Genomic DNA, 57,671 nt, shown 5'->3' with positions numbered 1-57,671 from the left:
GATTAAATTGATTAACACACGATTTGAAGTATTGCAGCGTGATGCCATCATCGCTTCCTTGCAAGCCAAAATTCAGGAATTAACCGGAACAGAATTTGATTTATCTCAGGATAACCAATTGCAGGAACAACTGAGTATCTTACATCAGGAGCGCAATTTAATTGAAAAAATGAATCAGGGAAAAGAGTTCACCCCGGATGAAGACATCGAGGCCATGAAGAAAATAGCTCAGCATCAATGGACTTCCTCACACGGACAGAAAGAAGATCTCCTTTCCGGAACTGAAAAGAAGATGCTGTCAATTCGCCGCGGCACTCTGTCTTCGCAAGAAAGAGAGATTATCAACAATCATGTCAAAGTCACTATTAAAATGCTGGAGTCTTTACCCTACCCTAAAAATCTGCGGAATGTTCCACTCTATGCAGGCGGACATCACGAAAAACTCGATGGCACCGGCTATCCTCGCGGATTAACCAAAGAACAGCTTCCTATACAAGCACGTATTATTGCTCTCGCAGATATTTTTGAAGCGCTCACAGCGAGTGACAGGCCTTATAAAAAAGCAATACCCCTGGAAGAAGCCCTCAAAATCCTCAATCAAATGAAAACTGAAGGGAAAATTGACGCGGATTTGATGGAAGTATTCCTGTCGAAAAAAATCTATGAGCGCTATGCCAGGCAATATCTGTAGTCCAGAATATAAAGTGACTAAGCTAATATAATCCACTACAATCCGACCGCAGTTCTTCATTACAACTGCGAAAATTACCTTAATTGATTTAAAGGGATTAATACTTTTTTTAAGGATGTTGCTTATGTCTAAATTTTCCACATTTTCTGTATATGAAACAGAAATGCGTCTTTTTATCAACTCATTGAAACAATCCGCAGTGGATGTCGAAAAAATCACTGACTGGCTGTATGGCGCCGGCATTTATGCCTATACACGCGCTCAGGGAGCTTTTTATTATCCATTCGAAGCAGAATGTCTGGAGAAATTCAAGCATAGACCCTTAATATCTCGCTATCATTCCCAAGGGCAACATTTTGAAGGTTTATCTGCTTTGCGAGAAACACTGGTAAGTGAATTTGCTAAAGACAATGCCGAGTTGGCTGAAATGCTCGCAAATAATTTCAATACGCTGGTATTAGCAAAAATTTATGCACATAGAGAGTTTATCAAAATTGAGGCCGAGATTGCTTCAGAGTTCAATGAATTTCTGGATGCAAATGGGCGATTAGACCCTCTAGCCTCTCTGGAAAAGGTCACCCAACTTTTTGAAGGAAGAAAAGCAGAGTATCCCCAGCTGGAGAATGATTTTAACAACAAATTGACTTTAATGAGAGAGTTTCTCTCCGAAGCGAAAAAGATGGCTGAGCAGGCTAAAAGCCCATCCATCAAGGACGCTGGATCAATCACTTTCCTTAAACCTCTGAAAACGAAAGAAGAGGAAGAGACGCCCGTATCCTCTGCGAAATTGGGATATAATAGTTCCAATAGTGATGAGTAATTAACTGTAATCCTCTCTCCCCTCAGGGGAAAGAGTTTGAGACACTGCCATTAAGTTAAGGACTTCTGTCATTCCCGCGAAATGCGGGAATCTATTCCTCAGTCGGCATTGTGGCTTGCTCAGAGATGGATCCCCGCCTTTCGCGGGGATGACAGTTTAATATACAATTGAGCTTAACTTAATGGCAGTGAGAGTTAGAGAGAGGGGTTTAAATTGCCCCCCTCCCAGCCAGGAAGAGGAAATTTCTGTCAATTATCCTGCCAGCTTGCAATGCGTTTCATTAAAAGACCGCAACCGTACAAAACAGCTCCTGTTAAAATAAGGCATAAAATGCGAACTACTGTGGGCGTCGATGCCGTGTCGTACAGGAGAGCCTTTCCAGCGGCAACACTTAAAATTAACAAAGCCGATTTAGCCATTGTTTTATCCTGACGAAAATAGGCATAAGCAATGACGCACACAGCATATAATAGCCAGGAAGCCGATACGGCCAACGAGCTGACTTCGTGGAAGAACTGATATAAGGCGCTGACTCCAAGTAGATGCGCAGCAACTAACAAGCTCAGCCCATATTCTTTTTTATGAATCAAACTGCTGCGATGTCGGGTGATTAATAACCACAGACTTGCAAATGACGCAAAAGAGACCAGCACCCATGAGTAAGTGCTGTTATTTAACAGATGCATCAGCATACTGCAATATTCAATAACCAGGATTAAAAAAATGGCAAGCGATGGAAGATAAAAAGCACCATCCCGCTGTTGGCCCAATAGCCTGACAGGAAGAAAGGCGATTCCTACTATAATCGCCACGAAAAGCCAGGGTTTGAACGCATCAGGCAAAAGCTCAAGATAAAATGAATGGAAAAAAACGATGGTGGAAAATGCTAAAACTAAAGCTCTTGAACTGATAGCCCTATCTGGAAACCACTGCCTGGCAGAAAGATAAAGACTGCAGAGAATCGCAGAAAATCCTATAGAAACCCAGGGAGCCAAACCCGGATAGGCTCTGTCGATGTAAAAATACTCCATGGAATAAAATATTAGCAGAACCGGAAAAAAAGCCCAGGACTCCCGTTCTGTCAACGGCTCTGCGCCATATTTTGAGTATAAATACGTTCCAATCGCGAAAACAAGAAAATGCAGTGCCAGGAAGATGGCGATAGTGCTATCCATTTCTAAGCCAAGACCAGTTAAGCCAGTGACCAAAATAGATAAATAGGCTGCAATCACAATCAGAATTCGGGATTCCACCCAAATGGATATGGTCGCATAAGTAAGCGAACAAATTAAGAAATAATATAATGAGAACAGCGTGTTAGCATTAATGTTTAAAACAACCGGTGCTAAATAGGAGCCTATTGCAGCAATAATAGAGTAGATATCATGTCTGAATCTTAAATAAAGCGTAATACAAAGAATGGAGATTAAACTGGTTAATACAATCGCAGTTTCAAATGAAATTAGAAAATAAAGACGATGCGCGGCAAAATTGCTTAGATATAAAACAATAATTCCCGCCGCCGGAAGCAGACTGGCATAGTATTTATCAATAGCGATAAACACAAAACCAGAGCCAATCAGAAGTGCGCCGAATAAAAAAGCCAGGCCGATTTGCCGCTCTGGCGTTAACCAGCCAGATTCAATGGAGAGTTTGATGATAAAGCCTGCAGCGAGGACAAAACACAGTGTTGCCACTAATCCAAGCCAATTTCCTTGCTTAGGCGGCTTGGAAGGCTCATTTGTTCTCTGCTCACTGGTAACCGTTTCGCCAGAAACCTCTTCGGAAGCGGGCAGATGGAGAAGAGTCTCTATTTGCCCCAGTCTTTTTTCAATCAGCAGCAGTCGTTGCTCCAACAGACTAAAATCCATTTAACTCTCCGTATCCTGATTATAATAAAGCAGCGAGACGACAGGCCTGATCAATGGCATGACGAGCATCCAGCTCTAAGGCTTTGAACGCACCACCAATTAAATGGACAGACTGCCCCCCTTCCTTTAATGGCTCATATAAATCCTTTAATTCAGTCTGCCCTGCACAAATCACCACTGAATCAACCTCGAGGCATTCAGGTTTATCATCGATAAGAATATGCAGTCCCTGATCATCAATTCGCTGATATTGGACCCCGGATAACATCTTGACCTGTTTATGTTTCAGGCTAAGGCGATGAATCCATCCCGTCGTTTTCCCCAGATTTTTACCAAGCTTTTCTTTTTTGCGCTGCAGGAGATAAACCTTTCGCGGACTTTTACTTACAGAGGCTGGTTTGATCCCCCCCCGATGCTCTCCTTCCAGATCAATACCCCATTCATTGAGAAAACTATCAGCATCAGGGCCATGATGTTCATGGGTTAGAAATTCCGCGACATCAAAACCAATACCACCAGCGCCAATAATCGCCACTCGTTCACCTGGAATTTTCCTCTCTCTGATCACATCGATGTAACTCATCACTTTCGGATGATCGATACCTGGAATATCGGGAACACGGGGCTTAATTCCTGTTGCAATAACGATCTCATCGAAAGATTCCAAAAGCCCGGGATGTCCTGCGGTATTCAGTTTGATGTTTACCTTGTATTTTTCAAGCTGCTGAGTGAAATAATCAATGGTATGTTGAAACTCCTCTTTACCAGGAACTCGTTTTGCCAGATTAAACTGCCCCCCAAGTTCATTCCCCTTTTCAAAGAGGGTCACATGATGACCCCGTTCAGCTGCTGTAGCCGCAAATGCCAACCCAGCGGGACCCGCTCCAACTACCGCAATTTTTTTAGGATTGGATGTAGCCTGATAGACTAATTCTGTTTCATTACAGGCTCTTGGATTCACCAGGCAGGAGGCTGTTTTATTAACAAATACCCGATCCAGGCAAGCCTGATTACAGGCGATACAAACATTAATTGCCTCACTTTCACCCAAACGGGCTTTTTCAGCAAAAAGAGGATCTGCAAGAAAAGGACGCGCCATTGAGATCATGTCAGCAACCCCGGCTTCCAGGAGCTGATTCGCTTTCTCAGGGGTATTAATACGGTTTGAAGTAATCACCGGAATACTGATTTCAGGCTTCAGGCGCTGTGTGACACGGGTAAACACTGCGGGGGGAACCATTGTGGCAATTGTGGGAATACGTGCTTCATGCCAGCCGATTCCTGTATTGATAAGACTTGCCCCTGCTGCTTCAATGGCTTTCGCCAATAAAACAACCTCCTCCCAGCTGCTTCCATCTGCAATTAAATCCAGCATCGACAAGCGATAAATAATGATGAACCGTTCACCAACGGCCTCGCGAACGCTCTTAACGATTTCAACCGGAAAACGAATACGGTTATTGAAAGAGCCGCCCCATTCATCCTGACGCTGGTTGGTATGGGTCACGATAAACTGGTTAATAAGATATCCTTCGCTACCCATGATTTCAACGCCATCATAACCAGCCTCTTGGGCCAATTTTGCACAGCGGGCAAAGTGCTTAATCGTTTTAAGAATTCTGCCCTTGCTCATTTCCCAAGGTCTAAACGGGCTAATCGGTGATTTGATGCCGCTAGGAGCGACATTGAAAGGATGATAGCCGTAGCGTCCGGCATGTAAAATCTGCAATGCAATTTTTCCACCCGCTTCGTGCACAGTTTGGGTAATCAGTTCATGCCGCTGAACCTCCTTATTATTGCTAAGCTTTGCGGCAAAAGGGGCCAGACGGCCTGAGCGGTTCGGTGCAATCCCGCCGGTGACGATAAGCCCTGCCCCTCCCAATGCTCTCTCACGATAAAAAGCGGCAAGACGCTGCAATCCCTCTTTATCTTCCTCGAGGCCTGTATGCATGGAACCCATCAGCAGCCGGTTTTTTAATTGAGTGAACCCTAAATCGAGCGGCTGAAACAATGCCGCAAAAGGGGCGTTAGTAATTTTCAGTTCCATGAATACTCACCTAGATAGTAAAATTATGATTATAAAACTTTTATTCCATTTTGACAGTGTATCCTATAAACGAAGCGCATCAAGACTGAAACTTATATAGATGACTTATTTTTGTTCGAGGATCCAGCAGTCCCTGCAAAATCACTGAAAACAGGTTTAATATTTTGTTAATGGAACAGCGTTATAATTTATATATACACTGATTAAAAAGACAGTTCTATGAGCAGCACAAATTTGCAACTGGGCGCGTCGGATGTAGAGATCCGTCTGCACCATCTTTTCGGTTCAAGATCTCCTTCAGAATTTATTGCAGCCTCTGATGAAATCGATTTTGAGTTTTTTTCGAGAGAAAATATTAAGGGCTATATTTACAAACCTAACGGCAGTGGTTTTGATCCAAAAAAATACTGGGTAGAAGAAAATAAAAACCATATTATTATAACCACCGCAGTCTCTGTTCATCATTCTGTAGCTAAAAAAGGCACTTACGTCACTAATTTTAAAAAAGAAGAATTGGACGAAATTCTTAACCACATTAAATCCTTGCATCCCAACAAACCAGTTCATATGATTTCCCCTCGAGTTGAGAGCGGTTTACGTGAAGACCATATCGTTATTGAATACACCTGCCATGACAAGGTTTCCAAGACCTGTATTATCGATAGCAAAAGCTCGCCCAGCGGAAGATCTCATGCGGAAGTTTCGCGAATTTACACTGAAAAACAGGCATTCCTTAACTCCACTGATTGCGGGTTTCATGTAGTTAGCACGATCCCCATACTGGGTGACATCATTAGAAACAACCAGCCCATTAACCAAACTACTCTAAGAAATCACTTGCAGGCAGCTGATTTTGATCATTCAATCGCCTATGAAAAATTAAAAAAACTGCATGATATTTATAGTGATCGCACCGCTTCCGGCGACAAAAAACACAGTACGCTTTTCTTTTTCAGATTTGGCATTCTTCCATCGGTCAAAAAAGCCAGTGTCGGGAAAATATTAGAGAATATTGACAATGACAGGGACATCTTCACCGGGATGAGCAAACCAGAAATTGAAGCAGCTAAAGATAGTGTTTTAGGTGAAACTGTAAAGGAGTATATGCGAACTGCAGCCGCTTCATTTCAGCCAAACCCCTTTATCCATCCTCGCTAGCGCTACCGTTCAGGATGATAAATTAGCGACATTATATAATCTGCATACTCTATCCCTTCCAGATAGGACTTGATAAGGACATCATTCGCGACAGGGATGCTTTCCAGTTCCTTAAAATTGGCTTGCTCATAATCGATTGTAAATTTAAGAATTTTACCCAATATTCCTTCATAATTTAACAACGCTTCATTTAGGGATTCACTTAGCCCCATTTTTTCAAGAAGCGAAGTCATCGGTTCATTTAATATTCCATCCAGGGTTGAGAGCAGTCCCACTGTATAGGCTTGATGGGGATTTTGATAATTCATTGCCCGCGATAATAATTCACACATTTTGGCGCGAATTAAGGTTCTTTCCAATAAATCTGTTGCCATTTCGTCATGACTTGCCAGTAATAACAAACTAAGCCAGTGACTAATCTGTTTTAAACCTAGTTTAGTGATAGCATCCATTAGCGACTCGATTTTCCGGCTGCTATAAATCGACGCAGAGTTCGCTAAACGAAGAATCCGATAACTTAATTTTGGAATTTGCAGAATAATTTCTTCAACCCTTTCAACTGCTACATCCTCATCATTTATTTCAGCTAATAATCGCAGAATCTGCATTTTATTTTCGCTGATCGCCTGCCCTTTCAGGGATTGAGGTTTATCGAGAAAAAAACCTTGAAAAAGCTCAAACCCGAGACTAAGGCAAATATCAAATTGATTCTTTGTTTCAATTTTCTCAGCAAGTAATTGGCCATTAAATGAATGAAGACTGGAAAGCTGGGCAACTATTTGCTCGCGATTGAGATTAAGAACGTCAATTTTAATAATGTCGGCGATTTGAATCAGAGGAATAAGCTCCTCCCTGAAGATAAAATCATCCAGAGCAATTTGATATCCCTGCTTTTTTAAGCTGATTAAACTTAATATTAACTCCTGATTAATAGCTACTGTTTCAAGCACTTCAATCACGATTTTATTTTTAGGGAGCAGAGCAGGAATTTGTTGAACAAGATGTAAATGAGTAAAGTTAATAAATGCCCGTTTACTGCCGACAATGGCCTCCACATTAAGATTGGTAAATAAATCCAATAAAACGGAATAAGTCGCCAATTCACCCGGGACGGCACTCAATGCAAACGTCTGATTCTGTATCTCACTATTACGATATAGCAGTTCATAGGCAAAAACGGAACTGGTTTTATCATAAATTCCCTGACGCGCCAGTAATGTGCGAAGTGGTGGCTGGGTCAATTACACAATCCATTATTAGTGTTTTATATAAGTATACGACACTGATTAAAGTATTTATCAGACAAGTGAAAATTGGCTTATGATCCTTCCAATGAAAACTATTTTTGTAACTCCCCGGGCATGTCATCCTGAGCGTAGCAAAGGATCTCCAACTGCTTAGAGCTGAGCCAGCTTCAGGAGATCCTTCACTCCGTTCAGGATGACGTTGAGACAATTTGATTGAATTAAGATTACTCTACTTAGATTAGCAAAGCCTATGGTTTAATACAGGTATGATACGAGGGACCATTGTTCAACATTTATCAAGACCATTGCTTTTTCAACGCTTAAATTAATAAGCGGGCATCCCCCCGCCTCGCTATTTTTTCTTCATTAGTTTAGAATCGGCCGCTAACCGGATTTTTCCATGTATAAGGAGATAATATGAAGACACTTCTAGCAACCTTTTCACTACTTGCCTTCACAAGCTTCGCCGGTCAGGCGAGTCAGTCTCCCTATGATTATTGCAATAAATTACCTGGCAAATGGCATGCAGCAACACATATCAAAGATCACAGCAGCTGTGATCCCTTCAATGGCTGCGAGCATTTTGATCTAGTCACCTTTCAACAAACAAGCAAGGATGATTATACCGCAACGCTTTATTTCAGTAATGATGGAAACAACATCACCGTCCAGTCGTTTTCCTTCATTTGTGCTGCAAACGAATTTCATTTTAAAAATCAGGAAGATAAAACCGTCCATTTGAAATGTGATGAGTATAACAATTGCTATATGGTCGTAGATACACCATTATTTACAGTTGAACTGGTTAAACAATAACAAGATTGATTACTGCACTGGAGAACATGAATGAAGAAAGCATTAGCTTCCCTCTCTCTCTGCTTTTTTATAAACCCGGCTCTGTGTGCTCAGGAAATTACGACCACAGTCTATACCACGGATCAAAATAAACCATTAGGTCAGGTTAGCTTTAAAGATACTGAATATGGTTTACTGATTATTCCCTTGTTAAATAATCTTCCCGCCGGCGCCCACGGTTTCCATTTGCATCAAAACGCCGATTGCAGTGAAGCCGGTATGGCAGCAGGCGGCCATTTTGATCCGCAGAAGACCAACCAGCATAAAGGGCCTTATGGAAATGGACATCTGGGTGATCTACCAGTCTTATTTGTGTTGGAAGATGGAAAGGCAAGTACGCCTTTATTAGCCCCCCGTTTAAAAACCAGCGATCTTAAAAATCTCGCTTTGATGATTCATGCCGGCGGTGATAACTATAGCGATAATCCGCCTCTGGGTGGAGGCGGTTCACGCCTGGGATGCGGCGTTATTAAATAGTCACTGCTTGCTATGTATTTGATTTCCTTTCACGTGAAAAACTCTGTCATTTCCGCGCAGGCGGAAATCCATCAATGATTTGCTCAGTGCCATCATAGAAATAGATTCCCGCCTGCGCGGGAATGACACAGTTTGCACATAGCCACAACTATAGTCTAAGACTTACATGAGCAGCATGAGTGACTGCGGCAATACGCCCTATTCTTGCCAGGGCCGTTGCAGGCACTCCGTGCTGTACTAACTGACGGCTATGCGCACTCATACAGGCACCACAGCCATTTAATACAGATACAGCAAGACACATCATTTCAAAACTTAGCTTGTCCACTCCAGGATTGGCCATGCCCTGCATTCGCAAACCGGCAGGAATCTGGGTTAATTCCGGCTGTTCACTTAAATGAGTAAAACGATAATAAATATTACTTATCGCCATTAGGCTGGCAGCGAGCTTTGCCGCATTGACCAATGCGGGATCATTGTTTAATGTTTCAAACTCTTCAATCAGTAACTGATCGCCTAAGTGATAGGCAACAGCCAATGCACAACCAGCCACCTGCGACGCGGTCAAGCCATCGGTTTGATCCAAATCCAATACCTTACCCAAATTGAGTCTGACATCTTTTGCAACTTCCGGTAAACGTTCAGTTAGAGCTGTCAGCATGATATCACTCCTGAATATGGATAGTTTCTTCGCCTTTCTTCCAGTTACAAGGACAAAGTTCATCTGTCTGCAAGGCATCAAGAACACGTAATACTTCCTGAGGATTACGTCCAACATTTAAATCAGTAACCATTACAAAGCGGGTTATCCCCTGCGGATCTACAATGAAAGTGGCTCGCTGCGCAACACCTTCCTGCTCGTCAAGTATGCCGAGGCTGCCGCTTAATTCGCGTTTGATATCTGCAAGCATTGGAAAAGGCAAGTCATGTAAATCCGGGTGCTGTTTTCTCCAGGCCAGATGAACAAATTCACTGTCAATACTTACACCCAGAATTTGCGCATCGCGATCTGCAAATTCAGCTTGCAGTTTTCCAAATGCGGAAATTTCCGTGGGGCATACAAAGGTAAAATCTTTAGGCCAAAAGAAAACTACCAGCCATTTACCGCCAAAACTTTCATTATTAATGGTGGTAAACGCCTCTTTAATTTCATTGCTGACAGTCGCTTTTAACTGGAATGGGGGGAATCGGTTGCCTACAGTAATCATTTTTCTCTCCTTCTGTTGTCTATCCTAAATGTAGTTGAGTTCAATCGATTAGTAAAATAAAACGTTTTTATCGCTTCGATAGATAAAATCAATCGATAAGACTGGTTGATTTATGGCTAATTTGATGTTCAAATTATCTGACATGAGTTTTATCTTAAAACCACCTCATTAAGAGATAGGAGATAAATGATGACAAAACAAGAAAAAATCTGCCGGATTGTCACCGCGATCACTAACAATAAGGATTGGCGAAAAAGCTGCTGTCGTTTTCGATGAGTTCCCTTTTACCGTTACGCACAGTGCTTGGCGCTTACAATGAGCGCATTCTCAGGCATTATGCTTCAAACAATCCCAGCTTATCATTTCAGCAATGTCAGCAATTATGGAAGGATTTACTCGGCTGGATGTGGCTTACCCAGTATCGCAAAGGCCAGGGTAAACCGACTTATCTCTTTGGCCCATTATTACAATTGGACGATCTCTGGCATTTTTTTATCCTGAATACGCGAGATTATTGCGAATTTTGTGAACGCTATTGGGGGGAATATTTTCATCATGACATGGAGACTCCTCATGAAGCGCACCAGCTTACAGCAGACGAGCTGGCTGATTTTCTTGAAGATGCTATTGAATTTCTCGGTGAAGACTGGATTGACAGATATTTTCATCATCTGTTTACAGAAGAAAATTAATCTTTTATGTATTATCGACAAGGTACCCGAGATCACGTATTATCGATACACTTTCTGTATTAAGCAGATAGCTCAGGTGTATCACGCTGCTTGATTAATTTTATCCTCATTAACTTGAGAAGTAAGTTGGAGTCAGAATATGACAGCTGAGTCAATTTCGGCCTCACTTGTCAGCAATTTATCGATTATGGGCAAACCTTTACCTGCTCATGGCTATTATCGCTCCAAATTATTTATTGCCCCCTTCACTACTAACCCTTTAGTAGCTGCGGCAGGACCAGTATTGTCTTTATTAGAGCGATTATGTATAAGCCCATCACTTCCTCCTATTGCTGATCTTCGTGAAAATGTTGAGCATGAACTGCTTGCTTTTGATAGCCGTCTGCATGGGAAGGCCTACTCTGATGAATTGAATGCCATTGCTCATTATTTACTTTGTGCAACCATCGATGAAATCCTGGGAAAAAGTTATCTCAGATTATATGGAGTTCCTGCTGAGTTTCAGGCGTTCACTCCGCTTTCTCATAACGGAATTGGGCCAGAGGAGCGCTTTTTCGACATTGTTAATCATATTAAGGAAAGGCCCAATCAATACCTGGATCTGATTGAACTGGCCTATTACTGCCTGATAACCGGATTTGAAGGCAAACAACACTGCCGTACCGATGGTCGGCAAGTCCTGGATAATCTGATTGAGGAATTATTCCAACTCATTAAACAATACCGGGTCAATAAGCCTTACCGTTTGTTTAAAGAACATAAAAAGCCGGAACGCAGCGTAAATAATAATAAACCATTTATAGTCGTTGCCATTATCTCCTTATGTATTTTAGTAGCTGGTTATGGACTCAGTTATCTACTAGTCGAAAATAAAGCCAAATTGGTTCAATTTGGTCATACCGCTACGGCGAAACTGGAAAACTAATGGACAGATCCTTGCAAGCGTTATGTGACGCACTTAAAAAAATTATTAATCTCTTAAAACCTCAATCCACTCCTTTATCCTTTTTGCTGGTTATTGGAAAAAGCCATCAGGGTAAAACCACCTTGCTCAAGCAGGCTCAACTAAATCATCACCCTGTGGATGAGTTAAACGGTGCCAATTTTTTCTACAATAATAACGGCATTATTTTAGAATTGGGTGAAACCTGGCTTCATGAGACAGACAATCTTCTTCACCACAACTTAAAACAACTCAACCGCTGTCATCGCGGCCTCCGTATCAGCGGCATTCTATTGTGTGTAGATAGTCGTGATCTGCTGATGGCTGAACCGGTTCAAATTGCCAATCAATGTAAATCGCATGCCCATCTTCTTGAACGCTTTAGCAAAGCATTGGGCTATCAGACTGAACTGGCCGTCATTTTTACCAAATTAGATACACTAGCCGGTTTTTGTGAGTTCTTCCAATCAGAACACGTTCAGGATTTAAATAAACCCCTGGGCTTTTCTCTCGATCACAGCATGCAGTCGAAAAAGCTTATTGAACAATACCGCCTTCAGTTCGATCGCATGATTGAGGTTTTAAGTCAGGAAACCATTAACAAACTGCATCCTGCCCGCTCAAGTGTCAAACGAACTTTAATCCGCGAATTTCCCTTGCAGTTAGCCAGTTTGCGTATTCCAGTGCAAACCTTGATTCAGCAATTGATAGCAAAAGAATTTCGAGTCCAGGCCGTCTATTTTACCAGTGCTGAACAAGGAGGCCTGTCTGTCGATCGTTTAAACCAGCGAATTCAGCATGAATATGCCCTGACCATTCCTGATAAATATCCGCAATCCACCAATTATCGTGCTTACTTTATTGAAGGTCCAATCAGGGCATTCCAGGATCAAACGAAAAAGCTGAACCCAAGCTTAACCAGAAGTCATAAAATTGCAGCCCTTGGAACTACTGCGCTGGTAACCGTATTCCTGACAGGTCTATGGTATCAATACAGCCAGACATCCCAGCTGCTTGATGATGCCAGTAAAGAGCTTCTGGCCTATGAAACACTAAGCAGTCAAAATAAAGATCTTGCTACAGCCTTATATCATTTATCGCAAGCGGAAACCAAACTGAACCTGATTCCTTCAAGCTTTGTTTCTCACCCTGTTCTCGAGCAGCTTAAAGTTCAATTGCATAGCAGTACACTCAACAAGCTGCATAACAACTTTTTACCCGATGTGCTAGCCGCTCTGGAAGATGTGATATCCAATCCATCTCAAACGCAACTGGCTCGCTATCAGGCCTTGAAAATTTATTTAATGCTGGGTGAGCCGGAGCATTTCTCCGAAGCCGAAGTAACAGACTGGTTTAGTAATTATTGGAAAGCTACCAATGCCGCTTTTTATAATGATAAGCAGCTTCTCTTGCTGCATAATGCTTTAAAACAGCCCAGACAGGCTCTTGCAATCAATCAGCAGATTGTCAGCGATGCGCGCAATTATCTCAACGCCTTGCCCGCAGCCTATCTTTATTACTCATTAGCCAAAGCACAGTTTCCACAAGGAAAAACATCAATTAACGTGGAAGGCTTTGATTTGGCGGCCAAAGAAGTACCCGATTACTTCACCAAAACCGGGTTTGGCGAAGTAAGCAATTTGCTGCCGCAGATTACTGCGACCCTGCAAAAAGAAAACTGGGTACTTGCACGTCAGGATCTGGATAACCTGCAAGCTCAGCTTGAACAGGCTTACTGCTTTGACTACAGCAATTGGTGGCTAAACTTTACAAGGCGTACGCGTCCACAGCATTATCAAGGCTATCAGCAAGCCAGACAATTGACGCAGACATTGCAACAGTCTGATTCCATTCGACGTCTGGTTCAATTAATCCAGCAACAAACCAGTCCGGAAGCTGCGGAAAATTCCAGTCTCTTCAATCAGAAGATTGCAAGCCAGTTTACTGGCTTAAACCTGATGACCAGCTCTGCAGCGCAAGAATTAACCGTAAATGTCAGCGAACTGGAAAAATTTCTGACCACGCTGTCATTAGTCAATGATCAGGGACAAACCGTTTTCGATCTCACCCAGGCTCGTTTTCGCGGAGATACACTGACTGATCCGCTCAGTTCGCTGTATAACCGTTCGCGTCAGCTGCCAGAACCGATTGCCAGCTGGGCTAAACAAATTGCAGACGATACCTGGTTCATTTTTATTAACGAAAGTCGAGACTTCCTGAATAAACAATGGAACAAGCGAGTTTATAACGTCTATAAAAACTCTATTGCCAAACGCTATCCACTGGATCCAGCTGAGAAGGAAGAAATTGGACTGGAAGATTTTGACCACTTCTTTTCACCGCATGGCACTTTAAATAGTTTCGTCACCCATTATTTGAAACCATTTCTTGATACGAGCCATGCCCAATGGCAACCCAAAGAATTAAATGGTTATATGATGCCTGTTTCAACGGATCTGATTAATGAATTAATCAGGGCAAACGTTATTAGCAACATGTTCTTTCCGGACGATTCAGAAACCAGTCGAATTGATTTTTCCCTGCAAAAAATAAATCTTGATCCTGTAGTATCCAATTTCCAGCTAACCATTGGTGAAACCTCTTTATCTGACAACCAGAACAGTGAATCAGATACCGAGTTTACCTGGCCTCAACGCGGCGCCAAGCTTAGCTTGAACTCTATCGAAGGGAATCATTACGAATTGGAAGAATCTGGCACCTGGGCCTTTTTTAAAATGTTGCAAAAGGTGAATGTGCTCGTTGACAGCAATGACAGCAGCAGCCTGCAGATTTTATTTGAAGTCAATGGCAATTCAGGACGTTACCTGTTAAAAACTCAAAATCAGATTAACCCCTTCAGCCCAGGCATTTTAACTGGATTTAGTCTGAAAAAGGATATTGCAAAGGGATAATTTCCAAATACGGGGAGAAGCGCCTTTAAGGCGCAGCACAATCGTAAATATTAACCTGTTGTCTGTCTTGCTCCGCTGTATCTCTTTTAACAGCATTCAAAAGACCAAACTGTCTGTGCTGAACGCTGTAGGGCTCTGATTTCGGGCTTTCGTTTTTAAATGCAGCAAGTGCTTTCTGGTAATAAAGTGCCTGCTCGCTTCTGGCTAAAAAACAATACTCATGATTCTGACATAGATTGTCGGTATCTGATTCTCTATGAAAGATAAAACCAGTCGCTTCAAGTCGTGAAAATAAATTTTGGCGCTCAGCCTCGGCAATAGATAGCATAGATGGCATTTATAAGATATACCTCTCCCTAACTTCCCTGAGGTCATTATTACATTAATAGAGCAACACCTAACCTGCTGTCTTTGCGAACGCAGTGAAGCAATCCAGATCGAGCCATAAACAAAGGAACACTAGATTGCTTCGCTGACACTCGCAAAGACGGTTTGGGAACGCATCTTCATTTATACAACAACTATACAACAACGCTCCCATCCAGAGGAAAATATTTTATGAATGAAAGCACTGATTATGCTATTTTCCCTGGAAGACTCTTCATATTCGGATCTTTAGCATAGGCATTCAGCAAATCATTAACCAACTGCTCAATGACACTCTCTTTCGCATCTTCTTCAATGAGACCTACCTCAGATTTCATCAGGATCAGGCGATTTTCTACTTCTTTTGCAACAGAGCCATTAGGGAACAAGGCAGCAAGAAAACGCCTGGCTTCAGAAGGGCCTATATGGCGATACAATTGATTACGAACTGCCGCATCTTCGGCAGTAGTACTAAATGCCCAAAGCTCTATCGGGCCAAGGGTCAGTGTTAACAATTGAACGTTCACCCCGGTTTTAGTCGCATATTGCACCAGAAAAGTAGCCCCACCCTGTCTGGGTCCATGAACCCGGGTACGCAAGGCAATTTTGGCCGTATTAGTTAAACCGAAGATCTGGCTGGTTTTTTCAACCGCTTGCGAGGGTCCTGCATCCATAATATAAATTGCAGTAGCGAAATCAATCATCACTGGGTCAAAGTCATCAACGGATTGAGAAAGTAATGAAATCTGAACCTTCCACTTTCTTCCTTCCCGCATATCGACAATCACCTGATCACGCACGGCAGAAGATTTCGCGGTACGATGGAACTCGTCATAGACAATTCGCTTGGGATCTTCGCGAATTTCCAATACACGCTCTTTATGGTATTCCTTGTATTGATCAGGCACTGTTCCCATGCTTTCTTCTGTCAGATAATAGTGCCGGGCCAACACATAACGAGCCAGCATATACATAACCGATGTTTGTCGATCGGCAGCATCTCCCCCACTTTTCGCCACTTCATCGAGGTCGAGAGAAACCACGCGGGCATCACCGATATCGAAACTGGTAACTCTCGACAGAATAGAATATTCACGTACAGCGGCCGAGATCATACGGGAAAATGCACTAATTAATGATTCCCCGGTAGGTGCGACAACCCGCTCATACAAATCTTCAATAGACGGAGTTCGACAAATTGAAGCGGCATCAGCAAGGAGAGGCATCGCGTACCGCTGCGCCAGCATCGCTTCATGTACGAAGCCTGCCGAATACAGGGCATCCGTGACCTCCCACCAGGTTGATTTGGAATCGCGGACAAAGCCGATTTCTTCTAAAATGGAATCAATAAATTCTTCAACTCCAGGCGCATAAGGAGTTGGATTAAACTCATCTGCAAAGCTTTTATAAAGCTCGTCAACAACCATACCCGCCAAATCTGGCATGGCATCATAAGGTTTAGTTGCTCCCAAAGGAGTAGTCAATAAGGTTAAAAAGTTAACCAGGAACGAGCGCTCCAGAGCTGTGGGATAACGACAGCCTAATTGAGTATCAAAGGGATTAATCGAATACTCAGGAGTCATACGAAGGCGATGATAAGCTACCAAATGTCTCTGCGAGGCAGGTAATGCCTCTCTCAAAAGAGAAATCAGACCGCTGCTGGATGGCCCAATATCAATAATCGCAATTCGTGGCAGACGGGTTAATCCACCTGAAAGACAAAGGGCAAGATTCAGCGCATTCGATAAAACTGACTTACCTGATCCAGGACGTGCATAGACGAGGTCAATCCAGGTCGTTTGCTGGGTTGAACCCGGTTGAAATGGCCAGGGCTTGCCATCAGGTGAACGAAACAATAATGCCCCAGTACTCCAGGGTGATGCAGGCCTGGTTATCGGCAGCATACTGATGACATCAGTCAATGGTGCAACTGAAGGAACGGCAGTGCTTCGTGTGGTCGCTGCCAGCATACTGGAAACAAAACCAGCAAAGGCATCACCGCATACCTCCGAAACCTCTGTAGAACCCCAACCCTGAATCGCCTTAACCAATTCAGAACTCCGGCGCCTAAGAAGAGCCATCTCGTTTTCTTTTGCCCAGGTCGTTGCAACTACCCTTAATCTGACGATGGCATCATCGGTGTTCAACTGCAAATATTTCAACAGGTTTACCGAGTCACTGATCAATCGGTTCTGTGCAGATGAAAAGCTTAGGATCGATGCCAGCAAACCCTTTAATTTTATAGTATCCAGGCCCTCACTTTCGATCAGAAAAGAGATTCGCCAGGGAATATGAGCAGGTAATATTCGGGCAAATAAAGTAATAAATGGCCGAATTTCCTTGGGGAACAGATCAATAAACACGGAAGAATAAATTTTATCGCCAACTTGTACAGTACGTAAATCCAGAATTTCCGCATCTCGGGGTAGAACCTGCTTGGACAATGGCGGCCATAGCAAATCCGAAGCGTCGCCCTCGAAGTCATTGATTTCCTTAGGAAAAATCTTATCGCCTGGCAGGGTTGCACGCCAGTCATCGCTGGTAAAATCAGGATCACCTGTCATGCGGATAGCATGCACCGCATCATGCGCTTTAAGCAATGTGGCAAAAACGTGTAAGCTGTCCAGATCATTCATGACCGAACGCACGTAAGCGTCATGTGTATCACGTAACTCCGGAATAGCGGCATAAACTGTTTGAGAATTCTTAAAAGGCGGCGCTTTGGAATCCCTAAGCATTTTCAGTTTGGTTTTATTTGCCGTTTTCAATTGATCTGAAGGAAGATTGAATGGTCGGGTGAGCAACACAAAATAGACGCGTTCCTCTGCGCAATAAAGCGACAGGTAGTCAATTCTTTCTTTGAATAAATCATCAAGATTTAATTTTAAGCGCTGTGCCGTTCCCTCTGCAGGACCGTAAATATCTTTGATAACCTTACGAATATTTTGCTTATCATGGCTAAACAAAACCTGAAGGGCATGTCCTGGGCGTCCCATAGCACCCTGAAACGCATTACTCAAACCTTCTACCAGGTGCTCAAACTCTTCTGCGCCAGCCAGAGCGGTAACGCCCTCGATCTTTAAAATCGATAACAGCGTACCGTCATGATTTACCAAAACCGTAGGACTATCTGCGGTTTCTAATTCCAGATACGATTCGGTAGTCTGTTTCAGGGAAGTGCTTAGCCAAGCAAAAAAAGTATCAACCCCTTCAAAAAATGAATCTGCCCAATTCGCCATAGCTTTTCCTAGTAACCTGCCTGTTAAATAATGCTTATGCTGATGTGATAAATCAAGACTGGCTAAGTATTTTCAGCCATTTCCTCCAAGGCGCTGGCTGCCCATTGTTCTATTTGCCTTCTAAATTTAGCCCTTGATGGAAGTAATCGTATGTTATTAAATAACTTTTCTGAGATTTCTGGAGAAGTGGCACCAGAATCAATAATCAGTTGCCCCAAGATGGAGGGGTCACTGGTTCCCTCGCCAAATTTTTCCTCAACGGCCTGGGATCTGAATTTGAAACTTCTATATATGTTCTGTGCGCTGCCTTTATAGCCAGTATCGTTGGTAATCGCGCAAAAAAGGACATGACACAAACTATTTAACTCGGATTGCTGAAGTTCTGGAAGATAAATAAGCGTACCACCACCATAGCCGCCGACACCCACTGACTCAATGAAAAAGCACTGAGCACAAAAACAGCAGGCAGTGACCATGTTGGAAATTTTGTTGTTCGTATAATTGCCATCAATATTGATGACTTCTTGAAAAAGTTTGGCCTGAAATCCGCAGAACTGGCAGGTATAGCGATCGCGTAGAAGCACTTTTTGTTCATACGCTTTAAAGCGTTCATCCGCCTTTCTGGCAGAATATAAACGCCATGCACCAGGGCTCGCTACAAGCCTTAATTTATTGCGTTCCTGATTGGCAGCCATAAAGTTTTTATTACCTTCAATTTCTATGAACAGCGGGTATTACTTTCAGTGGTTAACCGCTGAAAATAATACCCTTCGTCTTCTTATGAGCCTGAACCACTGGTGAACACAGATCCACCTGGGCCTGCAGTCTGTCCACCGCTGCCGCCAAACATAGTAGCTCCGGCAATTCCCAATATTGTTGGCAGGAATAGCAGAGCAGCCGCAATCAGAACTAGCGCAATCGGTGTACCAATAGGGATTTGGGTTGGATTATCTTTGTGCTGCTTGAACTTCATGATAGCGCCAATAGAAAATCCCAAACCCGCAAGATACGATCCTGCAGTTATTAAACGTGTCAGGCTGGCAAAGGAGCCTGTGATACTTGAAGCCATTCCCCCTAAAGTAAGAGAGGATGATGCAAAGGCTTCCCCCGCCATAACCATTAACCCTAAACAAGCAAACCAAACGAATAGCCGCTTATTTAGAGTATTTTTTTCAGCCAGCGTTTTCACAGTGATTCTCCTTTAATTTCAATTAAGTTTAACTCGTACCATATAATGTATTATTAATCATTTCCAGCGTTGCTACAATGTTCATGGCTAAGATTCCACCAAAAACATGCATTAATCCCTTTCCCGTTCCTCCTGGAGGTTGCCCCTGCGAGGCGGATCGGGCAATCAACACCCAGCCTCTGACAAATGCAATAACCCCAATCACCTGAATCAGCAGGGAAAGTGATTGTCCTACGGCACTACCTGTACCAAATAATGAATCCAACGCCTGGTTCTGACTATCCATAGGGGCATATTGCAGAATATTGGAAGAACCAAATGTCGTATTGAGCATTATGTCCAAACCAGTTGGAAAATAGATCAAAATGGCAGCAACCATTATATAAACAGCTGGTTCCTTGATACTCGTATTGCTAGACATCATCGTTCTTGCTTCGCCATACACCTTTAAACTGTAAATTGCTTTAAACGCAAAGGCGATGCCTATAAGATAGGCCGCCCCAGTCACCAACCGCTCAACCGGGAGCAGATTTGCTGCGAGATTATTTAAAATACTTGCGTTACTTGTTATCCAAGAGACTAAACCACCACTGCCATCATCACCCATATCTGCCTCAACTGTCTTGGGGACTAAACCTTATAACCTGACCTGAACTTGTAACGATGCGTCCCTGATGCGGGTCGATTAACCTGACAACCCCATATCCTGCGATATTTGTCCCTTCTCTAACGGTAAGTGTAGACCCATTTGTACCAATTAACCAAGCTCGTCCAGGAATTACAGCCTGTATATAATAAATATTTCTTGGAACGGCTTGCCTTACAACCTGCTTAACAACCTTCTTTGGTTGAGTGCGCACGGTTAATACTGTAATTTGATTCGATTGATCTTCAACTTTCTGAGCCATTGAGGTGATCATCTGATTTAAGGAGTTAATTTTATTCGTTAATTCAGTAATACTGGTATTAACACCACCTAACTGCTCACTTAAAGAATTCACTTCGCTGCGAAGATTCTGCTGGCTTAATTCAAGAGCTGAAAGCTTCTGATTGACCTGCGGATCAGTCGCAGAAGACGTGTCACTGGAGGCGGGGGTCACCTCTGTCGTGCTGGTCGTAGTGGTTGTCGTCGTAGCCGGTGTTGTCGCCGTAGTTGTTGGAATTGATGGCTCCTGATCAACCACCACTGGCTGCTGTTGCACAGGCGTAGTGTTCGTATTTACGGCGGGTGCCGTGCTTACCTGAGGTTCGCCACTGTCTACAGCTTTGGGCTTACTGGTAAAAAAAGAACCCAAAAATTTGTAGCCCAGCATAGCAACGACAATCACGGCAATAGCAATCAGCGCATTTCGCTTCACATTGGCCTGCCCGATATCAGAAGGTTTCTTCTTCGTTGCAGTTGACGATTGCTGTGATTCATCACTGTCAATAGTCTCTGGCTCCAGAGCATCCAGATCAGTGAATTCATACTCATCATTACCTTGATAATTATCGGCCATTTCCTACCCTGCTTAGCTTGTTAAAGTGACATCTTGAGTAAAGAGTATACCCACTGCAGTGCCTGAACATACCTCAACGGTTGTCGGACGATTAAACTGCTGCTGGGCAACCTGCCCCCAGGATTTTCCTACTGTTGCCAGACCAATCACCGCGTTCTCCAGTGCTGATCGTCCAATACCATTCTGTACAGTAATATTATCGCCGCCACCGGTACCGCCCACTGTCACAGTTGTATTTGCTGACTGGAACGCATTACCAAAGCCTTCAAGGAAAGATGAGGCAAACAGCGAACCATATCGTTGCAGATAATGATGGTTAGTTCGGCTTGAAAGAGCCGTACGTGCAGTATTCGGATCAATCGCAAAGGCATTGATTGAAATAGTATGTGACACCCCTGGCATTGATAAGGTATTGAAGCTAATTACCATTTTATCGGAATTGCTGGGCAGGGTAAAACTGCCAATCAGCTTGGAACCTTTCAGTTTTCCAGATACAACCGTTGCCAGAATTGGACCAGGCTCATCGCTATTAACTGCAGTATCCAATACAGCAAATATAATATCTCCTGTTTTGATTACAGGTCTTTGTGCTGTCTGGACTACTGTAGTTGTTGTCTCGGAACTGCTTACGGCAATTGTCTGAGTGCCAGGGATAAGTGCCGTACCTGGTTTAGGCTCTTCTTCAGGAATGCTGCTGGCTGTATAAGCCTGTACCGACACTCTGGACCAGCTCTGAATTGAGGTTGTTGCCGCACTCATCATATCAGACGTTCTTTGCTGTATACGTTGCTGATAACGTTGATCTGCCATTTGCTGGTTTTGTCGATTCAATATTTCCTGTAACTGTTTGGAGTTTGCTGCTTCTGCTGTGGCAGCATTGGTACTACCGGTCAATCCAGGCACCCCAGGCACACCCGAAGTAGCCCCCGGAATTTGATTATCGCCAAGGCCTGCAACCGCTGACCCAGGTTGTATTCCTGCTGCCTGAAGTTCAGCGTCGCTAAATCCTGCTTTTCTTAAATCATCCGCCGAGAAACCGGCATCTTTAAGTGCAGCAGCGGAATAACCAGCATTTCTAAGTTCTTCGGCAGTGAAACCAGCGTCTTTCAGATCTTTGGCAGAGAAGCCTGCTGCTCGTAATGCACTGGCACTAAACCCTGCATCTTTTAACTCTTTGGCACTAAATCCAGCGGCCTTCAATTCGGAAGCGCTGAAACCAGCATCTTTCAATTGTTTGGCACTATATCCTGCGTCTTTCAATTGTTTTGCTGTAAAGCCAGCGGCCTTTAGCTCGGCAGCTGAGTAGCCAGCCTCTTTCAGTTGACCCGCAGTAAATCCGGCAGCCTTTAATTCCTCAGCTGAGAAACCTGCATCTCGAAGTTCTTTTGCGGTAAAACCGGCGGCTTTCAACTCTGCAGCACTAAACCCTGCATTTTTGAGCTCAGCAGCAGTAAAACCTGCTGCTCGAAGGTCAGCCGCGCTGTAGCCGGCAGCCTTTAAAGCGGATGCACTGCATCCAAGCGTCTGTTTAATTACAGTCGCCGAAACACCTGAGGCATGGGCTGCCTGCAGGGATGCAAGGCTGCAATCGGCCACTCGTCCTGCAGCAATAATATCGGCTGCACTCACGCCCGCTTGTCTCAATTGATCCGGTGTAAAGCCTGCTTGTAATAACTGCTGTGGTGTCAGACCTGCATCCAGTAATTGTTTTGCTGTGAATCCTGCATTTTTCAAATCCTGAGGTGTAAATCCAGCATCTAAAAGTGATCGGGCATCAAATCCTGCATCTTTTAAAACCGCCGCACTACAGCCATTCAGATCGTGAATACGTTTCGCTGTAACACCAGCCTGGCGAAGCTCACTCAACTTATTAATATCACAGCCTGCCGCTCTGATTGCAGCATCAGTTGCTAATTGGGCTTGTCTTATTTCTTCCGGAGTGAATCCAGCGGCGAGCAAGTCCTGTGGAGTGAATCCTGCTTCGAGAAGTGATTTGGCATCATAACCTGCCGCTTTGAGCGCTGCCGCAGAGCATCCATTCAAGTCATGAATACGTTTGGCTGAAACGCCTGCTGCATAAAGTGCTTTCAATTTTTCAGGATCACACCCTGCAGCTTTAATTGCTGCATCAGATGCTTGTTGTGCAGCCCGGATTTCATCGGGTGAAAATCCGGCGGCAGTGAGTTCTTGTGGAGTATAACCTGCGTCCAATAAGGCCTGTGCGCCATAACCAGCCGCTTTTAGAGCGGAGGCTGAACAGCCGTTGAGTTCTTTTATTTTACGAGCTGAAACTCCCGCAGCATAGAGAGACTTTAACTTATCAGGATCACATCCTGCTGCTTTGATTGCATCATCTGATAAAGCACCAGCTGCCCGAATCTGATCCGGTGTAAATCCTGCATTCGCCAAATCATCATTGGTAAAGCCAGCAGCTTTCAGAGCCTGCGCACTGCAGTTAGCATATTGCCTGATTAATTTGGCACTCACACCAGCCAAACGCTCTTTAGTCAAGGCAGAACTATTACAGCCTGCAGTCTTGATATCTTCTGGAGTAATTCCTGGAGGAAGTTCTGATTCAGCCGCTACGATTTCAGCCGGGGTATATCCTGCTTTAAGCAATTCATCGGGAGTATATCCTGCATTTAAGAGATCGCGGGCGCTGTAGCCTGCTTGTCTTAACTGCTGGGGCGTAAAGCCGGCATTTTTTAAATCAGCGGCCGAAAAACCTGCATTTCTCAAATCCTGGGCGGTGAATCCAGCCGCCTTTAATTGTGAGGCACTGCAACCATTAGTTCGACGAATAGCTGATGCCGAGACTCCTGCTGCTCTGAGGCGCTCCAGAGCATTCACATCACAACCCGCTTTGCGTATATCCGACTCCGTCACACCGTCTGGCAAACCGCTGGCTTTATTAATGTCGGCATCAGAAAAACCCGCGCCTTTTAGCTCACCATCTGTAAATCCGCCATCTTTCATTTGCTGGGCAGTAAAACCTGCATTGCGCAATTCGCAGGCATCAAAGCCACAAATGCGCAGCTGACCTGCAGTATAGCCGTTATCTTTTAACTGGCGGGCATTAAACCCTGCCGCTTTCAATTCCTTACAGGAGCAAGATTGTTGTAAATCAGCTAACTGGTACCCATCCGCCTTTAACTGAATACAGGAGCATGCCTGCTTGAGAACAGAGATATTGGCCCCTTCACTGACAACTTTCTGTACTACGGACTTATTACAGTTTCCTTTCTTTAGCTCATCAAGCCATAAGTCGCGCTGGGCTCCTGCCTCATCTTCCATCGCCAGAGTAGAAAATCCAACGCCGCCTTGCCCATTACCAGCCAAACCCACTCCCCCTACACCACTGCCAATTTGCTGTGAGCGTATTAAGGTTGGAATAGCACTTCCACCAGTCTTTAAAGCATTCTGGGCCTGAGTGACATTCTGAGATTCCTGCAGCTTTGCATATTGGGCGGTAGGATTTAACGCCCCGGGGATGGATTGTATGGCCGGTGTTCCTGGAACATCTGCAGAAGCTCCTGGACCACCGGAACCCGCACCCATAAACTTGATAACACCAATCACTACGGCAATGCCCAGCAGTATCGTTGTGAAAACAATAATGACCCGCGAGCGAGTATTTGTAAAAAGTGCCTTAAGGTTTTCTTTTCTGCCTGCCATTTGCTTATAACCCTTCTACCTTGAGCTGCATGACTTTACCATGCCAGGAAACCAATAAAACAGGCGATCTCTGCATTTCATATGCATGCATACCATCCGCGCTGGTCATACTGCCAATCCATCCAGGCGACAGAATGGTCAGATTGGTCCGAACGTACATTTTATCGTTCAGTAACCATGCTCTTGCATCGCCGCCACTTACTACTAATCTCGTGCTGCCATCCGGCGGAACCCCATCCAGAACATGCAATAAAATATCACTGACTGCCGGAGGAATACCTTCTTCCATTGGCATACTTTTAGCGTTTGGACCATAACCCTGGATTCTTAAATCAACTCGATAGTCGACTGCTTTTTGTCCGGGGATCAACGTCAGCATCACCGGCGTATTCAAGCCTCTTAATCTCACAGCGAGGTTGCCGTAATTATAAAGTCTTAAGGCCTGGATCATTAGTGTATTACTGGTTTTATCCCACTGTATGTTGAACGAGGCAGGATCACCCAGATCGTAGGCGCTTATAGGCCAGGGGGCTCCGGTTGAATCCAGAAATACAAGTGAAGAAACAAAGCCTTGTGATAAACGGATAACAGGCGGCGTAGATCCAGGCGACAAATTTACAAACTGAGAGGTCGCTGTCGGTTTGGGTGGTGTTCCCGCTGTGGAGGTTTCCGCAAAGTCATTAGCCTGGTAAGCATGCCTCAGGCGTATGATTTGTTCAGGAGTTAAAGGAAACTTCTGCTTTAAGACGCCATCAAATGCCTGTTTGTCGATGACATCATTATCATTTGCAGTCAAGACCTGTTGATCAGGAGCGCCCGGAGTTTTAGGCGGACCTGAAATTTGCTGCCCGGTTGTTGCATTGACTACCGTAGTCGTTTGCTGTGTTTGTGTAGTGCTCTGAGCCGTAGTTCCTGCAGTATTTCCCAGCGGAAGATTCAACTGCGGGCTGGGGCTGGAATTCCCCCCCTGCTGAGCAGACAATTTTTGCTGCAGCATACGTAACTGCTGTAAAGCCTGCTGCGCCGAGTCGGATTGCTCGGCTGCATAGGAAGCAGTAATGACCGAGTTAAATGCGAAGACAGCAGTCAAACCATATTTTAATAATTTATGCGATCCGGTTTTTTGCATCAGGTTACTCCACCACTAGCTGGTCCCACGACAAATTGGGAAATTCCTATTCCTCGAGGCGAATTCAAAGTAGACACCCGAGTAATCAACATTGTAACAATGTTATTTTGCTGTGAAAACTCACTGGCACTCTGATAAGTAACCAGAATCGGCATTTGGATTCGCCAGGAATATCGACCGTTCAGTAATCCTTTCTGCAAAATAATCGGAGCGCGTGTTGCCACAGCGGAAACAATTAACTTCTTGGCCTTCACAGCATCCAGGTTATTGGATTGTTGTAAAGCCGTGAGAAACTGCTGCCAGCCTTCGGCAGTGAAGAATCCGGATGAAGCCTGCAACTCATCTCGATAGTTTACGAAGTTATAGGTAAACGCAGCAATTGCAGCCTGATTCGCCCATTGCAACACTGATGAGTCGGATTGGTTAGGCTCGTTTAAAGGAAACAATGGCGTTATTCGCCCGCTAATACTGGTTGCGAAATATTTAGGTGCCGGTGGATGGGTTAGAACATATACGAGCAAACCTGCCATCATAAAATTAACAATGAATGACAGGATCAATGCAACCATTAATTTTCTTTGTCCATCGCGGTAAAACTCATTACGGAGTGTTACCACTGCTAAAGCATCATCAACCATTTTTTCCTCTTTTATTCTGGAATGGGTTTCTCATTGTCATCATTTACCGGATCCGGTGGCAATAAAGCTTCGTTTGAATAGTTAGGTGTATCCATTGGAGTTAATACGACTGGCGGCGTAATTCCATTGGTTGCATAAAAATCCGGCTGTGGCTGATGAAACCGGCTATATGCAATTGCAATAAACAGCAATACATTAATGCCAAGCATGATTAATATCCAAGTCCCAATCCTGCGATAGGTTGAAACATAAAATGATTTGGATTCTTTAATTAAATTCCAAGCCACCCGACTCATTTTAACCTCTGCTATACAATAGCGTCTCTAAACGTTATTTCAATTCTGGAATTAGGTGACTGATCACCACCCTGCATTATTCCTACAATAGGCTTATCACTTCCTGCGCCCTCTACAAATATAAAACGGCTATCTATACACTGGGACCATAAATAATCTGCAACGGAGCGCGCACGAGTTAATGTAAGGGCCTGCTCGCGCTTGCAAGACAAATATTTATTACTATAAGCAGTAACAGTTACCGACACTTTTCTAAACATCTTCATAAATTGCGCTACATCATTTAACACCGCGTAGGATTGCCAGGTCAGTCGAGGGGACTGATCAGCAAATAGTGCTGCAGATGGAATACTTATCAGATAATCTGACCCGATGGTGATTACTTTGACACCCATATTTTTGAATTTGCTCTGCATGGACATCACTGCTGAATCAGAGCTGTTTTGGACCTTTCCAGGTAATTTAACACCCTCATCAATAGGATAGGAACCGCCCTTACTGCTACATCCAGGCAAAACAGAGGTTGCCAGCAAGCTGACAGGCAGAACTATTGATTTAAGCAGGTCAAAAAACGTTCGTCTCACTTATACCCTCTTGTCAAAATTATTCACAGCTTATCGCGATGATAAACGCTGGCGTGACCTTCGGTAATTTCATTATCAAATAAAAACATACAAATCATTACGTTACAAGCAGTTCATGAAAATTCAATTCATAAAAGACAGTGAATGACCAAGTATTAAGCAAAATAGATTTTAAATCATCACCACTGGAAACAAGTTGTGCTGAGAAAATATTTTCCAAAATTTTACAATGGGAGAATGAGCAGCCTTCGAGACCGTTGTGTTTTCCATAAAATAGCTGCTTTTTGAAGATATTGAACTGACGTTCGCCCACAAACTGCGACACACATCACCCCTATGGCTTGTGAGCAGAGTCCAGTGTTTCTCTATGAGTCTTCCTGATTCCTCGGGCGAGCCGAGGGACATGGTTTACACAAGGCGAGGCAGGTAAGAGGATAGAACCATCAGGTTTCTTCTGAAGCTTTCTCATTAGCCTTATGCCGCTCTTCGACAATCCTTCCAGTCAGGGTTCTTACAATTTCCGTTAACTCATAAGATTCAATAGCGTCCCTCTCCTGTGGCGGATAGGTGGTCGCCATCTGGAAGTCTTTTATCAATTCATTGGCAACAGAACCTGAATATTTATCCTTGGCCCCACTATTCCTTTCAATCGAGGCCAGATAATTTCTGGTTTCGTTAATTGCGAGAATAGGCATGGAAAACTGCTCAGTGTCTTTAACCAGTAAGGGAAGGGTAGTATGAGACGTTCGCAGTTTGCTGAAGATAGTAAGAACGCCCTCTTCTTCCTCTTCGATAATTTCTTCAACCGGTTCTGGCTCGTTATGGCCGTGGTAAGCCAGCAAAGCAGCCACGCCGCGTTCGATGGGTTCAACCACTGTCGATTCACGCAACACCTTGGTAATGAGGCTTATCTCTTCGCTCTCAGTAACTTTATCGATACTAAGATCACCGCTTTCGAGAACCTTCTGGAAACCCGACAGTTGTTTTTGCAGTTTTGCCAGATACTCATCCGGTGGAGCTTCAACCTTCAGGAACTGATTGAGCTTTAATTGTTTAACCGGTTTGGGATTGGCGTAAAACATACGCGCACGGACAATTTTTGACTTGAAGAAAATGTGCGCCTCGCCTTCTGTTTGTTCCTTTAAATCCAGCAGGTCAATCCGCGCTCTTTTTTCAAAAGAAGAACTTTTAGTATCAAGATAGCTGTTCGTCATACTGCTGTCTTTCGTCTGGAAAGAATCAACCTTGGTTACATAGGCCTCACCTGCGGTTTTGGTAAAGAAATCCCAGGTTTCGATGGGGTCTTCCAGCTTCATACAGATTTTTATGTTGGTATTCGCACCGATTGACGCAGCTTCCTCCTTGGATGCTTTTTGGAACGCTGGTAAATCCTGACCAGCAAAAATAGCAGAGAATCCTAAAGACCTGGCCTGTGCAGGCACTACCGCAAAACCTTGAACGGCATAATAACCATACTCGTCCAGAATACACATATAGGGTGTAGGTGAATTTGTAGGCTTTCGCTCGATCACATCCCGATAATCACCCTCAACCTCTTCACCCAAGCCCGCTGCCATCATTGCTTTTAGTGAAGATACAATAACTTTTCCCAGATTGGATAACTCATCCGGAGATTTCTCAAGGGCAGGTAATAAGACAACCAGAATGCGGCGGTTAAGCACTACGTCTTTGAAATCCACCTCGGCCAGGTTGGTTCTGATAATGTGCCCATAGGTATCAGCCAGGGATGAAAATACCCGCACCAACTGCATAGTAATAAACCCGTGCTGTTCCAGGACCTGTGAAACCTGTTTGCCCTTCTTCTCTTTATTATATCCAGGAAGGTTAAACACATAGTTTCTTAAAGGGTCAGTCACAAGCTTGGGAACTGATTCTATATTTATACTTTCCTGCTCATCCCGCGGAAATACTTTATCAATAACAATTGCTTCCAAACGGGTTAAGTCGAAATAGTTACGAATGGAGTTGGCATCCAGCAAAATAGCACCATCATCGCGCATATACACAAGCAGCTTCATTAATGCTTCCACGAAGCTGATAGCCCTTCCCTTCCACATATCACCGTCCGAGGATTGTCCTGAGGATCCCATCAGACTAACTACCAACTGGGTCAGCATACTGGAAGAACCCTGGCAAAAAGGGTTTAGTGTATTGGAGAGACGTTTTTCCTGGGGACCCACAATATCGCGGGCGCCAGTCATGAAGTTAATGAGCAGTAAGTCATCTTCTCGCCCCATGCTTCTGACCATTGAGAAAACTTTTGCATAGAGGGAGTTATCCCCTTTCCCATCAACATAAATGAAGCCGCTTCCCTGCACCAGGGCATTAAATGCCAGCGAAACCAGCGCTTCTGTTTTACCACTACCGGTAGAGCCGAAAATTAAGGCATGAGTTCTTAAATCCTCATTGGCAAACCATAACTCTTCATTGCTTTTGCGGTCATTTCCAAAAAACGCGATACCGCGTGCGGTATAGGGTGTTTTGATACCGGGCTTCAAATCATTATAATCTTTTACACGGGCTATTTTGGGTAAGCGAAAGGGTAACACCTGTTTGCGGGTATAAGTATATATAAAAAAGAAAAACCCCAGGATTAATAGCAAGGTCGCTATTTCAGAAACATAATAAGCGATACCAGCCAGTGAAACCAGAATAATCGATACATTGGTGGGGTCGGAAAAGAAATCCGCCAAACGCTGACCAACCGTTCGAGTATCTCTAAGTAACTGGCTTGGATCTATTTCATGACGTGAATCAATACCGCGCATCATGGCTGCAACTCCTGAGCTTCGCGTGGGGATAATTTCACTTCTTTAATAGCCGCTTCCAGGGCTTTAATAGCTTCATCGATCATCGGCACCAGCGAACGTCTTTTCATGGCTCTTTCTGCTTTCCAGTGGGCAAACGGCCCTGCAACTTCCGCAAAGGGGGTTTGCCTGCCTACACAATTAAGCATATACCATAATCGTCTGTCTGTGGGTTTTAACCAGAGAAATTCTGAGCTGGCCACCACACCATCATCTCTCGACGCCTGCAATAAGGAAGCCATTACTGTCAGCAAATAGGCATGCTGTACCAGAATTTCCTGAACATTCTCTGCATTCTGGTATTTCTTGATAATCGGTAAGGCCACCGAATAATCCGGTTTGCCTTCACTGAACGTTTTGTCGATTGTTTCCATGATCAGATTAGCAGAGCCTCTGTCTCTGTTCATCCGCGCCATAAATATTGCCGCCAAAGCCCTGGCATGAGGCGGACATCGCTCGAAGCTATCCCAGTAAGGTCCCAGTTGCAAAGTAAACACACGCTTGGCATCTCCCCGCCGAATACCGGCAGTCATTTCCATACCCGGCAGCGGATTATCAAGAATGGCATCATCTTTTCGTAACAGATGATATTTGCGAGCAAATTCAAGCGGCGTCATCGCCATTGCCCAGGGGCCCTTATTAATATCCTGACTCACCAGATCTTCCTTGACGACAGGCATGATAGCGGGCCAATTGTATTGCTCCTGTGCTCTTAAGCTTTTCATATCATGCGCACGCTTAAATTTTAAGACGACATTAGACTGATAAAGATAAAAGGCTAATCCGACCAGGATCACTATGACAGGATAACGAACGTAATCACCTACTGTACGAGTCAGGTCAAGAAACTGGGTCCAACTGATCGTAGCAGGATCAATGGTCTGCATTAGATAAACATCGTTCTCTAACTTGGAACTGCTTATAAAAAGACTTACCAGCTTTGCCTGCAATACATTGATTTTAAAAACAAAGGCAACTATATACTGATGCCCGGCATACCAGATAACCCAGCCGATCAGGAACACCAGAACCATAATCCATACGGGGGCCATTGAATTATCGCCGCCACCGCCCTGCTGTTGTGATTGTTGAGCCATCCCATCAAATCAAAGAGAATTACATAACAGCAAGTATATACCTGCCCCTGATGATTTTGCGAGATTAGTTCATTTATTTTTTAAATAAAGCCAGGAAAAACAAAAAGGGCGGTAAAATTATTGACTATCATTGGGTTGGTTTTTTATCAAGCGGCCTTTTACATACTTATAAGTGCCCGAATAATGAACAAATCGATTAATATTTTCAAGGTTAATTGAACGATCCTTTAAGGTTAATAAAGGCTTGCCAAATTTATCTTGCGGAATTTTGTCGGAAGATAGCGGCAAAATATCACTTTGATTGATGAAAATGCTGATGTAAGACTCATTCATTTTATTTTCTTTCGATTTAATTATAAATTTTACATTCTCTTCATCGGCATAAATGGGACGCGAAATAACCTGACGAGGCAAATTGGCGAGAATCCTCTCCCAGCTTTGCATGCTATTTCCCTCTGAAGAATAAAGCGCTATGAAAACTTCCTGCTGTCCACTGCGCAAGGCCACCCGATTAAGTAAGGTAGCATTGGAATTATTTTTAGGTTTTCCATTCTCCAGTGAGCGATTATAACTGTCTCTAATCTCACGCAGATTTTTTCCGATAACACGCAAAAAATTAGACTCTTCCCAAGGGCCTGTTTCAATAGCCTCATCAAGAGCCTTTAAAATATCTGCAGATTGTTGATCGTCTACACTGTCTTTCATGCGTGAGAAAATTCTTGAAAATTAAAATGAAAGAGCTTGATAGCTCTATCATTCAGGGATAAGTGGAGTATAACAGTATTATGTAATCTATGCAGAGTATCAAGATAAATTATTAGGGCTTGTTTTTAAAGTTTTTAAGGACAATAACTTTTAAAGCACTACCCTTAAACTAGAACAATCCGTAATCTCGTCGGGTTTCAACTTCTTCCTTAACAACCTCTGTTTCAATGGACTTAACTAGTTTATGAGTAGAAAGTGCAGCCTTGAAATCATTGTCACACTTGCCCAATACTTCCACACCTCTTGCATTGGCTGAATCAGGCTTAAAGCTATTCAATCGTTTCAGGGTGGAAAAATTTTTCTGAAACTCTTTGTACGCTTCCTCAGCTGTTAATACCTTACTGGCCTGACTAACTTGTGCTTGCGCCAATGGGGACGAATAATTTGCTACATCAGAGACAGGCTTTTCACTTCTTGGAGACGAGCCAGGCCTTAATGAGCTTTGCATTATTTGAGTACTATCGGATTTTAATTCTTCTGCCATTCCTTACACCCCAACTCGGTCAATTACAACTATAAGTTTAGCAGTTTATCCTTAAGCTAAACTTAAGGCTTACTATTATTTTTTATAACAGGAAGTAAACAAATAGCACATCCTGAAATTTAGCCAAACAACATGCTTTCTTATTCATTTAAACCTGAAGTGCCCAACTAATCAAGAGTTTATATTAAATAAAAATGATTAATCATACATCAGTTCGTCCAAAGGAGTATAATCACGACTGGGTCCTCCCTGAATGAGCTCGTTAATGACATCAGTCATACATAATAAACGCAGAGCGTTAGGAGTCACTTCATCAAAAACCACGCGAATTCCTAACAAAGACCCTTCTGCTTCATCAAAAGTTGCACCCAAGCCGTAACCCAGACAGAGAGAACATAGCTGATCTGCTCTTCTGGCAATAGCTGGAAGAAGACCGGTATCGGAAAACACTTCGTCAAAACTTACAAAACGATCATTCAAGTAAAACTTGGCATTCATGCTCGCCGCAATTAAGGCCATACTTTTTTTTATATCTACTTCCATTAGCGCCACCAGGGTTGAGAGGATCGGACTCGCCCAGCCAGAAAACTCCTGAGCCAGCGTAAAAAAACGGGCACGGTGAACCCATAGTGTTCAATGATGCCGAAAAAGAAAGCAGAGACGAGGACCAGCACGCCTGTCCATATTCGTATGTGCATAAGAAAGAGAAATATGGGAAACGCAGCTCGCGCATCCACCATAAAAAAGCGAGCACTCCTGGCCGAATCCCTCCAGTGGGTACTCTCGGAAAATGTACCAGCCATCACAAACCCCGGAATCGTTAATTATGATCAATTATATATAACATATTTAATTGCGCGAGATTTATTGTCAACTATTGAAGTGAGAATTTTGAGAATGAAACTGTAGATGTGCAAAAACAGTCTGGTTTTAACAGTGAGTTTAAAAAAGAAACCGAATATCAGCTCCAGCCCGGAGTATTCTGAGGTCCTTCTTTTCTTGTCAGAATATCTTTTAGTATATCAGCTTCAGATTGTGCAAGACCTTGTGCCTTGGTCGAAACAGGCTGAATTGATGCTGAAAGAGTGTTATTGCCTACTCCCAGCTTTTTCAATATTGCTGCTGTACTATTTGATTTTTCGTCAATGGCCATAAAAAACTCCCGCACTAAACCTATACCAATAATATCAATTGAAGATTAAGGTTTTCTTAAGAAACATTAATATTCAATTTTTTTAATTTTTTTTCAGCTCTGTAATCTCCTTATCTTCATTTTAACTCGCTCTGTAACGCGGCTTGTTCGCGGTATCCAGATCAAGTACATATTATTTATATAGCCTTAAATTTAAGTTAACACAATGATGCAAAGCCTTACAATAACTTAACAGTACAATTTTTTAAATCAAGTTATGATAATTGAATAATATTTAATCTTAAGAAGATTATCATGCGCCAGTACAGCCTCGATGAAAAAAAATTGTTTCTTTGGAAAGAAAAACTGCATCAGAACAAAACACAAAAATATCAGGGAGTAAAACGTAAATTATTAGAGATACTCGATTCAGACGAGGCATTATCGATTAGAAAAAATCGATTTGAAGAATATCGAAAACAGCTTATAAGCGACAATCACGGACAAGGCTGGACCTGGGCTCCTCATTTTACCTGGTTTTGGAGATTCCTCTCTTTTTTCTATCCGATCAACTATCCTCAAGGCTCTTCTCTGAGAAAGGCACTTCTGGAAGACATCGAAATTTCTGAAACCAGGCTGGTGTTAAAAGATTATCACCAATCCCCATGCCTAGTTGATCTTAAAGACAATGAATTTGAGCAAGCTCTTTTTATCGACCCCAAGTCAGCTCTGGATGATCTGAAAAATCGCATTGAACAATTATCAGCAGATACATTACCAACTGATATTGAAGTCATATTAAATCGACTGGACGCTATAAAAAACGAACTGGAAAGCAATCTCTATCATCTGATGCTGCAAAAAATTTGTAAGGTCTCCCCCCGAATAACCTGCTCCAGACTTTATAAATTAAGCCAGGAAGCGTTTGAATATCCCAGCACCAATGAATATATTGAAATCAATTTGCTGGCAAACACCTTGCTTTCCCATTTTGTAACAGGATTCAGGCAAGCTGCCAGCCATCTCAATTTAGGATTTGAGCTGCTGATTTTGCTTTGTCTTTCAGATGACAAATATCGCCGAAAGCTTAACATCACTGGAATTTCTCGCTATGGTCTTGCCTTAAAAACCGAAAATCCGCAGCTAAATCCTCACACCATTTATCTTGAATTGCGCAGCAATGACCAGCTTCATTATGGCTCTGGAGATGGTCTTCTCACAGGAACTCTAAGCAGAGAGTTTTTAGCTGCCACACTTTCCCCTCGAGCAATAAATACTTTATTTGAATCGCTGGAAACTGAAGCACCGATTCATCTCGGCATATATCAGCGCAAAATTCTGGAGGGGATTACACAACACAACAGAGCTAAATTGTCTGATCCACTGGCAGAGTTAATTGCTGATATGGGCAAAATGGACTCTCAGATTTTTCCTGAAAACAGTCTGCGTCGAGTAATAAGAGATGAAATGGCAGACAAACTTTATGAAGCACTTGACTCTCAGGGGAAGGCAAGTCGACAGGCTCGAGCAATGTTGTCAGGCCAGGCTCTCAATCATTGTAATCATCTGCAAATGCTTCAGGATATTTTCACTTTGCATCATAAAACGCATACACCGCCTCAAAATCCTCTGCTCTATTTAGTGGCTAAATCCTTATGCGAACAGCTTTTTATTGATTACCGCAAAAATAACGCAGACGGACTATGGAAAGAACATGAAATAGGTGCTGAAATGATAAAACTGCTGCAAATTGCATTTATCAATACTGTACAGCCTGTCAGTGCATTTTATAAGCCTGCTGAGCAAGAGGCTATATTGAGTCCTTATAATTACCCCTCGATTATTCCTGATGCCTTCAGGGAGGCAGAGGCCGATGCTATAAGGTTTGTTTTAAATAGCGGCTATTCAGAAACCCGCTTGCTGGACAGCATTAATGAAACTCGAAGCGAACGCAGAAAGACTGTCTCGCAAATTTCATGCGAATGGATTATTTCACGTATTCAGCAGATTTCCCCTGCCCTTACTCAAGCAGTCGAACAGCGTCTGGTTCATACCCAATTTTATGATGTCGATGATTGGCTGACTATGAAAAAACAAATGAAAGGAACACAGCAGCCCGCGGAATTACTAATGGAATCGCTCAAAGAACAACTCGCGCTTTCCAGGCTCGCAAGAGAGAATATTCATTATGAAAACGAGAATAATGCGGTGAGTAAAGCACTGAGTGTGCTCTTACAATTACTGGGAAGTGATTCTGTCACCTCACAGCAACTGGAGGAAATATACAATTATCAACTGGATAAACTGCATTTTTACATCACTCACACATTAACGACGGTTCTGAAAAACGAATTAAAAGAGAGACAAGCCAGGCTGCTTCGATGGGATGAACAATCACTTAAAGATTTTCAGCTAATTGAAGAAGCATCTGTAAGTATGCCATTGCATCGCAGTCTTGAGCATTTGGATAATGCAAATAGCTGTATCCAGTCTGAAGTTCGCAAAGATTTTGCCAGGCAATATACTGAATCACGAATGGCCGTTTATCATTTTTCTATCTATATGAAGCAATCCGAATACCAGGACAGGGAGGCTGCCAAAGAAGTATTGACTGGCTTAAAACCTTATCTTTGTGAGGAGCAATATAAGTTGTGGATGATGAAATTGAGCAAACAATTAAGTAAACCACTCATTCAGGAAGTGACAGTATTTAAAGAGGCAACCCTGTGTAAACAGGAGGACCAGCTTCCTGTCCCTGCACAGAAAATGTTTGCCTGAAACTCAGGTTGCTGGTGTCTTCATAATGAAAAAGCAAATTCATCCATTTCTTTTGCCAGCAATGCGGATAATCGGATAAACAGGGGATGGGCGCTATTCTTGTCAAGATGGTCTATTCGGGAAACCGCTTTTATTCCCTGCAGCACATTGCTGGTAAATAATGCCTCGGCATCCTGAATCATTGCTCTGGTAAGAGGACTTTCCCGGCAATCTATCTGGTTATTCTGGCAAATAGACAATATACGCTCACGCAATATGCCGGATATTAAGCCCTCAGCATGCGGAGGGGTTTCTATCCTGTTTTGATGGATGATAAAAAAGTTGGCAATGCTGGTTTCGGTCGCCCTGTTTTCTGTATTAAAAAATAAAACGTCGTCTGCATTCCGATTAGCGGCCCAACGACGTGCCAGAATCTCTTCAAAATAGCTGACAGATTTATACTGGTAAACAGGATTCATACGATCCCTTTGCCAGGGGCAGCTGATTAATCCAAGGGGAGACTCAAGGGGCTGATAATCAAAGCACTCCAGAACAAGATGCGGGCTATTGCCGCCTTGCGTCAAACCACGAGCGGCTGTGCCAGGTGTTAATATGATTTTCAATCCACCCTCAGTGAAATTCTGCTCTGCCAGATATTGTCCGATCACTCTTTGCCATTCTTCTAAAGCCAAAGTAAAAGGAATACCCAATAATGCGGCGGTATTACTTAAACGCTTCCAGTGAAGGCTGCTATATAATGCTTTGCCCCTTCTAACTTTGAGCGTTTCAAATACTGCTTCACCAAGAAATAACCTATCTGCCGATGAAAGGCACAAGCTAGCGCCAGGCGGATGGAAGTGAATGCGAATCACCTGCTAATAATCCATAAAATCATCAAGCTCCTCACGCAAGCGCTTTTCCTCCAGCATATTCTCCAAACGACGACGTGCATCTAAAACGGCAGATTCGCCGGCATCCATATCCACATCATCATCCTCAGGATTGACAAATCCATCTTCGTCCAGTATTTCATCCTCATCAAACAGATCAGTCATATACTCACCTCTTGCAAATTTTATTGAATACGACAATAAAAAAATTGCTATATACCTTATTTTTTAAATTATGCCTAGGATCTTTTGACAAAATTTTCTGACAGAATCACTTTAATATTCGAAAGGATTTCCTGTCTTTAAACACTGGATTCGATTTAGCATGGATTTTCAGTGATTTTTGTTCCAAAATAACTGATAAATGTTTCTTTTTTTGTGGAATTATCATGGCCGATCGTCTAAAACGAAGCATGAGAGAAGTTTACAGGGGCATAAGAGAACGGCTTCCCCTGGAATATCGCCGGACAAACTCCAGACGAATCTGCAATCGGATTAAACAGCTGGCCGTGTTTCGCAACGCCAGACATATTGCGCTTTATCATGCAGCAAACGGTGAAGTGGATTTACACGATATATGGCGCTCTGTTCCCTTACAAGGAAAATATTGTTATTTTCCTGTTATTCGGCCCGATAGAAACATGCATTTTATGCCGGCGACGCCTGCCACTTTATTTGAAAGAAATAGACATAACATTCACGAGCCGCAAGTTGAGTCCGGCAAAGAGATTAGTATCCACCAATTGGATCTTATCCTTTTGCCTCTGGTTGCCTTTGATGATTATGGTACTCGTTTAGGCATGGGGGGAGGCTATTATGACAAATGCCTGGACACAATTGATCGCCCCCTCACAATTGGCGTCGCCTATGAATTACAACACACCAGCTTTATCAAACCCGATGACTGGGATGTGAAAATGTCTATTGTAGTGACCGAAGAGAAAACTTACTGGATTAAATAAAAAAATGAACTATTGGTTAATGAAGTCAGAACCTTCCTGTTTCAGTATTGATGATTTACAAAAAGCACCGAATCAGACAACCCATTGGGACGGTGTCAGAAATTATCAGGCCAGGAATTTTATAAAAGAAATGTCAACGGGTGATCAGATATTGTTTTACCATTCCAATTGCACTCCGCCTGGTATTATTGGCATTGCCGAAATAACCAGTAAAGCCTATCCCGATTTCACCGCATTTGATCCAGACAGCGAACATCCTGATCCTAAAAGCACACCTGAAAACCCACGCTGGTTTATGGTCGATGTGCGGTTTAAAGAGAAATTCAAACGTTTGATTTCGCTTGAGGAACTAAAAAATTATCCCGAGCTGGGCAGTATGCCCTTGTTAAGAAAAGGAAATCGCTTGTCAGTGATGCCTGTAAGCGCCGGCGAATGGCATTTTATCCAGGAATTAAAGTGAGCGGGCTTAGGTTCTGTGAACCAGCACCAGTTAGCAGCATTTGCAGCCACAATTAAAATTGGTTCACAGAGCCTAGATAGCGTCCTCACCCATTTCCCCGGTGCGGATGCGAATTACCTGCTGCAAATCATAGACGAAAATTTTACCGTCACCTATTTTACCGGTGTAGGCTGATTTGCAGATTGCATCGATAGCAGGTTCAACCATATTATCAGGAAGCAGCAGTTCAATTTTTATTTTCGGCAGGAAATCCACTACATATTCCGCACCGCGATATAATTCGGTATGCCCTTTCTGACGGCCAAAACCCCGCATTTCAGAGATAGTTATGCCAGGAACATTAATCTCCATTAATGCTTCATGCACATCATCCAGTTTAAAAGGTTTAATAATTGCCGTGACCATTTTCATTTTTTATTCCTGGAGAAGCTTTCAATTAAAAATAATATTCTAGCTGATCATTTCTATAATCAGGAAAAAGTTTTTTCCAGCAAACCTGTTTTTAATAGCTAATAATATAAATCAGTTATCAGACTTTCCGCATTGAGTTATACTGAGACCGTTAAATAGTTTCAGATTTAATACTCTACCTGATAAGGAGTTTCATAATGTTTGACCCCAAATATTTCGATGACCTGGCCAAAAAATTATTTGCCAGCCTCCCCTCCAGCATCCAGAACATTGAAAAAGATGTTGAAGACAAATTTAAGGAAATTTTGCAGATTGCATTCAATCGTATGGATCTAATCACCCGTGAAGAATTCGATGTACAAGCCAAAGTTTTAGGCCGCACCAGGGAAAAACTGGAAGCGCTGGAAGCTCAGGTTAATTTAATGATTAAACTTCAATCAACAGAAAAAAAAGACCAGGATAACGTCTAAACTGTTTTTTGATTTGCTACAAGTCTACCTAAAGGAATAAAAATGAATCTCGCACTTAGCAAAACACGCAGTGCTATTGGTATTTATGCCAAGCCTGTTTCTGTCGAAGTCCATCTGGCCTATGGCCTGCCCAATTTTACTATAGTAGGCCTGCCAGAAACTGCAGTGAAGGAGAGTAAAGATCGGGTAAGAAGCGCCATCGTAAATAGCCAATTTGAATTCCCATGTCGTAAAATCACAGTGAATCTGGCCCCTGCGGAACTTCCAAAATCAGGCAGTGGTTTTGACTTACCCATTGCCATAGGTATTCTGGCCGCTTCAGGGCAAATTCCACCCGCCAAACTGTCCAGTCATGAATTTATCGGTGAACTGGCACTGGATGGAGGCTTACGTGGTATTAATGCTATTATTCCCGTTATTTTATCCAGCCGTCGTGATAATAGATTGATTATTATACCGGCGGATAATGCAGAAGAGGCGTCACTAATTAGTTATGAGGGCGTATTGGCATCTAACAGCCTGAGAGAAATCTGCAGTTATTTAAGCCTGGATACCCCGCTTCAAAATCTGCCGCCACCCCGCCCTACGGCTATCAGCCCTACCATGGACTGGTCGGATATCAAGGGACAGGAACATGCCAAACAAGCCATGTTCATCGCTGCAGCAGGAGGTCATAGTGTATTATTATGCGGCTCTCCAGGCAGCGGCAAAACCATGTTGGCAAAACGATTCCATACCCTGGTTCCAGAACTCGGTGATGAACAGGCATTTGAATGCATTGCTATACATTCCATCAGCAAAAAAGCGATCGATTATCAGAGCTGGCGCTCTCCCCCTTTTCGCTCCCCTCACCATACCGCATCGACGGTGGCACTGGTCGGCGGCAGCAATCCTCCCAAGCCCGGTGAAATTTCCCTGGCGCATAATGGTATATTATTTTTAGACGAGCTGCCTGAATTCAGCAGGCACGTGCTGGAAACTCTGCGTGAACCTCTTGAATCAGGCGTTATTCATATTTCCAGAGCCGCTGTTCAAACGGAATATCCTGCCAGATTTCAATTGATAGCAGCAATGAACCCATGCCCCTGCGGGCAATGGGGTAATCCCACAGCCAATTGCCTGTGCAGCCCGGAACGAATTCATCGCTATCTTGGCAAATTATCGGCCCCCTTTCTGGACCGCATTGACATGCAAATTACTGTACAGCCACTGTCCAAAGAGGAATTGCTTAGCCCTGTCAATAACGAATCAAAACAAAGTGAATATCTGAGAAATGAGGTGCAAAGCTGTCGAGAACTGCAATTGGCAAGACAGGGTTGTCTCAATGCGCACTTGAGCGCCAAAGAATGCGAAGTATTCTGCGAGCTGCAGCAGGAAGAACAGCAATTTTTATCTGAAGTATTATCACGACTTAATTTTTCGGCACGCGCCTATCATCGCCTCCTGAAAGTAGCGCGCACCATTGCTGATATGAAGAATAAAAGCCGGGTGGATAACAGTTCATTGAAACAGGCATTGTCGTTCAGACAAATGCTGCAGGCTCCAAAATAATGTTCCCTCCAGAACATACTGCAGGCTGGCGAAAAGCCAGGCCTGCCATGCACTTATCTGGAGTTCATTACCGCGTCAAGCACCGCCATGCGCATAAACACGCCATTTCGTACTTGCTGCAAAATGACTGATTGCGGTCCATCAACGATGTCGCTGTCAATCTCAACACCACGATTCACCGGCCCGGGATGCATCACAATGGCGTCAGGTTTTGCCCATTTAACATGCTCACGGGTCAGGGCAAAATAACGGCGAAATGTGCTCAAATCGAGGTTTTCATTATCCAGCAATCGTTCACGCTGTACGCGAAGACATATCACCACATCCGCATTGCTTAATCCCTCCCGCAGCGATTCTGTAGCTTGACCAAAATGCAGCGTTTGCGGTTGCCATAGCTCTGGTGCTATTAAATGAAGTTCTTTAACCCCAACGAGAGCAAATAACTTCTGCAGGGAATTCGCTACCCGAGAATGCCGCAGATTACCGATTAAAGCGATTTTCAGCGATTGCAGGTCAGGTTTATGTTCAAGGATAGTCATTAAATCCAGCATTGCCTGAGTAGGATGCTCATTCGTGCCATCGCCGGCATTAATTAAATGAACGCCTTTATCTAATATCTGAGATAATTCCTGAGGCAAAAAATTCTGGCTGTGACGAATGGTAAACAAATTAATCCCCATTGCCGCAAGATTTCTTATGGTGTCCTCAATCACTTCCCCTTTGCTTTCTGAGGACCTATCCAAATCAAGGTTGATTACCTGCATGGATAAGTTATCAGCAGCCACTTCAAAACTGACTCTTGTTCGGGTGCTGTTTTCATAAAATAAATTGGCCAGGCGCTGTTCAGAATACGCGGGGTAAGGAATTTTATTCTCTTTGAATGCCTTGGCACGCTCCAGCAAACGATGGATCTCAGCCGAGTTTAACTGATCGATATTAAGAAAATGATTCATATTAGTTATCCGGATATTGCAGCCATTGTTCAAGAATTACACAGGCAGCAAAACTGTCAATAGGGCTGCTCTTTAGTTTACGGTATCCGCCCTGAGCAAACAACTCTGCTCTGGCTTCTACAGTTGACAATCGTTCATCTACCAGGTGAACGGGCAGGGAAAAACGATTGGACAATTGATCTGCAAACTCGCGGGCTAAGGCGGTGGTGTACTGTTCACTGTTATCGATACAGGTGGGCAAACCGACAATAAGGGCTTCTGGTTTCCATTCTTTAATCGATTTCTCGACCAGACGCCAGTCAGGGATCCCTGCTTCTGCATTGAAGGTGGTCAGGGGCCGGGCTGTCAGAGTTATTTTTTGTCCTACCGCTAATCCAATGCGCTTTAAACCAAAGTCAAATCCCAAATAAATACCGCTGGGCATAAAAAAATCCAAATAGTGCTGTCTTATAAATTATACCCGGGATTTATCAGGCATGACCAGCGTCGGAAGTGAGTTGACTCATGTTGATGCCCAGAATCTTGCCGGCATACTCCCATCGTTGAGAAAAAGGAACTTCATACATAATTTCGGCCTTATAAGGACATACCAGCCATACATTAGTTATCACTTCCTGCTCAAGCTGATGCTCACCCCATCCCGTATATCCCAGAGTAATTAAAGCATCTTTGGGACCCGTATCATCAGCGATTGCGCGGATAATATCATTGGAGGTAGTCACGGTCACATCATCGCGCAGGGATAAACTGGAACGCCAGCCGCCGGTTGGCCGATGGATTACAAAACCTCTTTCCGGCTGCACAGGGCCTCCATATAGCAAAGGCTGATAGTTTTGCTCATTGCGAAGAGGGTGAATATTCATTTGTTCAAAAACGAGCCCAAGCGGGTATTGCATGGGACGGTTAATAATTAATCCGACTGTACCGTGTTCATTATGCTCGCACACATAAATCACGGCATGCTGAAAGTTAGGATCCGTTAACGAAGGCATGGCAATTAATAGTTGATTGGCGAATGAATTATCAATTGCCATAAACCCTCTCCTTAAAAAAATATAGTTCTTAATCTCAGTATATACCATTGAGTAAAACTTGTTTTTATTTAGGAAATAAGAGTAAATCGGCGGGCCTGGAAAGACAGGTAATCTGTTCTTTTATTCGCCCGATAAAAATTTCCAGGGTTTGCAGGTCATAGGAGCAACTATCCGCCAGAGGCTGCCACACGCTATGAGGCCAGGCAATATCGGTTTTAAATCGTGCAACAATATGAATATGCAACTGGCTAACTATATTCCCCAGAGCACCGATGTTTAATTTATCCGGTTCACAACACGCCTGTAAAACGCGGGAAAACAAATCGATCTCCTCCATAAGGACGAGTTGTTGTTTTGGAGATAACTGGGTGATTTCCTGTACGCCCTCCACTCGTGGCACTAAAAGAAGCCAGGGGAAACGGCTGTCATTTTTTACCAGTACGGTAGATAAACGGCTCTCACAAACAAATACACTGGAATTTAGTATGCGCTCGTCGATTGAAAACATAGTCTCAAGCTATTTTGGTTAGTTTATGCATTCTAAAGGATGGTGTATTAAAAGTTAATCCAGGCTTGCTGAATATGAGCATTTTTTTAAAACAGTAATTTTTTTTAGAGCAGACTCCTTATAATGTCAGGAAAATAATAAATTTTTTCATAAAAAATATTTGACAAGCATGAATTTTGAGTTATGTTGAAAAGTACCTATATTATTTATGGGTTTTCACAATTGTCATTTAAGGACGAAGGCAATTACGCTATTGGTTATGTTGTATAAATCGATATGCAGCTGCCAGTTTAAGGAGGATTTATGGCTACAGGCGAAGTTAAATGGTTTAATAATGCCAAAGGATGGGGATTTATTATGCCTGAAGGTGGTGGCGAAGATATTTTTGTACATTTTTCTGCCATTCATGGTTCAGGGTACAAAACCCTGGCTCCCGGGCAACAGGTTTCTTACGATTTGGAAAAAGGCGAGCGTGGTTTGCATGCGTCTAATGTCATTGCATTAAGTGAACCAGTTGAAGAAATGGCTTAGGCTGATATAGCTTACCGCCCTTCATTACCATGTACCGCTTTAAATATCTGGATTAACGCGAATACATCATTTAAAAAAGCGTTGCTCCTGAACCGATTCGAGTTGAGGGATATCCTCAGCCCGAACGGCTCAAATCTCCAAATCATCACTAGTGACTGCGCACTCAGTTAAAGCGGTTCTACCAGTAAAACCGTATTATCCTGAACAGCAATGATTTTAACACGAGCTCCTGCGGCTAGCTCAGGCCCGGTTACAAACCAGTAGGCGTCATTTAAATAGATTTTACCTCGACCATTTTCAATAGCCTGACTCAGAATAGCAGTTCGCCCTATTAGTGCGTCCAGAGGGCGATTAATCAGTGGCGGTGGTGAAACCTGTGAGCGGTATTTAAGGACTCTCCACCATCCTATGGTGAATAAAATGCAGAACAGGGAGAACCAAATCAGTTGCCATTGCCAGTACAAGCCGGCTACTAAAGTGAGGATGCCCGTTAACGCAGCAGCCATTCCAAGTGCAACCAGTAATCCTGCAGCCCCCAGGGTTTCAGCAATCATTAAGATCAGGGCCAATGCGAACCAATGCCAATATACTAACCAGCTCATTATCATCTCACTAATTCGATTTAGTCTTAACGTTATTCATCAATTCGCTGATTCCGCCAAGCGCTCCTATTATTCCAGTTGCTTCAACGGGTAATAATACCATCTTACTGTTTTGAGCATTTCCTATCGATTTAAGCGCATCGACATATTTCTCGGCGATAAAATAATTAATCGCATTGATATCACCTTGCGCTATCGCTTCAGAGACCATACGCGTCGCATTAGCATCAGCCTGCGCGGTGCGTTCACGCGCCTCAGCTTCCAGGAATGCTTCCTGACGAGCCGCTTCTGCCCGCAAAATCTGCCCCTGCTTGTCCCCTTCAGCACGCAGTATTTCTGCTTGTCTATCCCCTTCGGCAGCGAGAATTGAAGCCCTTTTTTCACGCTCGGCTTTCATTTGATTCGCCATTGCATCCACCAGATCCTGTGGCGGGCGAATATCACGAATTTCAATTCGGGTCACCTTTACACCCCAGGGAGTAGTTGCCTGATCAACCACATGCATTAGCCGGCTATTGATTTCATCCCGATGGCTAAGCATACCGTCCAATTCCAGAGATCCCAGAACGGTACGTATATTGGTCATGGTTAAATTGCGGATGGCATGTTCCAGATTATCGACCTGATACGCTGACTTTGCCGTATCCACCACCTGAAAAAAACAGACTGCGTCGATAGTCACCATCGCATTATCAGACGAAATGATTTCCTGCGGAGGAATCTCAAGGACTCGTTCCCTCATATTTACTTTATAGGTAACCCGATCAATAAATGGAACAATTAATCCCAACCCTGGTGACAGAGTGTGGGTGTAGCGTCCAAACCGCTCCACAGTCCACTCTTCTGATTGAGGAACCACTTTCACACCAGAAAGAACAAAAGCAACTGCAAAAATAACCAGTAAACCCAATGTAATTAAGGATTCCACGATATGCTCCAAATAATGAGAACTAAGGGTCTTATTCCATTCACATTTTAATCATACACCAGAATATTGCAAAAGTGGTTTTTTATGCTATAGAAGAATCTATACAATACTGTTTAGGAGCAGGGAATGAGCAATAGACGATTTGCTGAACGCCTGAATAAAGAACTGGATGGTATCGGGGTTCCCCTTAGAGACGATGAGCGGATTGAAGTATTTTCTAAGCTCTTGAAAATTCCCAGATATCAGGCAGAGGCTTTTTTAAACGGAATAGTCATTCCCACAGCTAAAATACTGGATCGTCTAGCCGATGAACTGGAGGTTAACCCGGATTGGCTCATCGGTAAAAGTGATAACCGAAAGAGAGAAACCCGGGCCTCCTAACCTGTTTGCAGAGATTAGAGACTCGTCCGTCTCTGCAAACCAGCAGATTGCTCTTCCACCACCTCACACATAGCAGAACATTTCGCCAGACGTACAGCGAGGCTGACGCTATGCGCTGACGAACTTAACAATTGATTACCGAAAGCCTTGCCTGCAAGCGTCTTTATTTCCTCAACCGACTCTGCATTATTAATGCTATGCATGAGCAGCCTGGTATATTCAGCTTTTGTCGCCGTCAGCTCGGAATTTCTAAAGAAACGAGTAATCAGAGACGCCGAAAACTCACCCTCTTTTAAGGAGCCTCTCGAAAGCAGATAACGGGTTAACTCTCTGATGCAGCTTTCTTTAAGATTATCGAGACTTAATTCTCTTTCAACTAATAAAATATTTTTCGCTTTACTAACTGCTTCGGATAATCTGTCTTTGGTTTTTAAAGAAACTGCAGGCAGCCGCCGGGAGGGATGAGTAGAGATGCTGGCTCGATAATCGATTATCTCCGCCGCCAGTTCAACCCGTGAGTTAACGCCCACATTGCGTTGAGCATCATAGCCGGCAGCCAATGCCTTTATTAAATTGGGTTTGTTTTTTAAAAATCCGGCGTCAAAAATGTCAGGCCGATTGTTCTTGATAAACAATAAGGCTTTGACTGTTTCTATTGTTTGTGGAAAGACCCAACTATTTATCCGAAACCAATTGTCATGAAGAACCTCTGCATCCCCCCAATAGTTCTGGCTTGCTATACTGCTTCGTCTTGTTTTATTTCCCAGGCGAACTTCATGCCTTTTCTCAAGCTCCAGACAAAGCCCCACATCGACACAAACGACATGACCGCTTTTTGTTGTCACAAAATTCTTGCGTCCAGCCGCGTCAATAACAATACGGCCAGTACGTGTAAAAATATCAATTAAAGCGCCAACCATTTCCTCATCGGTAGATTGTCTGCCTTTAACGTAAGGACAAATCCATCCAGGGCCAAACTGTTTGGAACGAACAACACGGGCGGGGGGTTTGATATGAGAGTTTATTTCATTCCACAGTCTTACTGAACGTTCTGGGAGGTCTGTCTCATAGCACTTTTTTTGAATTTTTAAGACCTCTGCTTTCTCGACATTCACATAAGTGGTATTAAAACTACCACCTCCTAATTTTTTCCAAGGCATTTTGAGACCTCCAAGCAAAAACAATTTGCTCAATTTTACATCATTGTTTATTTATAATAAACACATTTAATTGTTTTTTTCTCAAGATCGTTAGACTGCGGTCAAGCCGCAGTCTAAGGAAAGGAAGGCCGCCTATCCCTGAAAGCGTTGATTTAAGCCTTTGGGCTTGGCATTTTTTTCAATGTACTGAATAATCTTTCCCGCAATATTAATATGGGTCGCCTTTTCAACTCCCTCCAATCCTGGGGAGGAGTTGATTTCAAGCACCAGCGGTCCATGATTGGATCGAATTAAGTCGACACCGGCTACTTTGAGTCCCATCGCTTTTGCCGCTCCGATCGCAATGGCTCGCTCCTGTGGGGATAAGGCAACTTTTTGCGCTTTACCGCCCTGGTGAACATTGGCGCGAAACTCTCCCTCTTTTGCCTGTCGTTTAACCGCGGCAACGACTTTATCCCCAATGACAAAGCAACGGATGTCCGTTCCTTTGGACTCCTGAATAAATTCCTGCACCAGAATATTGGCCGACATTTCCTTAAATGCATTAATAATGCTAACTGCTGATTGATGGCTGTCTGCGAGAATAACGCCTTTGCCCTGTGTTCCCTCAAGCAATTTAATGACCAGGGGAGCTCCGCCGACCATACGAATTAAATCTTCTGTATCATCCGGTGACTGCGCAAAACTGGTCAATGGCATCGGGATCCCTTTTCGAGCCAATATCTGCAGGGAGCGGAATTTATCCCGGGAGCGTGAAATCGCTATCGATTCGTTTAAGGTATACATCCCCATAGTTTCCATATGCCGCAAGACTGCAGTGCCGTAGTAAGTAATTGACGCACCAATACGCGGGATCACCGCATCATACTTGGGCAAGGGTTCACCGCCGCGATAATGCACTTTAGGGCTGGAAGCCGCAACATTCATATAGCAGTACAGTGGATTGATAATATTGACTTCATGTCCAGCAGCTTCACCGGCTTCCTTTAATCGTTGGTGAGAATATAAATGGGGATTGGTCGCCAAGATCGCAATTTTCATGAAGATAATTATTCCCAATTGTTTTTATTGTATCCAAAAATCTATTTCTTCTCTGAGCCAGTCACAGGACTGAGTCTGCTTTGTCTCATGAGAAAAGTATAGACGACAAGTAAGGGCTTGTTGGCTCGTTATTCATACGAAATTACTGTGATCCGGTGCTCCATCTCTCAAAGACAATGGCATAGAGAGCTGGATGCCTGATAAGCATACAGGCTCAGGCTTCACAGAGTATACAATCTATTTCAGATATGACAGGAAAACGAGTAGTTAAGCAACACCCTAAAATTTTTAACCAACCAGAAGCTGATAATCTTTTGCCAGTAAATCAGCTCGATGAGGAGTGGTGAAAAATGCACTCAATTCCCCCTGGGGATTGAATAGCATGACAGCACCGCTGTGCTGTACATCATAGTTCTCTGAATTTGTTGAGATTTTTTTCTCATAGGCAATACCCATTTCCATTGCCATTTTTTTCACAGTCGCCTGCTCCCCTCTTGCGCCATAAAAATGAGGATTGAAAGCGATCACATAATTTTTCAGTTTTTCAAGATCATCTCTTTCCGGATCAACAGAAATCATAACAACATGCGGTAAAGGTTTCACCCGCTGTTCTTCAAGGATACTGTACATTTTAGCCAACTCAGCCATCGTAGTAGGACAAACGTATCCGCAGTTAGTAAAACCAAAAAATATCATTGTCCATTGTCCCTGCAGACTCTTGTTGTCAAAGGATTTCTCATCAACCCCTGTCAGACTGAACTGCTCGATATCACGAGGTTTTTGTAATAAGGTGCCATGAAATTGCGAAGGGTCAATTTCTTTATTCCAATGCATATGTTGCGCGACGAACAAACCGGTAAACATGGCTGCTATAGCTAAAAGCAACGTGACCGTCAGGGTAATTTTTTTATTTTGATTTGCCATTTTTTCCTCTTACACGTAATGGTCAATTAACAAAAAGACAAACAGTAACATTAAATACACAATAGAGAATCGAAAGGTACGCAAGGCAATAACCGGCTCATCACTTCGATACAGGCGCCAGGTCCAGTGTAAAAATCGAAGTCCCAAAATAACCGCACCAGCCAGGTAAATCAAACCGCTCATCCCTACAAGGACTGGAAGCATGGTGACCACCAGCAGCAGAATAGTATACAGAACAATATTGAGCTTGGTAAAAGCAATACCATGGGTTACCGGCAGCATTGGAATTTCTGCATGACGATAATCTTCAAATCGATAAATAGCCAGCGCCCAGAAATGAGGCGGGGTCCAGGTAAAAATAATTAATACCAGTAAAAGGGCATTGGGATCAAGGTGATTGGTAATTGCCGTCCATCCCAATAAAGGCGGTGATGCCCCCGCAAGGCCGCCTATCACAATATTTTGCGGGGTAGCCCGTTTCAGATAACCAGTGTAAATCCCGGCATAACCAATAAGCGTCACAAAGGTTAGCACTGCAGTAAGCGTATTGATCCATAGAGAAAGCAAGGTCAGACCTGTAACACCCAAAAACAAGGCAAAGCTAATCGCCTGTTTAATCGAAATGCGGCCCCGAGCCACCGGACGTTTTTTGGTTCTTGCCATTAAGGCGTCAATACGTTTATCAACCAGATGGTTGATTGCTGCGGCACTACTGGCGGCACAGCCGACTCCTATGAGTGTAATGCACAAGGTAGATAAGGGTATCCAACCAGGCGCTGCCAGATACATGCCCACCATAACGGTTAACAGCATTAACAACACCACGCGCGGCTTGCAAAGCTCCAGATAATCTCGCCAGGATGCTGACTTCAGGCAGGCCTCATTTTGCATCACAGCGCTCCTCCCGAGAGAAATAAAACATTGTAAACAGGCTGGCCAATAGCATGGCAGCCATCCCATTGTGGGCAACTGCAGACCATAACGGAAGCAGATACAAGACATTGATAATACCAAGGCATAGCTGGACGCCAAGCAGGATAAGCACAAAAATCGCCATTCCCCGCAAGGATTTGCTGGCAGATCTCAGCAATATAAGTCCAGAAAGGCCCAATAAATAAAGAGTGGTAATTAAAGCGCCCAGGCGATGAATCCCTTGAATAGATGCTCTGACTTCGCTATCGAGAAGGCCGCCCTGATAATTTTCGCCAACGGGTGAAAACAGATTAAACCCCTGGGAAAGCTTTATTGCCGGTAACCATTCGCCATTACACTGGGGAAAACCAATACAGGCAATCCCTGCATAGTTGGCACTTACCCAACCGCCCAGAGCGATCTGGAAAAATACGATGAATGCCCCCAGGGCAATCCAGAAACCCCATGAAGGTTTTGAAGCCTCTCTTCTCGCTGTCATCTGCAAACGAAGACGAACAAGACAAGAAAAAATTAATATACCTCCCAGTAAATGGGCCATCACCACCACAGGAAGTAACCTAAGCGTCACAGTCCACATACCTAGCGCGGCCTGAAACAAGACCAGCAGCATGAGTAGAAAAGGCAAACGGGCAAAAGGTCTCCGTTCTTTCAATGTCCGAAATACCGAAACTCCTCCTACAGCAAAGATTAGCAAGGCCAGTGTACCCGCTGCATAGCGGTGCGCCATCTCCGTCCAGGCTTTACGGGATTCGATAGGATTATCCGGGTAGGTCTTTTGTGCTTGGCCCAACGCCTTGGTATCTGACGGTAGAACCATATGTCCATAACATCCTGGCCAGTCGGGGCAGCCAAGACCTGCATTAGTCAGACGGGTATAAGCGCCCAGCATCACGACCAGCAAGGACAATATGACAGCAATACTCACAGCCCAGCGCATCCAGTTTGTATAAATAGTATCAAGCACTCTGTTTACCCGCGTTTAATAAATGTTTTAAATCTTTATAAATATCTGCCGGCTTGGCGGCTGGTGAATAGGATAAAATCAGGAATTTGTCAGGATTGGCAATATACACCTGTGCTGACGACGGAAGCTTGCTGGCTGACAGGTTTTGATAATGCATATCCTGCTCCTGCAATAGCTGAGCAACCTCTGGAGATAATTTAACACCAGGAGGAAGGATAAGCACCTCTTCCACTTCATATAAATGCCTTCCAAGCGCTAAACGAATACGCCCTAATTTATCAAGCTGTGACAAACAGGCTTGTTCACAAACACCGGGATTCCAGAATACCAGCTGCCATTTGCTTTTTGGATTAGCAAGCTCCACAGAAACAGCAGGCACTAGCAAATTGCCTTTATTAATCGCCTGCGCTCGGAGCCATTGCGGATGGGTAAAAAAAAGATAGGCCGCAACACCAGGAGCGATGAACAGGAGCGCTAAAAGATACAGGACCACATTTTTCGATTTAACAGTACTAGTCATTGATTTTTTTCAAATTCGAGCCAATAAAAACCACCAGGGCAATAAAAGCCAGGGCAAACCATTGCAAGGCATAGGCATAGTGACGTTGAGGCGACATTGTAACAGTGGGCCACTCACGGGTAAAACCATTAACGTCATCTTTATTGAGGCGAATAATAAACGGATAGACGGATTTATGCAAAAGATTACTGATTAATTTCACGTCAATGCGTTCAACTATGGTAATACTATCGCTTTTTATTTCAGCTTCCTGTCCTAAAACCCATGATTTAGTGGAAGGAAAATAGGCTCGACCGCTTAAATGAGGTGCTGACTGCAGAGGAGGCAATACCGGAATATGTCTGCGATCACCTGCGATCCAGCCTCTGTCAATTAATAGCAAATGACCGTCAGCAAGCAAATAGGGGGAAAGCACATTATATCCCGGCTGGTGCTCGAAAAACTGATTATCCAGAAGAAAAATGGATGACAAATACCGGCCTTTTATCTGAATCGATTGATACTGCTTGGGATAGGGCATTCCGGCAACCCATTCAACGGGAGGCAGTTGAGTCTCTCTGGCTTCGGCAGTAAGGATCAATTGTTTTTCTTCTGCGCGATGCAGCTGCCAGAACCCCAACGCGATAAGCAGGATAATAGCCAATACAGCCAGTACAAGGATACGTCCGCCGGACGTGAAACGATGATTAAAACAAGTTACACTCAGCATTTTTTGGAATCATGAAAAAGCACTGAGGAGATTATACCAAATGTTCACCAAAGCAATCATCCTAATTGTGATGCTAATTATTCTATTCGCACTGGGAAGCGGTTTGATTTTTCTGATTAAGGATAAAGGTTCAACCAACCGCACAGTCAAAGCCTTAAGCTGGCGAATAGGCTTGTCACTCGCCCTGTTTCTCTTTCTTTTGCTCGCCTTTAGTATGGGCTGGATTCAGCCGCATGCAGTGTGATACATTCTAGTGGAATAGCCGGCAAGGAGACGCCCGTGTTTTGGAATCAGGATGAAGAAGGACTCATCAGGGATTATCAGGAAGAAGGGGTAGTCTGTATCCGGCAATTATTAAATCCAAAGCAGATAGCTCTCCTGACTGAAGGTATTGAACATAATTTGCAGCAATTGAGCCATCGCGCCAAAGTAGCCAGCCGCCCGGATGATCCAGGCTGCTTTGTTGAGGATTTCTGCACCTGGCAAACCAATCCCTTTTATCAGGAACTTATTTTTGATTCCTGTTTGGGGGAGATAGCCGCTAAATTAACTGATAGCCGCCACATTCGCTTGTACCATGATCACTTACTGGTCAAAGAAGCGGACACTCTCCAATCAACACCCTGGCATCAGGATCAGCCTTATTACAATATTGAAGGCTTACAGAACTGCAGCATGTGGATACCGGTTGACCCTGTCAGCCAGCATGCAGCCTTGCGTTTTGTATCGCACTCACACCGCGGGCCCTGGCTAATGCCCCGCTCATTTATGGATAAGCAGGCCAAATGGTTTCCTGAGGGATCGCTTGGTGAGCTGCCTGATATCGAGCAGAATCCACAGCAATACGAGATTAAATCCTGGTCTATGCAGCCTGGCGATGTGATTTGCTTTCATATGCTAAGTCTGCACTCCTCACGAGGTGCTGACACTGGGCAAAGACGCAGAGCATTCTCTCTTCGCTTTTTAGGCGATGACATTATCCATGCCCCACGCCCCTGGATTACTTCACCTGATTTCCCTGGGCTGACAGAAGAACTGGCAGCCGGAGCGCCTATGTGCCATCCTTTATTTCCAGTGATCTGGAAAGCTGATTGACCAGCAGATATTTAGTCCTATTATTCAAAAGGAAAGGAATTTAACATGTATACTTTATACTCAGCCCGTACGCCAAACGGCATAAAACCAACCATTATGCTTGAAGAGCTGGAAGTGCCCTACTCTGTTAAAATGATTGATATTATGAGCGGTGAACAGTTCAAACCGGAATTTTTAATCATTTCGCCGAATAATAAAATTCCCGTCATCTATGATAGTGAACAGGATTTTTTTCTTTTTGAAAGCGTTGCTATTCTTCAATATCTGGCTGAAAAAAATGAACGATTTTTACCAACTCATCTCAAAGCCAAATTTCAGGTCATGCAGTGGTGCTATTTTCAGGCAGCCCACATTGGTCCCATGTTTGGACAATACGGTCATTTCCACCGCTATGCACCAGAGCAAGTCCTTTATGCGCAAGAGCGCTATGCCAATGAAGTATTACGATTGATGGGCGTTATGGAAAAGCAGCTGGCCAGCAATCCCTTTATTAGCGGAAACGAGTATACCATCGCTGATATGGCAATATGGCCCTGGCTTTATTGTTATGAAGAATTTTATCAGGCACATATTGATGAAACACAATTTCCAGCACTAATTCGCTGGTATCGTCAGATTGCTGAGCGTCCTGCGGTGATGAGAGCACTTGACTCATATGAGTAACTTCAAAAAGAGTTGACAGGCGAAGCAGAGAATAGAAGCCAGAGAATTTTATCTGGCAGAATATACTATAATTAAGTGTCTCAACCTCAAGGATAAGCAACGTGCTTTGGATATATATTATTGTTGCTTTTGTCGCTGCCCTTTTAATGGTATTCCTTTGCATTTTTGCCATTAAAAGGCCTTCAAACAGTGTCGCTTTGTGGGCAGCCATTCTCACTATTTCCCTTCTGATAGCCGCCCTTTTTGTTTATGGAATTCCTTATTACCGAGCCTCTGAATTTGAAAATTACATGAGACAGACTTATCCGGTAATGAGCCTGATTGAACAGCAATCGCCTACGGAATTTCGTGCCTATATGGATGAGGCTCAGCATGCCATTCGGCATTCAAAAGGACAAAAAGTAGTTGCAGTGTATACGGGTGAATTCATCAATTCCCAGTTATCGAAATACATCGGAAGGGCGAGTAATCTGTCTATCTATGAGTATACGGTAACGACATTGAATTGTTACCATAGTCTATATAAAACAAATCCGCCGCTGGTTATCGATATGGAATTTGCCAGTTTTTTTCCCAATCGTATCAATTTTGATAACCTGGAAAAAGGCACTGAAGTTTGTGGTGATACGATTACAATCGCCAAACTCAATATCATCGAATCTGCGATAAGAAATCCCTCCCCTCCAATCACACAGGAGGAAATTGTTGCTGCGCAAGTGAATCTGAGAGAAATTTTTGCGCAGTTAGCAGCTAAATATGGTGAAGCAGCAATAGAACAGACATTTACCAAACCCTACGACGCTCTGGATAAACCTCAAATTGCTAACATTATTATTGAATTTTATGAGAAAGTCATTTTGAAAGGACAGGACAATACCGGCATCCTTTTAAAATATTTGCTGACTCAAAAAATTACCAATGAAGAGTAAGTTTCAACCTGGATTGAGCACTGTTCTAGATGCCCTTCTGCGCTTTAATTGCCGCTCTTAGCCTTTTAGCATCCTGAGGAGCACATGCTTTTTCATCATTATCAAAATAACAATAGACAGGCTTATTTTCCTTTTGCCATTCCAGTATTTTCCGAGCACATCCCTGGATTGCGTCTTCTGAGTAAGCACCAGTATAAGGGGTTATCTCCGGTCCGTGCATACGAATATAAATAAAATCACCGGTGACGATACTCGGAGTTTGATATTGTTTATGATCATAAAAACAAAGGCTCATACGCTGAGACGCCAAAAGCTCATAAAGGGAGTCACAAAACCAGCTTTTTGAGCGGAATTCAAAGGTATAGCGTAAATCTTTTGGCAAATAATCAATAAATTTCTTAAGCCGAGGCAGATCAATATGCCAATAAGGCGGAAATTGAAAAAGAATGGGCCCCAGTTTATGTTCAAAATAACGAAACGCAGTTAATAAGCGATCAACACTTTCTTCGGCATCTTCCAGCTTTTTCGTATGGGTAATATAACGATTCGCCTTGCAGGAAAAGACGAACTCCTCTGGCGTTTGCTCCACCCATTTTTTTACATTATTCTCTTTAGGAAGCTGATAAAAACTATTATTTAGTTCCACTGAATCGAAGACTTTGGTGTAGTAAGGCAAGACATCTGGTGATTTGATTTTGTCAGGATAAAAATTGCCAATCCAGCCTTCATAACTCCAGCCGGAGGTACCAATATAACAGCCATTTTGCTTATCCATAGCAGCCTTTAATTAAAGGAATCCTTATAAATTATGGCAAAATTATGCTGGCTCTGCATAAACTTCTTCCAGGCTCAGGATGTCTTTGGCTTCAGCAGTACCACTTGAACCATTTGATCAATTTTTAACAAGCTTCTTAAAAGCCCAAAAATTTACTGACTCACTGATTCCCAGTATGCCCAAATTAATTACTGTTAATTGATAGAGGGCTTGTAAGTAAACTTCACAGTTCTCTAATTCATCGGTAGAAAATGCCTCCCCCTGCTCAACTAATTTGTGCATGAGTAATTTTAATTGAGTCTGTGTTTCTGAGACTTTAGATGAATTGACTTCCTCATAAAGACCTCCTACTGTCTCTGCAAGTTGCTTCAGATCAAAGCTTAATTGACTTGCAGTAGAGATAGCTTGCTGTTGGTTCACTGTTTCCTGAATATGACTCAAAGTGGCCTGCATCATCACTAATTTATCGTATTCATCATGAATCGCCTGCAACTGAGGCAGCTTTTTCTCGTTGGTCTGACCTTCAACTTCCAGGGTTTCAAGCACACCTCTTGTTAACCAAAATTGATTAACCAAATCATAGGGGCGTTTCATCTTGTATTCAGACATCAGTATTTGCTTGCAATTATGAATCAAGTGGCGCTTCAATTTGGCAATTTGTCTGAGCAGGATATGCCAGAGATCGGTCCGCCAAAGCACATTTGCGACTAAAAAGCTGGCAGCAATACCTATAAAAATTCCACCAAGGCGCTCTAGTGGCGGTGTTAAACTGGTCGGCGGCCCGCCTTCCTGGGCGATGGTAATTACCAAAGCCAGATTGGCCTGTAAACCGATATAAGCATCAGCAGGCCATTTGAATGAAAAATAACTGAATGCCCACACACCCGCAAGAATCAAAATAATAAAATTATAAAGATTAAACGAAAAACAGGCTAAACTGCCTAAAGCAAGTCCGCCACCTAAGAGACAACCTAATACCCGATGCAGACTGACACTTTTCATTTCAAACAGGCTTTTACGCACGGATATAACAATACTGCTGATAATTCCATTTAAACCGCCTGGCCAATTGCTGATTAACCAGAAGATCAAGGCCAGAGTTGCAGATAATCCGGCTTTAATTGAATGCAAAATAACATCCGGATCGTTTTTTAGCTGCTCCTGATGAGAAATAAAATTCGGCTTTGTTTTCCCCTTTTTTTCTTTACCAAGCAGAACAGACTGGATATTATCCAGCATGGTATTTAGCTGTCTGAAATAATGGGCAATTGCAAGATAATTTTGATACTGATCGGGGTGCTGGGAAGTTAAGCGGCTGATTGTCTTTCTGAAATTATTGACAAGGGCCGTGGTCTCAAGCTCGGATTTGGCCTCCGGATCTTTTTGATCACCTAGGATAGTCTTTATCTTTTTTAAATCGTTTCGTATAGCCTCAAAAATTCCTTCCAAAGCCAGTTGATCAGCAAAAACGATATTTTCACTGGTGATAAAAAAATGGTTTCTCACATAATAACTGTTCATCCGAATAAACGATTGGAACGACTCCAGCAATAAACGGTATTGATCCAGCTTTACTCGCTCAAAACCAATCTCGCGGCGCATAAAACCCAGCATCTCCATGCCTTGACGCAATTTCTTTTTGACAAGAAGATTATTTTTCTGGATTTCCGAAACCATA

The 57,671-nt window shown here is 43.4% G+C and carries 61 protein-coding genes (2 of these 61 cut by a window edge); 19 read left to right on the top strand and 42 right to left on the bottom strand.

The genetic code is table 11. The features are described 5' to 3' along the window. Positions 1-691 carry the 3' portion of an HD family phosphohydrolase gene (locus B1207_RS10295; protein ID WP_112219890.1) on the top strand. It extends 878 nt beyond the left edge of the window, so only the last 691 of its 1,569 coding nucleotides appear in the window; the start codon falls outside the window, past its left edge; the stop codon is at positions 689-691. Positions 692-815: 124 nt separating this feature from the next. Further along, entirely contained in the window at positions 816-1,511 is a 696-nt protein-coding gene (locus B1207_RS10290; RefSeq protein WP_112219889.1) for a hypothetical protein, read from the top strand. 248 nt (positions 1,512-1,759) lie between these two features. On the opposite strand, the gene B1207_RS10285 is transcribed toward B1207_RS10290, so the two are convergent. Further along, on the bottom strand, positions 1,760-3,382 hold the full coding sequence (locus B1207_RS10285) for a DUF2339 domain-containing protein (protein ID WP_112219888.1): 1,623 nt from the start codon (positions 3,380-3,382) through the stop codon (positions 1,760-1,762). A 19-nt stretch (positions 3,383-3,401) separates the two neighbouring features. After that, entirely contained in the window at positions 3,402-5,429 is a 2,028-nt protein-coding gene (locus tag B1207_RS10280; RefSeq protein ID WP_112219887.1) for an NADPH-dependent 2,4-dienoyl-CoA reductase, read from the bottom strand. Positions 5,430-5,648: 219 nt separating this feature from the next. Here B1207_RS10280 and B1207_RS10275 point away from each other — a divergent pair, with 219 nt between their 5' ends. Beyond that, positions 5,649-6,587 (top strand): hypothetical protein, encoded by a 939-nt coding sequence (locus tag B1207_RS10275; RefSeq protein WP_112219886.1) that lies wholly within the window; start codon positions 5,649-5,651, stop codon positions 6,585-6,587. A gap of 2 nt (positions 6,588-6,589) precedes the next feature. Here the strand turns inward: B1207_RS10275 and B1207_RS10270 are convergent, their stop codons facing one another. Further along, a complete protein-coding gene (locus tag B1207_RS10270) occupies positions 6,590-7,828 on the bottom strand; it encodes an EAL and HDOD domain-containing protein (protein ID WP_112219885.1) in 1,239 nt (412 codons plus the stop codon). Positions 7,829-8,251: 423 nt separating this feature from the next. Here B1207_RS10270 and B1207_RS10265 point away from each other — a divergent pair, with 423 nt between their 5' ends. Beyond that, complete coding sequence (locus tag B1207_RS10265; protein ID WP_112219884.1) at positions 8,252-8,650, top strand: hypothetical protein; 399 nt, start codon at positions 8,252-8,254, stop codon at positions 8,648-8,650. A 30-nt stretch (positions 8,651-8,680) separates the two neighbouring features. Beyond that, positions 8,681-9,166 carry a superoxide dismutase family protein gene (locus B1207_RS10260; protein ID WP_112219883.1) on the top strand — a complete coding sequence of 162 codons (486 nt, stop codon included), beginning with the start codon at positions 8,681-8,683 and terminating at the stop codon, positions 9,164-9,166. Between the two features lie 148 nt (positions 9,167-9,314). Here the strand turns inward: B1207_RS10260 and B1207_RS10255 are convergent, their stop codons facing one another. Together B1207_RS10255 and B1207_RS10250 are read right to left on the bottom strand one after the other, a co-directional pair. Next, positions 9,315-9,827: a carboxymuconolactone decarboxylase family protein gene (locus B1207_RS10255; RefSeq protein WP_112219882.1), complete on the bottom strand. Its 513-nt coding sequence runs from the start codon at positions 9,825-9,827 to the stop codon at positions 9,315-9,317. A gap of 4 nt (positions 9,828-9,831) precedes the next feature. Further along, entirely contained in the window at positions 9,832-10,374 is a 543-nt protein-coding gene (locus tag B1207_RS10250; protein WP_058508972.1) for a peroxiredoxin, read from the bottom strand. Positions 10,375-10,646: 272 nt separating this feature from the next. On the opposite strand from B1207_RS10250, the gene B1207_RS10245 reads away from it, so the two are divergent. The 3 genes from B1207_RS10245 to icmF all read left to right on the top strand — a co-directional run bounded on the left by B1207_RS10245 (position 10,647) and on the right by icmF (position 14,921). After that, positions 10,647-11,066, top strand: coding sequence for a hypothetical protein (locus B1207_RS10245; protein WP_253255836.1), 420 nt, complete (start codon positions 10,647-10,649; stop codon positions 11,064-11,066). A 139-nt stretch (positions 11,067-11,205) separates the two neighbouring features. Then, a complete protein-coding gene (icmH, locus tag B1207_RS10240) occupies positions 11,206-11,991 on the top strand; it encodes a type IVB secretion system protein IcmH/DotU (protein ID WP_112219881.1) in 786 nt (261 codons plus the stop codon). Then, positions 11,991-14,921, top strand: coding sequence for a type IVB secretion system protein IcmF (gene icmF / locus B1207_RS10235; RefSeq protein ID WP_112219880.1), 2,931 nt, complete (start codon positions 11,991-11,993; stop codon positions 14,919-14,921). Before icmH ends, icmF begins: the two co-directional genes overlap by 1 nt. Before the next feature lie 25 nt (positions 14,922-14,946). Here icmF and B1207_RS10230 read toward each other — a convergent pair whose 3' ends face one another. The 19 genes from B1207_RS10230 to B1207_RS10140 all read right to left on the bottom strand — a co-directional run bounded on the left by B1207_RS10230 (position 14,947) and on the right by B1207_RS10140 (position 33,863). Then, the gene (locus B1207_RS10230; RefSeq protein WP_146740060.1) at positions 14,947-15,258 is read right to left on the bottom strand and encodes a hypothetical protein; all 312 of its coding nucleotides are present in this window, start codon (positions 15,256-15,258) and stop codon (positions 14,947-14,949) included. A gap of 238 nt (positions 15,259-15,496) precedes the next feature. After that, positions 15,497-18,526, bottom strand: a complete 3,030-nt coding sequence (locus tag B1207_RS10225) for a type IV secretion protein IcmB (RefSeq protein WP_112219878.1) — start codon at positions 18,524-18,526, stop codon at positions 15,497-15,499. A 62-nt stretch (positions 18,527-18,588) separates the two neighbouring features. Further along, positions 18,589-19,221 (bottom strand): type IVB secretion system protein IcmJDotN, encoded by a 633-nt coding sequence (icmJ, locus tag B1207_RS10220; protein WP_112219877.1) that lies wholly within the window; start codon positions 19,219-19,221, stop codon positions 18,589-18,591. A gap of 83 nt (positions 19,222-19,304) precedes the next feature. Beyond that, the gene (locus tag B1207_RS10215) at positions 19,305-19,646 is read right to left on the bottom strand and encodes a type IV secretion protein IcmD (RefSeq protein ID WP_233013017.1); all 342 of its coding nucleotides are present in this window, start codon (positions 19,644-19,646) and stop codon (positions 19,305-19,307) included. Positions 19,647-19,743: 97 nt separating this feature from the next. Further along, entirely contained in the window at positions 19,744-20,322 is a 579-nt protein-coding gene (locus B1207_RS10210; RefSeq protein WP_058508966.1) for a hypothetical protein, read from the bottom strand. A gap of 7 nt (positions 20,323-20,329) precedes the next feature. After that, positions 20,330-21,214, bottom strand: coding sequence for a type IVB secretion system protein IcmG/DotF (gene icmG / locus B1207_RS10205; protein WP_112219875.1), 885 nt, complete (start codon positions 21,212-21,214; stop codon positions 20,330-20,332). Between the two features lie 12 nt (positions 21,215-21,226). Next, the gene (dotG, locus tag B1207_RS10200; RefSeq protein WP_112219874.1) at positions 21,227-24,889 is read right to left on the bottom strand and encodes a type IVB secretion system protein DotG/IcmE; all 3,663 of its coding nucleotides are present in this window, start codon (positions 24,887-24,889) and stop codon (positions 21,227-21,229) included. Positions 24,890-24,893: 4 nt separating this feature from the next. Next, positions 24,894-25,979: a DotH/IcmK family type IV secretion protein gene (locus B1207_RS10195; protein WP_410054749.1), complete on the bottom strand. Its 1,086-nt coding sequence runs from the start codon at positions 25,977-25,979 to the stop codon at positions 24,894-24,896. Between the two features lie 38 nt (positions 25,980-26,017). After that, entirely contained in the window at positions 26,018-26,656 is a 639-nt protein-coding gene (locus B1207_RS10190) for a type IVB secretion system apparatus protein IcmL/DotI (RefSeq protein ID WP_058508962.1), read from the bottom strand. A gap of 11 nt (positions 26,657-26,667) precedes the next feature. Further along, positions 26,668-26,952 (bottom strand): type IVB secretion system protein IcmM/DotJ, encoded by a 285-nt coding sequence (gene icmM, locus B1207_RS10185; protein ID WP_112219872.1) that lies wholly within the window; start codon positions 26,950-26,952, stop codon positions 26,668-26,670. A gap of 11 nt (positions 26,953-26,963) precedes the next feature. Then, positions 26,964-27,536 (bottom strand): type IVB secretion system protein IcmN/DotK, encoded by a 573-nt coding sequence (gene icmN, locus B1207_RS10180; protein WP_172458277.1) that lies wholly within the window; start codon positions 27,534-27,536, stop codon positions 26,964-26,966. Between the two features lie 97 nt (positions 27,537-27,633). Beyond that, complete coding sequence (locus B1207_RS10175) at positions 27,634-27,861, bottom strand: hypothetical protein (protein WP_112219871.1); 228 nt, start codon at positions 27,859-27,861, stop codon at positions 27,634-27,636. Between the two features lie 118 nt (positions 27,862-27,979). After that, complete coding sequence (locus tag B1207_RS10170) at positions 27,980-30,328, bottom strand: TraM recognition domain-containing protein (RefSeq protein ID WP_112219870.1); 2,349 nt, start codon at positions 30,326-30,328, stop codon at positions 27,980-27,982. Next, on the bottom strand, positions 30,325-31,461 hold the full coding sequence (icmP, locus tag B1207_RS10165; RefSeq protein WP_112219869.1) for a type IVB secretion system coupling complex protein DotM/IcmP: 1,137 nt from the start codon (positions 31,459-31,461) through the stop codon (positions 30,325-30,327). Before icmP ends, B1207_RS10170 begins: the two co-directional genes overlap by 4 nt. A gap of 117 nt (positions 31,462-31,578) precedes the next feature. After that, positions 31,579-32,166, bottom strand: a complete 588-nt coding sequence (gene icmQ, locus B1207_RS10160; RefSeq protein ID WP_112219868.1) for a Dot/Icm secretion system protein IcmQ — start codon at positions 32,164-32,166, stop codon at positions 31,579-31,581. 169 nt (positions 32,167-32,335) lie between these two features. Beyond that, entirely contained in the window at positions 32,336-32,710 is a 375-nt protein-coding gene (locus B1207_RS10155; protein ID WP_112219867.1) for a hypothetical protein, read from the bottom strand. Between the two features lie 198 nt (positions 32,711-32,908). Then, complete coding sequence (locus B1207_RS10150; protein WP_058508956.1) at positions 32,909-33,253, bottom strand: type IV secretion IcmS family protein; 345 nt, start codon at positions 33,251-33,253, stop codon at positions 32,909-32,911. Further along, on the bottom strand, positions 33,253-33,513 hold the full coding sequence (gene icmT, locus B1207_RS10145; RefSeq protein WP_112219866.1) for an IcmT/TraK family protein: 261 nt from the start codon (positions 33,511-33,513) through the stop codon (positions 33,253-33,255). Before icmT ends, B1207_RS10150 begins: the two co-directional genes overlap by 1 nt. Before the next feature lie 158 nt (positions 33,514-33,671). Then, positions 33,672-33,863, bottom strand: a complete 192-nt coding sequence (locus tag B1207_RS10140) for a hypothetical protein (protein ID WP_112219865.1) — start codon at positions 33,861-33,863, stop codon at positions 33,672-33,674. Positions 33,864-34,157: 294 nt separating this feature from the next. Between B1207_RS10140 and B1207_RS10135 the strand changes: the two genes are divergently transcribed. Then, positions 34,158-36,620: a hypothetical protein gene (locus tag B1207_RS10135; RefSeq protein WP_112219864.1), complete on the top strand. Its 2,463-nt coding sequence runs from the start codon at positions 34,158-34,160 to the stop codon at positions 36,618-36,620. 20 nt (positions 36,621-36,640) lie between these two features. Here the strand turns inward: B1207_RS10135 and B1207_RS10130 are convergent, their stop codons facing one another. Both B1207_RS10130 and B1207_RS10125 read right to left on the bottom strand, forming a co-directional pair. Then, complete coding sequence (locus tag B1207_RS10130; protein WP_172458275.1) at positions 36,641-37,435, bottom strand: aminotransferase class IV; 795 nt, start codon at positions 37,433-37,435, stop codon at positions 36,641-36,643. A 39-nt stretch (positions 37,436-37,474) separates the two neighbouring features. Beyond that, positions 37,475-37,654, bottom strand: a complete 180-nt coding sequence (locus B1207_RS10125; RefSeq protein ID WP_112219862.1) for a PA3496 family putative envelope integrity protein — start codon at positions 37,652-37,654, stop codon at positions 37,475-37,477. A gap of 224 nt (positions 37,655-37,878) precedes the next feature. Between B1207_RS10125 and B1207_RS10120 the strand changes: the two genes are divergently transcribed. Then, positions 37,879-38,451: a 5-formyltetrahydrofolate cyclo-ligase gene (locus B1207_RS10120; RefSeq protein WP_112219861.1), complete on the top strand. Its 573-nt coding sequence runs from the start codon at positions 37,879-37,881 to the stop codon at positions 38,449-38,451. Positions 38,452-38,455: 4 nt separating this feature from the next. Then, positions 38,456-38,911 carry an EVE domain-containing protein gene (locus tag B1207_RS10115; RefSeq protein WP_112219860.1) on the top strand — a complete coding sequence of 152 codons (456 nt, stop codon included), beginning with the start codon at positions 38,456-38,458 and terminating at the stop codon, positions 38,909-38,911. A gap of 72 nt (positions 38,912-38,983) precedes the next feature. Here the strand turns inward: B1207_RS10115 and B1207_RS10110 are convergent, their stop codons facing one another. Further along, positions 38,984-39,322, bottom strand: a complete 339-nt coding sequence (locus B1207_RS10110) for a P-II family nitrogen regulator (RefSeq protein ID WP_058508948.1) — start codon at positions 39,320-39,322, stop codon at positions 38,984-38,986. 197 nt (positions 39,323-39,519) lie between these two features. On the opposite strand from B1207_RS10110, the gene B1207_RS10105 reads away from it, so the two are divergent. Next, positions 39,520-39,792, top strand: coding sequence for an accessory factor UbiK family protein (locus tag B1207_RS10105; RefSeq protein WP_112219859.1), 273 nt, complete (start codon positions 39,520-39,522; stop codon positions 39,790-39,792). 42 nt (positions 39,793-39,834) lie between these two features. Next, positions 39,835-41,343, top strand: coding sequence for a YifB family Mg chelatase-like AAA ATPase (locus tag B1207_RS10100; RefSeq protein WP_112219858.1), 1,509 nt, complete (start codon positions 39,835-39,837; stop codon positions 41,341-41,343). Positions 41,344-41,396: 53 nt separating this feature from the next. Here B1207_RS10100 and B1207_RS10095 read toward each other — a convergent pair whose 3' ends face one another. The 4 genes from B1207_RS10095 to B1207_RS10080 all read right to left on the bottom strand — a co-directional run bounded on the left by B1207_RS10095 (position 41,397) and on the right by B1207_RS10080 (position 43,838). Then, the gene (locus tag B1207_RS10095; protein ID WP_112219857.1) at positions 41,397-42,296 is read right to left on the bottom strand and encodes an aspartate carbamoyltransferase catalytic subunit; all 900 of its coding nucleotides are present in this window, start codon (positions 42,294-42,296) and stop codon (positions 41,397-41,399) included. A 1-nt stretch (position 42,297) separates the two neighbouring features. Next, positions 42,298-42,720: a Holliday junction resolvase RuvX gene (ruvX, locus tag B1207_RS10090; RefSeq protein WP_112219856.1), complete on the bottom strand. Its 423-nt coding sequence runs from the start codon at positions 42,718-42,720 to the stop codon at positions 42,298-42,300. 46 nt (positions 42,721-42,766) lie between these two features. Beyond that, positions 42,767-43,330 carry a YqgE/AlgH family protein gene (locus tag B1207_RS10085; RefSeq protein ID WP_058508943.1) on the bottom strand — a complete coding sequence of 188 codons (564 nt, stop codon included), beginning with the start codon at positions 43,328-43,330 and terminating at the stop codon, positions 42,767-42,769. Positions 43,331-43,394: 64 nt separating this feature from the next. After that, positions 43,395-43,838 (bottom strand): HIT domain-containing protein, encoded by a 444-nt coding sequence (locus B1207_RS10080; RefSeq protein WP_112219855.1) that lies wholly within the window; start codon positions 43,836-43,838, stop codon positions 43,395-43,397. 303 nt (positions 43,839-44,141) lie between these two features. Here B1207_RS10080 and B1207_RS10075 point away from each other — a divergent pair, with 303 nt between their 5' ends. Beyond that, the gene (locus B1207_RS10075) at positions 44,142-44,369 is read left to right on the top strand and encodes a cold-shock protein (protein WP_058508941.1); all 228 of its coding nucleotides are present in this window, start codon (positions 44,142-44,144) and stop codon (positions 44,367-44,369) included. A 167-nt stretch (positions 44,370-44,536) separates the two neighbouring features. Here B1207_RS10075 and B1207_RS10070 read toward each other — a convergent pair whose 3' ends face one another. Together B1207_RS10070 and B1207_RS10065 are read right to left on the bottom strand one after the other, a co-directional pair. Next, positions 44,537-44,971, bottom strand: coding sequence for an NfeD family protein (locus B1207_RS10070; RefSeq protein WP_172458274.1), 435 nt, complete (start codon positions 44,969-44,971; stop codon positions 44,537-44,539). Between the two features lie 10 nt (positions 44,972-44,981). Next, on the bottom strand, positions 44,982-45,899 hold the full coding sequence (locus B1207_RS10065) for an SPFH domain-containing protein (protein WP_172458273.1): 918 nt from the start codon (positions 45,897-45,899) through the stop codon (positions 44,982-44,984). A gap of 126 nt (positions 45,900-46,025) precedes the next feature. Between B1207_RS10065 and B1207_RS10060 the strand changes: the two genes are divergently transcribed. Then, positions 46,026-46,280 (top strand): hypothetical protein, encoded by a 255-nt coding sequence (locus B1207_RS10060; protein ID WP_112219853.1) that lies wholly within the window; start codon positions 46,026-46,028, stop codon positions 46,278-46,280. A gap of 14 nt (positions 46,281-46,294) precedes the next feature. Here B1207_RS10060 and B1207_RS10055 read toward each other — a convergent pair whose 3' ends face one another. From B1207_RS10055 to B1207_RS10025, 7 genes are all read right to left on the bottom strand, one after another. Next, the gene (locus B1207_RS10055; RefSeq protein ID WP_112219852.1) at positions 46,295-47,440 is read right to left on the bottom strand and encodes a hypothetical protein; all 1,146 of its coding nucleotides are present in this window, start codon (positions 47,438-47,440) and stop codon (positions 46,295-46,297) included. 132 nt (positions 47,441-47,572) lie between these two features. After that, positions 47,573-48,481, bottom strand: a complete 909-nt coding sequence (gene rimK, locus B1207_RS10050; RefSeq protein WP_058508936.1) for a 30S ribosomal protein S6--L-glutamate ligase — start codon at positions 48,479-48,481, stop codon at positions 47,573-47,575. Positions 48,482-48,769: 288 nt separating this feature from the next. Continuing rightward, positions 48,770-49,405 carry an SCO family protein gene (locus B1207_RS10045; protein ID WP_112219851.1) on the bottom strand — a complete coding sequence of 212 codons (636 nt, stop codon included), beginning with the start codon at positions 49,403-49,405 and terminating at the stop codon, positions 48,770-48,772. 9 nt (positions 49,406-49,414) lie between these two features. Further along, a complete protein-coding gene (cyoE, locus tag B1207_RS10040; RefSeq protein ID WP_112219850.1) occupies positions 49,415-50,296 on the bottom strand; it encodes a heme o synthase in 882 nt (293 codons plus the stop codon). Continuing rightward, entirely contained in the window at positions 50,286-51,290 is a 1,005-nt protein-coding gene (locus tag B1207_RS10035) for a COX15/CtaA family protein (RefSeq protein ID WP_172458281.1), read from the bottom strand. Before B1207_RS10035 ends, cyoE begins: the two co-directional genes overlap by 11 nt. 4 nt (positions 51,291-51,294) lie before the next feature. Next, positions 51,295-51,822, bottom strand: coding sequence for a hypothetical protein (locus B1207_RS10030; RefSeq protein ID WP_112219849.1), 528 nt, complete (start codon positions 51,820-51,822; stop codon positions 51,295-51,297). Next, positions 51,815-52,531 (bottom strand): SURF1 family protein, encoded by a 717-nt coding sequence (locus B1207_RS10025; RefSeq protein WP_112219848.1) that lies wholly within the window; start codon positions 52,529-52,531, stop codon positions 51,815-51,817. The genes B1207_RS10030 and B1207_RS10025 overlap by 8 nt, the downstream gene beginning before the upstream one ends. 40 nt (positions 52,532-52,571) lie before the next feature. On the opposite strand from B1207_RS10025, the gene B1207_RS10020 reads away from it, so the two are divergent. The 4 genes from B1207_RS10020 to B1207_RS10005 all read left to right on the top strand — a co-directional run bounded on the left by B1207_RS10020 (position 52,572) and on the right by B1207_RS10005 (position 55,218). After that, positions 52,572-52,775: a twin transmembrane helix small protein gene (locus tag B1207_RS10020; RefSeq protein WP_112219847.1), complete on the top strand. Its 204-nt coding sequence runs from the start codon at positions 52,572-52,574 to the stop codon at positions 52,773-52,775. Positions 52,776-52,810: 35 nt separating this feature from the next. Beyond that, positions 52,811-53,626, top strand: a complete 816-nt coding sequence (locus tag B1207_RS10015; RefSeq protein ID WP_172458270.1) for a phytanoyl-CoA dioxygenase family protein — start codon at positions 52,811-52,813, stop codon at positions 53,624-53,626. A 45-nt stretch (positions 53,627-53,671) separates the two neighbouring features. Beyond that, complete coding sequence (locus B1207_RS10010) at positions 53,672-54,289, top strand: glutathione S-transferase C-terminal domain-containing protein (protein ID WP_112219846.1); 618 nt, start codon at positions 53,672-53,674, stop codon at positions 54,287-54,289. Positions 54,290-54,390: 101 nt separating this feature from the next. Next, positions 54,391-55,218 (top strand): hypothetical protein, encoded by an 828-nt coding sequence (locus B1207_RS10005; protein WP_112219845.1) that lies wholly within the window; start codon positions 54,391-54,393, stop codon positions 55,216-55,218. A 25-nt stretch (positions 55,219-55,243) separates the two neighbouring features. Here the strand turns inward: B1207_RS10005 and B1207_RS10000 are convergent, their stop codons facing one another. Both B1207_RS10000 and B1207_RS09995 read right to left on the bottom strand, forming a co-directional pair. Further along, complete coding sequence (locus B1207_RS10000) at positions 55,244-55,993, bottom strand: DUF72 domain-containing protein (protein ID WP_112219844.1); 750 nt, start codon at positions 55,991-55,993, stop codon at positions 55,244-55,246. Between the two features lie 117 nt (positions 55,994-56,110). Then, positions 56,111-57,671: the 3' portion of an FUSC family protein gene (locus tag B1207_RS09995; protein ID WP_172458268.1), read on the bottom strand. 581 nt of this gene lie beyond the right edge of the window; 1,561 of the gene's 2,142 nt are visible here — the last part of the coding sequence; the start codon falls outside the window, past its right edge — the gene reads right to left on this strand; the stop codon is at positions 56,111-56,113.

It is taken from the genome of Legionella quinlivanii (genome assembly GCF_003265995.1).
GTDB lineage: Bacteria > Pseudomonadota > Gammaproteobacteria > Legionellales > Legionellaceae > Legionella_C > Legionella_C quinlivanii_A.
Note: the sequence above shows the minus strand (reverse complement) of the source record. Positions and strands in the feature narration are given on the sequence as shown.

What these genes read in the sequence shown, in the direction of transcription:
- B1207_RS10290 (WP_112219889.1), top strand. Translation starts at nt 816, where the DNA reads ATGTCTAAATTTTCCACATTTTCTGTATATGAAACAGAAATGCGTCTT.
- B1207_RS10285 (WP_112219888.1), bottom strand. Translation starts at nt 3,382, where the DNA reads ATGGATTTTAGTCTGTTGGAGCAACGACTGCTGCTGATTGAAAAAAGA.
- B1207_RS10280 (WP_112219887.1), bottom strand. Translation starts at nt 5,429, where the DNA reads ATGGAACTGAAAATTACTAACGCCCCTTTTGCGGCATTGTTTCAGCCG.
- B1207_RS10275 (WP_112219886.1), top strand. Translation starts at nt 5,649, where the DNA reads ATGAGCAGCACAAATTTGCAACTGGGCGCGTCGGATGTAGAGATCCGT.
- B1207_RS10265 (WP_112219884.1), top strand. Translation starts at nt 8,252, where the DNA reads ATGAAGACACTTCTAGCAACCTTTTCACTACTTGCCTTCACAAGCTTC.
- B1207_RS10260 (WP_112219883.1), top strand. Translation starts at nt 8,681, where the DNA reads ATGAAGAAAGCATTAGCTTCCCTCTCTCTCTGCTTTTTTATAAACCCG.
- B1207_RS10255 (WP_112219882.1), bottom strand. Translation starts at nt 9,827, where the DNA reads ATGCTGACAGCTCTAACTGAACGTTTACCGGAAGTTGCAAAAGATGTC.
- B1207_RS10250 (WP_058508972.1), bottom strand. Translation starts at nt 10,374, where the DNA reads ATGATTACTGTAGGCAACCGATTCCCCCCATTCCAGTTAAAAGCGACT.
- B1207_RS10245 (WP_253255836.1), top strand. Translation starts at nt 10,647, where the DNA reads ATGAGTTCCCTTTTACCGTTACGCACAGTGCTTGGCGCTTACAATGAG.
- icmH (WP_112219881.1), top strand. Translation starts at nt 11,206, where the DNA reads ATGACAGCTGAGTCAATTTCGGCCTCACTTGTCAGCAATTTATCGATT.
- icmF (WP_112219880.1), top strand. Translation starts at nt 11,991, where the DNA reads ATGGACAGATCCTTGCAAGCGTTATGTGACGCACTTAAAAAAATTATT.
- B1207_RS10230 (WP_146740060.1), bottom strand. Translation starts at nt 15,258, where the DNA reads ATGCCATCTATGCTATCTATTGCCGAGGCTGAGCGCCAAAATTTATTT.
- B1207_RS10225 (WP_112219878.1), bottom strand. Translation starts at nt 18,526, where the DNA reads ATGGCGAATTGGGCAGATTCATTTTTTGAAGGGGTTGATACTTTTTTT.
- icmJ (WP_112219877.1), bottom strand. Translation starts at nt 19,221, where the DNA reads ATGGCTGCCAATCAGGAACGCAATAAATTAAGGCTTGTAGCGAGCCCT.
- B1207_RS10215 (WP_233013017.1), bottom strand. Translation starts at nt 19,646, where the DNA reads ATGGTTATGGCGGGGGAAGCCTTTGCATCATCCTCTCTTACTTTAGGG.
- B1207_RS10210 (WP_058508966.1), bottom strand. Translation starts at nt 20,322, where the DNA reads ATGGGTGATGATGGCAGTGGTGGTTTAGTCTCTTGGATAACAAGTAAC.
- icmG (WP_112219875.1), bottom strand. Translation starts at nt 21,214, where the DNA reads ATGGCCGATAATTATCAAGGTAATGATGAGTATGAATTCACTGATCTG.
- dotG (WP_112219874.1), bottom strand. Translation starts at nt 24,889, where the DNA reads ATGGCAGGCAGAAAAGAAAACCTTAAGGCACTTTTTACAAATACTCGC.
- B1207_RS10190 (WP_058508962.1), bottom strand. Translation starts at nt 26,656, where the DNA reads ATGGTTGATGATGCTTTAGCAGTGGTAACACTCCGTAATGAGTTTTAC.
- icmM (WP_112219872.1), bottom strand. Translation starts at nt 26,952, where the DNA reads ATGAGTCGGGTGGCTTGGAATTTAATTAAAGAATCCAAATCATTTTAT.
- B1207_RS10170 (WP_112219870.1), bottom strand. Translation starts at nt 30,328, where the DNA reads ATGATGCGCGGTATTGATTCACGTCATGAAATAGATCCAAGCCAGTTA.
- icmP (WP_112219869.1), bottom strand. Translation starts at nt 31,461, where the DNA reads ATGGCTCAACAATCACAACAGCAGGGCGGTGGCGGCGATAATTCAATG.
- icmQ (WP_112219868.1), bottom strand. Translation starts at nt 32,166, where the DNA reads ATGAAAGACAGTGTAGACGATCAACAATCTGCAGATATTTTAAAGGCT.
- B1207_RS10155 (WP_112219867.1), bottom strand. Translation starts at nt 32,710, where the DNA reads ATGGCAGAAGAATTAAAATCCGATAGTACTCAAATAATGCAAAGCTCA.
- B1207_RS10150 (WP_058508956.1), bottom strand. Translation starts at nt 33,253, where the DNA reads ATGGAAGTAGATATAAAAAAAAGTATGGCCTTAATTGCGGCGAGCATG.
- icmT (WP_112219866.1), bottom strand. Translation starts at nt 33,513, where the DNA reads ATGGCTGGTACATTTTCCGAGAGTACCCACTGGAGGGATTCGGCCAGG.
- B1207_RS10140 (WP_112219865.1), bottom strand. Translation starts at nt 33,863, where the DNA reads ATGGCCATTGACGAAAAATCAAATAGTACAGCAGCAATATTGAAAAAG.
- B1207_RS10135 (WP_112219864.1), top strand. Translation starts at nt 34,158, where the DNA reads ATGCGCCAGTACAGCCTCGATGAAAAAAAATTGTTTCTTTGGAAAGAA.
- B1207_RS10125 (WP_112219862.1), bottom strand. Translation starts at nt 37,654, where the DNA reads ATGACTGATCTGTTTGATGAGGATGAAATACTGGACGAAGATGGATTT.
- B1207_RS10120 (WP_112219861.1), top strand. Translation starts at nt 37,879, where the DNA reads ATGGCCGATCGTCTAAAACGAAGCATGAGAGAAGTTTACAGGGGCATA.
- B1207_RS10115 (WP_112219860.1), top strand. Translation starts at nt 38,456, where the DNA reads ATGAACTATTGGTTAATGAAGTCAGAACCTTCCTGTTTCAGTATTGAT.
- B1207_RS10110 (WP_058508948.1), bottom strand. Translation starts at nt 39,322, where the DNA reads ATGAAAATGGTCACGGCAATTATTAAACCTTTTAAACTGGATGATGTG.
- B1207_RS10105 (WP_112219859.1), top strand. Translation starts at nt 39,520, where the DNA reads ATGTTTGACCCCAAATATTTCGATGACCTGGCCAAAAAATTATTTGCC.
- B1207_RS10100 (WP_112219858.1), top strand. Translation starts at nt 39,835, where the DNA reads ATGAATCTCGCACTTAGCAAAACACGCAGTGCTATTGGTATTTATGCC.
- B1207_RS10095 (WP_112219857.1), bottom strand. Translation starts at nt 42,296, where the DNA reads ATGAATCATTTTCTTAATATCGATCAGTTAAACTCGGCTGAGATCCAT.
- ruvX (WP_112219856.1), bottom strand. Translation starts at nt 42,720, where the DNA reads ATGCCCAGCGGTATTTATTTGGGATTTGACTTTGGTTTAAAGCGCATT.
- B1207_RS10085 (WP_058508943.1), bottom strand. Translation starts at nt 43,330, where the DNA reads ATGGCAATTGATAATTCATTCGCCAATCAACTATTAATTGCCATGCCT.
- B1207_RS10080 (WP_112219855.1), bottom strand. Translation starts at nt 43,838, where the DNA reads ATGTTTTCAATCGACGAGCGCATACTAAATTCCAGTGTATTTGTTTGT.
- B1207_RS10075 (WP_058508941.1), top strand. Translation starts at nt 44,142, where the DNA reads ATGGCTACAGGCGAAGTTAAATGGTTTAATAATGCCAAAGGATGGGGA.
- B1207_RS10070 (WP_172458274.1), bottom strand. Translation starts at nt 44,971, where the DNA reads ATGAGCTGGTTAGTATATTGGCATTGGTTCGCATTGGCCCTGATCTTA.
- B1207_RS10060 (WP_112219853.1), top strand. Translation starts at nt 46,026, where the DNA reads ATGAGCAATAGACGATTTGCTGAACGCCTGAATAAAGAACTGGATGGT.
- B1207_RS10055 (WP_112219852.1), bottom strand. Translation starts at nt 47,440, where the DNA reads ATGCCTTGGAAAAAATTAGGAGGTGGTAGTTTTAATACCACTTATGTG.
- rimK (WP_058508936.1), bottom strand. Translation starts at nt 48,481, where the DNA reads ATGAAAATTGCGATCTTGGCGACCAATCCCCATTTATATTCTCACCAA.
- B1207_RS10045 (WP_112219851.1), bottom strand. Translation starts at nt 49,405, where the DNA reads ATGGCAAATCAAAATAAAAAAATTACCCTGACGGTCACGTTGCTTTTA.
- cyoE (WP_112219850.1), bottom strand. Translation starts at nt 50,296, where the DNA reads ATGCAAAATGAGGCCTGCCTGAAGTCAGCATCCTGGCGAGATTATCTG.
- B1207_RS10030 (WP_112219849.1), bottom strand. Translation starts at nt 51,822, where the DNA reads ATGACTAGTACTGTTAAATCGAAAAATGTGGTCCTGTATCTTTTAGCG.
- B1207_RS10025 (WP_112219848.1), bottom strand. Translation starts at nt 52,531, where the DNA reads ATGCTGAGTGTAACTTGTTTTAATCATCGTTTCACGTCCGGCGGACGT.
- B1207_RS10020 (WP_112219847.1), top strand. Translation starts at nt 52,572, where the DNA reads ATGTTCACCAAAGCAATCATCCTAATTGTGATGCTAATTATTCTATTC.
- B1207_RS10010 (WP_112219846.1), top strand. Translation starts at nt 53,672, where the DNA reads ATGTATACTTTATACTCAGCCCGTACGCCAAACGGCATAAAACCAACC.
- B1207_RS10000 (WP_112219844.1), bottom strand. Translation starts at nt 55,993, where the DNA reads ATGGATAAGCAAAATGGCTGTTATATTGGTACCTCCGGCTGGAGTTAT.